General features: G+C 60.3%; 52 protein-coding genes (2 of these 52 cut by a window edge). 34 read left to right on the forward strand and 18 right to left on the reverse strand.

The genetic code is table 11. The annotated features are described in order from the left end of the window. Positions 1-740: the 3' portion of an EamA family transporter gene (locus tag ACYVGC_RS18055; protein ID WP_460585246.1), read on the forward strand. 133 nt of this gene lie to the left of the window's left edge; 740 of the gene's 873 nt are visible here — the last part of the coding sequence; its start codon lies off the left edge, out of view; the stop codon is at positions 738-740. A gap of 2 nt (positions 741-742) precedes the next feature. Here the strand turns inward: ACYVGC_RS18055 and ACYVGC_RS18060 are convergent, their stop codons facing one another. Further along, positions 743-1711, reverse strand: a complete 969-nt coding sequence (locus tag ACYVGC_RS18060; RefSeq protein WP_460585247.1) for an ADP-ribosylglycohydrolase family protein — start codon at positions 1709-1711, stop codon at positions 743-745. A gap of 186 nt (positions 1712-1897) precedes the next feature. On the opposite strand from ACYVGC_RS18060, the gene ACYVGC_RS18065 reads away from it, so the two are divergent. The 3 genes from ACYVGC_RS18065 to lysS all read left to right on the forward strand — a co-directional run bounded on the left by ACYVGC_RS18065 (position 1898) and on the right by lysS (position 7240). Further along, the gene (locus ACYVGC_RS18065; RefSeq protein WP_460585248.1) at positions 1898-4042 is read left to right on the forward strand and encodes a carboxy terminal-processing peptidase; all 2145 of its coding nucleotides are present in this window, start codon (positions 1898-1900) and stop codon (positions 4040-4042) included. A gap of 255 nt (positions 4043-4297) precedes the next feature. After that, entirely contained in the window at positions 4298-5407 is a 1110-nt protein-coding gene (locus ACYVGC_RS18070) for a hypothetical protein (protein ID WP_460585249.1), read from the forward strand. Between the two features lie 276 nt (positions 5408-5683). After that, positions 5684-7240 (forward strand): lysine--tRNA ligase, encoded by a 1557-nt coding sequence (lysS, locus tag ACYVGC_RS18075; RefSeq protein WP_460585250.1) that lies wholly within the window; start codon positions 5684-5686, stop codon positions 7238-7240. A 278-nt stretch (positions 7241-7518) separates the two neighbouring features. Here the strand turns inward: lysS and ACYVGC_RS18080 are convergent, their stop codons facing one another. Then, complete coding sequence (locus ACYVGC_RS18080; RefSeq protein WP_460585251.1) at positions 7519-7914, reverse strand: YtxH domain-containing protein; 396 nt, start codon at positions 7912-7914, stop codon at positions 7519-7521. Between the two features lie 145 nt (positions 7915-8059). Beyond that, positions 8060-8644, reverse strand: coding sequence for a CsbD family protein (locus ACYVGC_RS18085; protein ID WP_460585252.1), 585 nt, complete (start codon positions 8642-8644; stop codon positions 8060-8062). Positions 8645-8823: 179 nt separating this feature from the next. On the opposite strand from ACYVGC_RS18085, the gene ACYVGC_RS18090 reads away from it, so the two are divergent. Genes ACYVGC_RS18090 through ACYVGC_RS18100 form a run of 3 tightly spaced genes read left to right on the forward strand, consistent with a single transcriptional unit; the run spans position 8824 to position 9906 of the window. After that, positions 8824-9084 (forward strand): Kazal-type serine protease inhibitor family protein, encoded by a 261-nt coding sequence (locus ACYVGC_RS18090; protein ID WP_460585253.1) that lies wholly within the window; start codon positions 8824-8826, stop codon positions 9082-9084. 31 nt (positions 9085-9115) lie between these two features. Next, positions 9116-9487 carry a cupin domain-containing protein gene (locus tag ACYVGC_RS18095; protein WP_460585254.1) on the forward strand — a complete coding sequence of 124 codons (372 nt, stop codon included), beginning with the start codon at positions 9116-9118 and terminating at the stop codon, positions 9485-9487. A gap of 14 nt (positions 9488-9501) precedes the next feature. Further along, entirely contained in the window at positions 9502-9906 is a 405-nt protein-coding gene (locus ACYVGC_RS18100) for a hypothetical protein (protein ID WP_460585255.1), read from the forward strand. A gap of 20 nt (positions 9907-9926) precedes the next feature. Here the strand turns inward: ACYVGC_RS18100 and ACYVGC_RS18105 are convergent, their stop codons facing one another. Beyond that, positions 9927-10586 (reverse strand): DUF6985 domain-containing protein, encoded by a 660-nt coding sequence (locus ACYVGC_RS18105; protein WP_460585256.1) that lies wholly within the window; start codon positions 10584-10586, stop codon positions 9927-9929. A gap of 144 nt (positions 10587-10730) precedes the next feature. On the opposite strand from ACYVGC_RS18105, the gene ACYVGC_RS18110 reads away from it, so the two are divergent. The 5 genes from ACYVGC_RS18110 (at position 10731) to ACYVGC_RS18130 (ending at position 15192) form a co-directional block, all read left to right on the forward strand. Next, entirely contained in the window at positions 10731-12725 is a 1995-nt protein-coding gene (locus ACYVGC_RS18110) for a DEAD/DEAH box helicase (protein WP_460585257.1), read from the forward strand. Positions 12726-12808: 83 nt separating this feature from the next. Then, positions 12809-13303: a DUF302 domain-containing protein gene (locus ACYVGC_RS18115; RefSeq protein ID WP_460585258.1), complete on the forward strand. Its 495-nt coding sequence runs from the start codon at positions 12809-12811 to the stop codon at positions 13301-13303. A 41-nt stretch (positions 13304-13344) separates the two neighbouring features. Beyond that, the gene (locus tag ACYVGC_RS18120; protein WP_460585259.1) at positions 13345-14064 is read left to right on the forward strand and encodes an alpha/beta fold hydrolase; all 720 of its coding nucleotides are present in this window, start codon (positions 13345-13347) and stop codon (positions 14062-14064) included. Positions 14065-14140: 76 nt separating this feature from the next. Next, on the forward strand, positions 14141-14716 hold the full coding sequence (locus ACYVGC_RS18125; RefSeq protein ID WP_460585260.1) for an FKBP-type peptidyl-prolyl cis-trans isomerase: 576 nt from the start codon (positions 14141-14143) through the stop codon (positions 14714-14716). Positions 14717-14913: 197 nt separating this feature from the next. Further along, complete coding sequence (locus ACYVGC_RS18130) at positions 14914-15192, forward strand: SemiSWEET family sugar transporter (protein ID WP_460585261.1); 279 nt, start codon at positions 14914-14916, stop codon at positions 15190-15192. On the opposite strand, the gene ACYVGC_RS18135 is transcribed toward ACYVGC_RS18130, so the two are convergent. Then, on the reverse strand, positions 15189-15785 hold the full coding sequence (locus ACYVGC_RS18135; RefSeq protein ID WP_460585262.1) for an acyl carrier protein phosphodiesterase: 597 nt from the start codon (positions 15783-15785) through the stop codon (positions 15189-15191). The genes ACYVGC_RS18130 and ACYVGC_RS18135 overlap by 4 nt on opposite strands. A gap of 129 nt (positions 15786-15914) precedes the next feature. On the opposite strand from ACYVGC_RS18135, the gene ACYVGC_RS18140 reads away from it, so the two are divergent. From ACYVGC_RS18140 to ACYVGC_RS18150, 3 genes are all read left to right on the forward strand, one after another. Next, entirely contained in the window at positions 15915-16427 is a 513-nt protein-coding gene (locus ACYVGC_RS18140; RefSeq protein WP_460585263.1) for a pyridoxamine 5'-phosphate oxidase family protein, read from the forward strand. A 342-nt stretch (positions 16428-16769) separates the two neighbouring features. Next, positions 16770-17231, forward strand: a complete 462-nt coding sequence (locus ACYVGC_RS18145; protein WP_460585264.1) for a hypothetical protein — start codon at positions 16770-16772, stop codon at positions 17229-17231. A gap of 17 nt (positions 17232-17248) precedes the next feature. Further along, complete coding sequence (locus ACYVGC_RS18150) at positions 17249-17947, forward strand: spheroidene monooxygenase (RefSeq protein WP_460585265.1); 699 nt, start codon at positions 17249-17251, stop codon at positions 17945-17947. A gap of 80 nt (positions 17948-18027) precedes the next feature. On the opposite strand, the gene ACYVGC_RS18155 is transcribed toward ACYVGC_RS18150, so the two are convergent. Then, a complete protein-coding gene (locus ACYVGC_RS18155) occupies positions 18028-19656 on the reverse strand; it encodes a hypothetical protein (RefSeq protein ID WP_460585266.1) in 1629 nt (542 codons plus the stop codon). A gap of 183 nt (positions 19657-19839) precedes the next feature. Here ACYVGC_RS18155 and ACYVGC_RS18160 point away from each other — a divergent pair, with 183 nt between their 5' ends. Next, positions 19840-21423, forward strand: coding sequence for a hypothetical protein (locus ACYVGC_RS18160; RefSeq protein ID WP_460585267.1), 1584 nt, complete (start codon positions 19840-19842; stop codon positions 21421-21423). A gap of 128 nt (positions 21424-21551) precedes the next feature. Here ACYVGC_RS18160 and ACYVGC_RS18165 read toward each other — a convergent pair whose 3' ends face one another. Beyond that, the gene (locus tag ACYVGC_RS18165) at positions 21552-22670 is read right to left on the reverse strand and encodes a DNA topoisomerase IB (protein ID WP_460585268.1); all 1119 of its coding nucleotides are present in this window, start codon (positions 22668-22670) and stop codon (positions 21552-21554) included. A gap of 349 nt (positions 22671-23019) precedes the next feature. Between ACYVGC_RS18165 and ACYVGC_RS18170 the strand changes: the two genes are divergently transcribed. From ACYVGC_RS18170 to ACYVGC_RS18215, 10 genes are all read left to right on the forward strand, one after another. Further along, positions 23020-23421: a hypothetical protein gene (locus ACYVGC_RS18170; RefSeq protein ID WP_460585269.1), complete on the forward strand. Its 402-nt coding sequence runs from the start codon at positions 23020-23022 to the stop codon at positions 23419-23421. 41 nt (positions 23422-23462) lie between these two features. Continuing rightward, the gene (locus tag ACYVGC_RS18175) at positions 23463-24629 is read left to right on the forward strand and encodes an App1 family protein (protein WP_460585270.1); all 1167 of its coding nucleotides are present in this window, start codon (positions 23463-23465) and stop codon (positions 24627-24629) included. 38 nt (positions 24630-24667) lie between these two features. Next, complete coding sequence (gene mtgA, locus ACYVGC_RS18180) at positions 24668-25429, forward strand: monofunctional biosynthetic peptidoglycan transglycosylase (RefSeq protein WP_460585271.1); 762 nt, start codon at positions 24668-24670, stop codon at positions 25427-25429. Positions 25430-25578: 149 nt separating this feature from the next. After that, positions 25579-25995 (forward strand): YybH family protein, encoded by a 417-nt coding sequence (locus ACYVGC_RS18185; protein WP_460585272.1) that lies wholly within the window; start codon positions 25579-25581, stop codon positions 25993-25995. A 12-nt stretch (positions 25996-26007) separates the two neighbouring features. Further along, on the forward strand, positions 26008-26592 hold the full coding sequence (locus ACYVGC_RS18190) for a DinB family protein (RefSeq protein WP_460585273.1): 585 nt from the start codon (positions 26008-26010) through the stop codon (positions 26590-26592). An 87-nt stretch (positions 26593-26679) separates the two neighbouring features. Beyond that, positions 26680-26814 (forward strand): hypothetical protein, encoded by a 135-nt coding sequence (locus ACYVGC_RS18195; protein ID WP_460585274.1) that lies wholly within the window; start codon positions 26680-26682, stop codon positions 26812-26814. Positions 26815-26973: 159 nt separating this feature from the next. Next, positions 26974-27612: a peptidylprolyl isomerase gene (locus tag ACYVGC_RS18200; RefSeq protein ID WP_460585275.1), complete on the forward strand. Its 639-nt coding sequence runs from the start codon at positions 26974-26976 to the stop codon at positions 27610-27612. A 174-nt stretch (positions 27613-27786) separates the two neighbouring features. Continuing rightward, the gene (locus ACYVGC_RS18205) at positions 27787-28347 is read left to right on the forward strand and encodes a hypothetical protein (protein WP_460585276.1); all 561 of its coding nucleotides are present in this window, start codon (positions 27787-27789) and stop codon (positions 28345-28347) included. Between the two features lie 145 nt (positions 28348-28492). Next, complete coding sequence (locus tag ACYVGC_RS18210; protein WP_460585277.1) at positions 28493-30463, forward strand: KUP/HAK/KT family potassium transporter; 1971 nt, start codon at positions 28493-28495, stop codon at positions 30461-30463. Between the two features lie 147 nt (positions 30464-30610). After that, a complete protein-coding gene (locus tag ACYVGC_RS18215) occupies positions 30611-32734 on the forward strand; it encodes a hypothetical protein (RefSeq protein WP_460585278.1) in 2124 nt (707 codons plus the stop codon). Between the two features lie 129 nt (positions 32735-32863). Here ACYVGC_RS18215 and ACYVGC_RS18220 read toward each other — a convergent pair whose 3' ends face one another. After that, the gene (locus ACYVGC_RS18220) at positions 32864-34744 is read right to left on the reverse strand and encodes a M61 family metallopeptidase (protein ID WP_460585279.1); all 1881 of its coding nucleotides are present in this window, start codon (positions 34742-34744) and stop codon (positions 32864-32866) included. A 117-nt stretch (positions 34745-34861) separates the two neighbouring features. Between ACYVGC_RS18220 and ACYVGC_RS18225 the strand changes: the two genes are divergently transcribed. The 3 genes from ACYVGC_RS18225 (at position 34862) to ACYVGC_RS18235 (ending at position 37633) form a co-directional block, all read left to right on the forward strand. Next, the gene (locus ACYVGC_RS18225) at positions 34862-35773 is read left to right on the forward strand and encodes a C40 family peptidase (protein WP_460585280.1); all 912 of its coding nucleotides are present in this window, start codon (positions 34862-34864) and stop codon (positions 35771-35773) included. Positions 35774-36393: 620 nt separating this feature from the next. Next, a complete protein-coding gene (locus tag ACYVGC_RS18230; RefSeq protein ID WP_460585281.1) occupies positions 36394-36837 on the forward strand; it encodes a DUF2147 domain-containing protein in 444 nt (147 codons plus the stop codon). 160 nt (positions 36838-36997) lie between these two features. Further along, positions 36998-37633 carry a hypothetical protein gene (locus tag ACYVGC_RS18235; RefSeq protein WP_460585282.1) on the forward strand — a complete coding sequence of 212 codons (636 nt, stop codon included), beginning with the start codon at positions 36998-37000 and terminating at the stop codon, positions 37631-37633. 96 nt (positions 37634-37729) lie between these two features. Here ACYVGC_RS18235 and ACYVGC_RS18240 read toward each other — a convergent pair whose 3' ends face one another. Beyond that, positions 37730-39781, reverse strand: a complete 2052-nt coding sequence (locus ACYVGC_RS18240) for a M1 family aminopeptidase (protein ID WP_460585283.1) — start codon at positions 39779-39781, stop codon at positions 37730-37732. An 815-nt stretch (positions 39782-40596) separates the two neighbouring features. Here ACYVGC_RS18240 and ACYVGC_RS18245 point away from each other — a divergent pair. The 3 genes from ACYVGC_RS18245 (at position 40597) to ACYVGC_RS18255 (ending at position 45032) form a co-directional block, all read left to right on the forward strand. Further along, on the forward strand, positions 40597-41538 hold the full coding sequence (locus ACYVGC_RS18245) for a hypothetical protein (protein ID WP_460585284.1): 942 nt from the start codon (positions 40597-40599) through the stop codon (positions 41536-41538). 31 nt (positions 41539-41569) lie between these two features. Further along, the gene (locus ACYVGC_RS18250; RefSeq protein ID WP_460585285.1) at positions 41570-42004 is read left to right on the forward strand and encodes a hypothetical protein; all 435 of its coding nucleotides are present in this window, start codon (positions 41570-41572) and stop codon (positions 42002-42004) included. A 697-nt stretch (positions 42005-42701) separates the two neighbouring features. After that, a complete protein-coding gene (locus ACYVGC_RS18255; protein WP_460585286.1) occupies positions 42702-45032 on the forward strand; it encodes a T9SS type B sorting domain-containing protein in 2331 nt (776 codons plus the stop codon). Positions 45033-45254: 222 nt separating this feature from the next. On the opposite strand, the gene ACYVGC_RS18260 is transcribed toward ACYVGC_RS18255, so the two are convergent. The 5 genes from ACYVGC_RS18260 to ACYVGC_RS18280 all read right to left on the reverse strand — a co-directional run bounded on the left by ACYVGC_RS18260 (position 45255) and on the right by ACYVGC_RS18280 (position 49048). Then, complete coding sequence (locus ACYVGC_RS18260) at positions 45255-46313, reverse strand: Brp/Blh family beta-carotene 15,15'-dioxygenase (protein WP_460585287.1); 1059 nt, start codon at positions 46311-46313, stop codon at positions 45255-45257. A gap of 92 nt (positions 46314-46405) precedes the next feature. Further along, complete coding sequence (locus tag ACYVGC_RS18265; RefSeq protein WP_460585288.1) at positions 46406-47200, reverse strand: bacteriorhodopsin-like; 795 nt, start codon at positions 47198-47200, stop codon at positions 46406-46408. Positions 47201-47723: 523 nt separating this feature from the next. Then, entirely contained in the window at positions 47724-48398 is a 675-nt protein-coding gene (locus ACYVGC_RS18270; protein WP_460585289.1) for a cytochrome c oxidase subunit 3, read from the reverse strand. A 58-nt stretch (positions 48399-48456) separates the two neighbouring features. Beyond that, positions 48457-48804, reverse strand: a complete 348-nt coding sequence (locus ACYVGC_RS18275) for a hypothetical protein (RefSeq protein ID WP_460585290.1) — start codon at positions 48802-48804, stop codon at positions 48457-48459. Continuing rightward, the gene (locus ACYVGC_RS18280; protein WP_460585291.1) at positions 48797-49048 is read right to left on the reverse strand and encodes a hypothetical protein; all 252 of its coding nucleotides are present in this window, start codon (positions 49046-49048) and stop codon (positions 48797-48799) included. Before ACYVGC_RS18280 ends, ACYVGC_RS18275 begins: the two co-directional genes overlap by 8 nt. Positions 49049-49204: 156 nt before the next feature. Between ACYVGC_RS18280 and ACYVGC_RS18285 the strand changes: the two genes are divergently transcribed. Further along, positions 49205-49441 (forward strand): hypothetical protein, encoded by a 237-nt coding sequence (locus ACYVGC_RS18285; protein WP_460585292.1) that lies wholly within the window; start codon positions 49205-49207, stop codon positions 49439-49441. A 170-nt stretch (positions 49442-49611) separates the two neighbouring features. Beyond that, positions 49612-51627: an NAD-dependent DNA ligase LigA gene (ligA, locus tag ACYVGC_RS18290; protein ID WP_460585293.1), complete on the forward strand. Its 2016-nt coding sequence runs from the start codon at positions 49612-49614 to the stop codon at positions 51625-51627. A gap of 115 nt (positions 51628-51742) precedes the next feature. On the opposite strand, the gene ACYVGC_RS18295 is transcribed toward ligA, so the two are convergent. From ACYVGC_RS18295 to tkt, 4 genes are all read right to left on the reverse strand, one after another. Next, entirely contained in the window at positions 51743-53497 is a 1755-nt protein-coding gene (locus ACYVGC_RS18295; RefSeq protein WP_460585294.1) for a S41 family peptidase, read from the reverse strand. A gap of 25 nt (positions 53498-53522) precedes the next feature. After that, positions 53523-54719, reverse strand: coding sequence for a lactonase family protein (locus ACYVGC_RS18300; RefSeq protein WP_460585295.1), 1197 nt, complete (start codon positions 54717-54719; stop codon positions 53523-53525). 125 nt (positions 54720-54844) lie between these two features. Further along, positions 54845-56413: an alpha-N-arabinofuranosidase gene (locus ACYVGC_RS18305; RefSeq protein WP_460585296.1), complete on the reverse strand. Its 1569-nt coding sequence runs from the start codon at positions 56411-56413 to the stop codon at positions 54845-54847. A gap of 275 nt (positions 56414-56688) precedes the next feature. Then, positions 56689-57193, reverse strand: the final stretch of a protein-coding gene (gene tkt, locus ACYVGC_RS18310) for a transketolase family protein (RefSeq protein WP_460585297.1). It continues 1571 nt past the right edge of the window; only the last 505 of its 2076 coding nucleotides appear in the window; its start codon lies off the right edge, out of view; the stop codon is at positions 56689-56691.

Raw genomic sequence — 57193 nt, forward strand, 5'->3', positions numbered from 1 at the left:
GCATCGGCTTGTCGGCGCTGATGCTGCTGGTAGCGGTGCGGCCCCGGCTGGGTGAGCTGCGGGCCCCGCAGTGGCGGGCCGTGGTGCCCTACGGCCTGGCGCTGGGGGCCATGAACTTCTTGTTTTACTGCGCCTTAGCCCGCATCTCGCTGGGGCTGGGCGTCACGCTGGAGTTTGTGGGGCCGCTGCTGGTGGCGTTGGCCGGCTCGCGCCGCTGGCTCGATGTGCTGTGGGCGCTGCTGGCGGGCGTGGGCATTGCGCTCATTGCGCCCTGGGGCGGCCACGGCATTGATGTGGTGGGGATGCTGTTTGCGCTGGCGGCGGGCGGCTGCTGGGCGGTGTACATTGTGCTGGGCGGGCGCGTGGCCGAGGTGCTGCCCGGCAATACGGCCGTGGCCATCGGCATGCTGTTTGCCACGCTGGCGGTGCTGCCGTTTGGGCTGGGCAGCGGGCAGGTGGCGGCCCTCACGCCGCGCCTGCTGGCACTGGGCGCGGCGCTGGCGCTGCTGTCCAGCGCGCTGCCTTTCACGCTGGAGATGCAGGCGCTCAAGTCATTACCCACGCGCACATTCAGTATTTTGATGAGCGTGGAACCAGCCGCGGCGGCGCTCTGCGGCTGGCTTTTTCTGCGTGAGCAGCTCACCCTCAGCCAGTGGCTGGCCGTGGCCCTGGTGATGGTAGCCAGCGCCGGGGCCACCCTCACCACCCAAAAAGCCCTGGCCGCCGTCGGCGGCGAGTAGCACTAGCCGGCCGCCGCCAGCCGCTGGGCCAGGTCCTCGATGTCGGCGCGGCGCGCCAGCCCGGCCAGCCACTCGGCCGGGATGCCAGCCTCGCCATATGCCAGGCCGGCCAGGCCGCCGGCTACCGCGCCAGTGGTATCGGTGTCGTCGCCGAGGTTCACGGCGGCCAGCACCGTGGCGGCATAGGTGTCGTGGCGCAGCAGGCACCAGAGCGCGGCTTCGAGGGTGTGCACCACGTAGCCGGAGGAGCCGATTTTGGATTCAGCTACCGCCGGCAGCGAATTATCGAGCACTCGCCGGTAATGCGCATCCTCAACAACTGCCGGAATACTACCACTTTGTAGCCAAGGAGTTGCGAGCGCGCGCATTTGCGCATACGCTTCTTTGGGCGCCAGCCCCGCTGCCACCCCCCGCGCTACCAATAAGTATAAAAAGCAGCCCAGCGTGGAGCGCGGGTGGCCGTGCGTAACGCTGGCCACGGCTTCGGTCAGGGACCAGGCCGCATCCATATCCAGGGTTTCGGCCTGCCAGGTTTGGTGAAAAACGAGCGGCAGAATTCGCATAAGCGCCCCGTTACCGTTGTCGTGCTCGGAGCGCGGGCCGGCCTGGCTAGGGCGCACGCCCTGCTTGAGGCTGTAAATGGCGCTGCGCGTGGCATTGCCCACGTCGAAGGTTTCGCCGGTGGCCGTCCAGTAGCTGTTATCCAGCCAGTTAATGGCGCGCCGGCCAAAGTCGGCCAGGTCCGGCAACTCAGTTAGCCCGCCAGGCAGGGCCAGCGTTTCGGCCAGGCAAAACGTGAGCGACGAATCATCGGACCAGGTGCCGGGCGGCTGGCGGTGGGTGCCGTAGCCGCGCAGCCCCGTCACGTAGTCAGCCTGGCGAACTTCGCGGCTGATAAATTCAACGGGCACGCCCAGGGCATCGCCCACGGCCAAGCCCAGCAGGGCGGCGCGGATAGCAGTAGTATTCACAGCAAAGGGGCTTAAAGGCAGATTCAATAGACAAACCGGCGGAATTCGCCGGAATTACGGCACAACAGTTGGATTAGGCGGCACTAATCGCGTCTCCATCGACGTTTTTACCGTACTTAAGCCTAGGTCGTGCAACTTGGCGCATCTTGGCCCCTACATTTGGCCTTCTTCCTAATTATCTTCGAAATGTTCTCCCCCCGCCTCAAAGTTGGCTCCTACGCCGGCCTGGTTGCCGCCGTATTCGGGCTGGCATCCTATCGCTTCTACGAGCACAGCGGCCCGCAGGCAGCACCTAGCAAAGAGCAGGTGTTGGTGGGTACCATTGTGCAGGGGCTCTCGCAGGCCCACTACCAGCCCGAGCGCGTCGACGATGCCTTCAGCAAGCGCGTGTTTGAGCTGGCGCTCAAGCGCCTAGACTATCGCAAGAAATTTCTGTTGCAGTCCGACGTTACGCAGCTGACTAAGTACCAGACCGATATCGACGACGAAACCAAGCGCGGCACCCACGAGTTTCTGGACCTGAGCACCAAGCTCATGGCCGACCGCAGCAAGCAAATGCAGGCGCTCGCCCACGAGCTGCTGGCCAAGCCGTTCACGTTCGACGCCGACGAGACCATTCAGACTGATTTTGAGAAGGCCACCTTCCCCACCAACACCGCCGACCAGCGCGAGCAGTGGCGCAAGCTGCTCAAGTACGAAACGCTGACCCGCGTGGCCGAGATGATGGACGAGCAGGACAAGCGCCACGACCGCTCGCGCGTGGCCAGCCTGGCCAAGGAGCCCGCTACCATCGAGCCCGACCGCACGCCCGCCCAAATGGAGATTGAGGCCCGCAAGCGCGTACTGAAATACTACGACGAGCAGTTTGCCGACCAGCCCGATACCAACGAGATTCTCAGCAACTACGCCAACGTAATTGCCAATACATATGACCCTCATACCGAATACTTTGCCCCTCGCGAAAAGCAGGAGTTTGATATTCAGCTTACGGGCCGCTTTGAGGGCATCGGCGCCACGTTGCGTGAGAAAGAAGGCCTGATTTATATTGAGGACATTGTACCCGGCTCGGCCTCGTTCCGCCAGGGTGAGTTGAAAAAGGGTGACGCCATCCTGCGCGTGGCCCAGGGCGCTACCGAGCCCGTGAGCATCGAGGGCTGGCACACGAATAAAGCAGTGACGCTTATTCGGGGCAAGAAAGGCTCGGAAGTACGCCTCACGGTGAAGAAAGCTGATGGCTCGACCAAAGTAATTCCAATCATCCGCGACGTGGTGGTGGTGGAAGATACCTATGCCCAATCGGCGGTTATCAACGACCCGAGTGGCGTGAAAATCGGCTACCTGCGCCTACCGGCGTTCTACGCTGACTTCAACGACAACGGCGGGCGCTCTTCGGCCGCCGATGTGAAGAAAGAACTCGCCAAGCTTACCGCCGAAGGCGTGAAAGGCGTAGTATTCGACCTGCGCACCAACGGCGGCGGCTCGCTCAACGATGCCGTGGAAATGGCCGGTCTCTTCATGCCCAGCGGCCCCATGGTGCAGGTGCACGACAGCCGTGGCGTAACCAACGTGCTCAACGACAAGGACCCCCGCGTGCAGTACAGCGGCCCGCTCGTGGTGCTGGTGAATAAGTACAGCGCCTCGGCCTCCGAGATTCTGGCCGCTGCCATCCAGGACTACAAGCGCGGCATCATCATGGGCTCGACCAGCACCTATGGCAAGGGCACGGTGCAGCGCATTATCGACCTTGATGAGGCGCTGCCTAATGAGTTGGCTTCGCTGAAGCCCTTTGGCTCGCTCAAGTTCACGATGCAGAAGTTCTACCGCGTCACCGGCGGCTCGACCCAGTTCAAGGGCGTGGCTTCGGATATCGTGCTGCCCGACGTGCTTTCGTACCTCGACCAAGGCGAAAAGGAGTCGGACTTCCCGCTGAAGTGGGACGAGATTAAGCCCGCCAGCTACCGCCCCTGGGACGACCAGCCCAACTACACCAAGCTTGAAGCCAACAGCAAGGCTCGCGTGGCCGCCAGCCCCGCCTTCCAGCAAATGACGGAGCTGGTGCAGAGCCTGCGCAAGCGCAAGGACGAAACGGTGGTTTCGCTCAAGCTCGACAAGTTCCGCGATATGCAGCACCAACTCAAGGCGGAGTCGGACAAGTACGAAGCTATTCAGAAAACCGCCACGCCGTTGGCTCTGGCCGCCCTCACTGCTGACCGTACCGCTCTCGGCGGCGACTCGGTGAAGGTGAACCGCGCCATGCGTTTCACCCGCGGTCTCAACAAGGACATCACCTTGGGTGAAGCTGTGAACGTTATCAAGGACGAACAACAATAATCGCAGATTTAGACAGATTGTGCTGATTTCGCAGATTCGAACGGCGCTGATGTTAGTTGATTAGTTGTATTTAAAAGCTCCTGGGCCGTTGGCTCAGGAGCTTTTTTTGCGCCGTTAGCTTCTGCGTTCTGCGAAAACCTCTGCGCCATCTGCGGGCTAGAAACACCCGCGCGGAGCCACTAATAAATTTAGTAAATCGCCTGAAATATCTTTAGCAAAACGCAACTAAAAATCTTGGCTAGCAGTTTACCTGGTATGACGATGAAACCCGAAGCCCGCATTATCCCGCTCATTCCGGCCGAGACGTATTCGGCCCCGGTAATGGCTATCTCGCCCGCCGAAGCCATGCTCACTCCCGAAGAGCAGGAGCAACAGCGCTTGGCCGACGAAACCTGGCGCCGCTCCATTCCAGCCCAAGTGTTTCTCAACTATTTCTTTGCGCTCAGCTCGCACATTCAGGACGGCGAAAGCCCGCTGGGTGGCCTGGTGCACCTCCCCTATTTCCGCCAGCACCAAGCCGAGCTGACCGAGACCGACGCTACGGCCCTCACCAAGCTGCTGCATTCGTGCTGGAGCACCGAGTATGCGCTGCGTGCCACCGCTGAGTTGGGCGATGAGAACTTCCTGCGCAATGCGCTGCACTGGACCTTCCCGCAGGCGTACCATACCATCCTTTCGGGCTTGCAAGCCTTCTTATATACTACCGGCGTACGCTCCAACAACGCCCAGGTGATTCGCCGCGAGGTGGGCCGCCTGGTAGTGAAGAACGCCTACCCGCGCCCCGTATCGTTCTATGCAGCTGGGGCTTACGGTGACTTCAACATTCACCGCTTGCCGCTGGCGGGCTACAAGGCCGGCCTGCACATTGCCTCGCAGGAGATTGACGCCCAGGCCCAGATTGGCCAGTTTTTGCGCACCACCCGCAAGCAGAAGGCTATCACCGTGCGCCAGACCGTACAGGCTAACCCCAACACCGCTATTCGCAGCCAGAAGACGGGCAAGCCGCTCGATAAGTGGACGGCCGCCCACTGGCAGCAGATTACCTGGCGCCTGGGCTACACCACCATCTTCGATTTGCTGGGTCGCCTGCGCATCTCGCAGAGCAGCCGCGAGATTGAGCGCTACGTGGAGGCCGATATCGACTTCCGCCTGTTTCACAGCTCGTTGCTAGGTATTGTGAGCTACCTCAACGGCATCCACGAGACCTACGTGGCCAAGGCCCTGGGCCTGGAGCGCTACGAGCAGCTGGTGCGCGAGCTGCCCACCCACTTGCAGCACGGCTTTGTGCAGGAGCGCCTGCGCACCCGCGTGCAGCCCACGCTGCTCGGTACCGAGCCGGAGCCCGAACTGAAAATGGCCGCCTAAAATCGCAGATTTTGCTGATTGAGCAGATGCCGCAGATTCAGACGGCTTTCTTCTGAATTGTATTTTCTGTCCGTATTTTATTTTACTAGCTGCCTGACTTATTCAAAAAGCCGTTTCGATTTATCGGAACGGCTTTTTTCATGGCTTACTTTTGCAACTACACCATTCATGGAGGCTTCCCTTACCTAAGGGGCGTGTCTCTACCTTAAAGCTGTCATTGCCAGCTACGCCGCCTGAATCTGCGGCATCTGCCCAATCAGCAAAATCTGCGATTTTATGCACCATCTCAGTGAGCAGGAAATCCTGCGCCGCCAGAAGCTCGACGACCTTAAAGCGCTGGGCATCAACCCCTATCCGTCCGAGCTTTTCGACGTGAATTTCTCCGCCCAGGAAATTCACGATAATTACCACCCCGAGCTGAATAACTTCCAGGAGGTGTCGCTGGCGGGCCGGCTCATGTCGTCGCGCGTGATGGGCAAGGCCTCGTTTGCCGAACTCATGGACTCGTCGGGCCGCATCCAACTCTACGTGAACCGCGACGAAATTTGCCCTGGTGAAGATAAAACGTTGTATAACAACGTGTTCAAGAAGTTGCTCGACCTGGGTGATTTCATTGGTGTGAAGGGCCACGTGTTCGTGACGCAGGTGGGCGAAACGTCCATCCACGTGAAGGAACTGGTATTATTGGCGAAGTCTCTGCGGCCGTTACCGGTGGTAAAGGAGAAAATTGACGAAGCCACGGGCGAAAAAGTGGTATATGACGCCTTCACCGACCCCGAGCAGCGCTACCGCCAGCGCTACGTGGACATGGTGGTGAACCCCCAAGTGCGCGAGACGTTCATCAAACGTACGCAGCTGGTGCAAGCCATGCGCAACTACCTGAACGACAAGGGTTACCTGGAAGTAGAAACTCCGATTTTGCAGCCGCTCTACGGTGGCGCGGCGGCCCGGCCCTTCAAAACGCACCACAACACGCTGGATATGTCGCTGTACCTGCGCATTGCCAACGAGCTGTACCTCAAGCGGTTGATTGTAGGCGGCTTCGACGGCGTGTACGAGTTCTCCAAGGACTTCCGCAACGAGGGCATGTCGCGCTTCCACAACCCCGAGTTCACCCAGATGGAGCTCTACGTAGCCTACAAGGACTACAACTGGATGATGGACCTGGTGGAGGAAATGGTAGAGCGCGTGGCCATGGCGCTGCACGGCAAAACCGAGGTGCAGGTGGGCGACAACCTCATCAATTTCCAGCGGCCCTGGCAGCGCTACACCATGTTTGAGGCCATCGAGAAATTTACGGGCGTAGCCATCGGTGAGATGGACGAAGCCACGCTGCGCGAAACGGCCACCAAGCTGCACGTGGGCCTCGACCCCAGCATGGGTAAGTCGAAGATTATTGACGAGATTTTTGGTGAGCACGTGGAGCCCAAACTTATCCAGCCCACCTTCATCACCGACTACCCAGTGGAGATGTCGCCGCTGGCCAAGAAGCACCGCGACCACCCCGGCCTCGTGGAGCGCTTTGAAGCCATCTGCAACGGCAAGGAAATCTGCAACGCGTTCTCCGAGCTCAACGACCCCATCGACCAGCGCCAGCGCTTCGAAGACCAGTTGGAACTGGGCAAGCGCGGCGACACCGAGGCCATGGTACTCGACGAGGACTTCCTGCGCGCCCTGGAGTACGGCATGCCGCCGACCGCGGGCTTGGGCATCGGCATCGACCGCCTGAGCATGATTATGACCAACTCGCACTCCATCCAGGACGTACTGTTTTTCCCGCAGATGCGCCCCGAAGTGGTGGCGCAGGACAAAGCCCAGCCCAACGCTTCCTAACGAAGCCCTAGCACCCGGAGCCAAAAAAAGGCCCGCTACCAACAAAGGGTAGCGGGCCTTTTTTACGAACAGCTTAGTACAAAGCCGCTTCAATACCAGAAGTGTGCGATGGGCCATCTGATTTTACGACCAGTATGTTTAACCAACACTGGCAGAAGCTCCTACGACCGGCAATTTTGCTGGTAGCACAGCGGGCTTCGATTAAGCCGTTTGTAGGGAGTTTTACGCGGGCATCCGTGATAGGTTGCGCTGGCAGCAAAAACTTTACTACCAAGTGCTTACATCGCCCGGTGGCGGCCTTCACCGGCATCGCCGTCGTAGTCGAGGTCATCGCGCGAGTCGTAGTCTTCATCGCCAGCCACCGACCGGCCATTGCCAGCGGGCGTAGCTAGGTCGCCCGGCTCCGCGTTGCCCATGGAGTTAAACAGCGCATCGGCCGCTTGGCGGTCTTCACGCACGGCGGCGCTGGCGTTGGGGGTGGCAGCGGCGTCTTTGGCCTTGCCCAAGGCATCGTGGGCTTTGCCAAGGCTGTCGGCCCACCACTTGCGGGCCGACTCGCGCAGGCCGGCGCGGGCCTCGTCGCCGGTTTCGGGGGCCAGTAGCAGTCCGGCCAAGATGCCAGCGGTGGCCCCGGCGATGAGCGAGACGATGACTTTTCCGTTGTCGTTGGGCATGGGTGAAAACAGCTTTAGTGGAGGATTTAGGAGAACTTGGGTAGGCTAACGCGGGAAGCGCACCGGTGGTTAGGCCAGAGCCCAAAAAAGCCCCGTCCTGAAAGGTACGAGGCTTTTTATTCTGTTAGCCGAAGCTATGCGTTGCTTATTTGGTAGCGTCTTTCGCAGCGTCAGCGCCTTTGTTTACGGCATCTTTGGCAGCATCGGCACCTTTGTCGGCAGCATCTTTCGCAGCGTCAACGCCTTTGCTGGCGGCATCCTTGGCTTTGTCGGCTACGTCACCGCCTTTGCCCACCAAATCATTGATGAGCTTAGTGATTTCCGACTTGCCTTTGCCCAGCTTGTCTTGCAGCTTGCCAAGCAGTTCGTCGCCTTTGCCTTCGGCGTAGGTCAGGTCCTCATCGGTGAGCTGCGCATACTGCTGCTTCAGCTTGCCTTTGATTTCGTCCCAGTTGCCGCCAATGTTGAGGGCACCACCGGCACCCAGAATGCCGAGGTCTTCGAGCTTGTCTGACAAGCCTTTGAATTTCGTTTCGAGGTCAGCGCTGTACTTGTTGAACTGGTCGCTCAACTGACCACCGTAGCCTTTAGCCGAGTCTTTCCAGTTTTCGAGCGTGGCCGAACCTTTGTCCGGAGCCAGCAAAATGCCAGCCAGGATGCCAGCGCCAGCGCCAGCGAGGGCGGCGATAATGATTTTGCCTGCTTTGTTATCTTCTTCGCGGTACGACATGAGAAGGAATAGAAAAATGGTAAGGTGAGGAGGCCGGGGCCGGCACGGTAGGTGGCCGTCAGCCCGGATATGGGCAGCTATACGGGGGCCGGGCCGGGAGGTTGAGGCCAGGCCTGAAATTAGTGTGCCATCAGCCAGTTGAGGTTTCCCTTCGCGGCCGGCTCCCCGTATAAGGACCCATGCGTATTCATTCGGCTTTCACATACCTGCTATTAGGGCCCTTGCTGGTAGCTAGCGGCGGCTGCCAGCCGCGGTTGACGCACCAAACGCCGCCCGCCATCGACTGCCTCGATGCCAGCCGTGCTAACCCCAACGGTATCTGCACGATGGAGTACGAGCCGGTGTGCGGCTGCAATGGCCTCACTTATGCCAACGCCTGCGTTGCCCGCAACGCGGGCCTGCGCAGCTTTCGGCCGGGGCCCTGCCCCACCCGGCCCTGATTTTAATTTTTCCGCTTTCCCCTACTTTGCCATGTCGGCCGATAAAAAATACTTCCGTAACCCCCAGCCATTTCGCGTGCCCACCACCGATGGCAAGCTCATTGAGGAGCACATTGGCCTGGCCAGCTCCCACACGGCCGCGTATAGCGTGGCCCACATGGTGGCCCCGCCGCAGTGGAGCGAGCCCCATCAACGCCCTGAATTTGACGAGATTACCATTGTAGTACGCGGCCGCAAGCGCTTCGAAATCGACGGCGACGAGGTAGAGCTGCAAGCCGGCGAGTCGCTGCTGATTCGGGCCGGGGCGCGGGTGCGTTACTCCAACCCGTTTGATGCCGAGTGCGAGTACTGGTCGGTGTGCGTGCCGGCCTTTAACCCCACCACTGTGCACCGGGAAGAATAAGCTGCTCTTTACCAATGACTAAGACCCTCGCTTCCTACGATTTTCTCAACCTATTGCTGCATACCAGTGGCCAGCGCACCGTGCTCGAAACCGAGTGGCTGGGCTTTGCCGGCAGCAACGATTTTCGGCTGGCGCTTACCGAGGCGCTGCGCTTGGCGCGGCTGCACCACGTGACGGGCTGGGTAGCCGACGACCGCCGCCTAGGAGCCGTGCGCCCCAAAGACCTGGAGTGGACGCACACTGAGATGCTGGTGCCGCTCAACGAGTTGGGCGTACTCCGCTTCGCGCACCTCGAATCGGAGCAAGTACTTAACCGGCTCATTATTGATGGCATGTACCAGACCGCCATACCGGGCCTAAACTACGAATTCCGGCATTTCACATCCATTTTGGAAGCGCGGGCCTGGGCAGCAGATTAGTGCGCTTGGGCTGCTGGCCACTATTCCTCTTCCTCTTCATCCAGCTCAAAAGCGCTGTCTAATTCGCCAAACGCTAGGTCGCCGCTGCCAAAGCCCAGTACTTCGCTGCGGCAGGTGTACACGCCCAGGCCATGCTCGGTGTCCCAGTCGCAGCTCAGGGCCAACCCAATGTGAGCTACACCGCCAGTGTGCTTTTCCTTGATGTAGACGCTGTGCAGCTCAATTAGCCCGCACAGCTCTGCGGGGGTGCGCAGCTTGAAGGGCAGGCTGTGGCGGTTGGCATCGTCGTCGCTGTGGTCGTAGGTGAGCAGGATAGTCCACCAGTGCTGATGAAAATAAGCCAGCGTGGCTTGCAGCAGCTCGCTTTCGTGGGCCAACAGCCATTCGTAGGCCCGTACTTGCTCGGGGCTGGGCGGCAGGGGCTTTTCTTCGTCGAGTGCATCTACGTGCAATTCCAGCGGGCCATCATTTGGGCCATAAATATCCCGCTCCTGGCCGGCGTATTTCTCGCGCTTACGCCGCCGGGCGTTGGTGGCGGCCCGCACGGCTTTCCAGGCACCCCGGCCTAGGTTGAAGGCTTCCCACTCGGGAAGCGCAATGGTGCCTTGCCATTGATATTCGGCCCACTCCAGGGTGGGAATAGCGGTTGAGCCGGCAGCCGCCGGAGAGAGTGCAGACATAGACATTAACTGGGGAGTAGAAAGAAGGGCAAACTGAGCGGGCTAAAGTACTCGCCCGGCCAGCTTGCCCAATTAATGCCGACCTTCGGCCACTCATTTGCCTTTTTCGTTGTTACTCTTCCAACGAAAATTACTCCCTGTCTTTTGTCAACCGATAGTACCCTCCCCCACGCCGAGCCTTACGCCATTGAGAAGGAGCTGCGCCGCGTGCAGGCATTGCTCAAGCTAGAGCAACAAGAAGATTTAGCGCAGTTTAAGCTCAAAAACGCCAAGGCCAGCATTCAGGAGCGCCAGCAGCGCGGCCTCACTTGGTACCCCGTCACGATTACCAAGGAAGACGTGGGCTTCGGCGGCAAAGTCGTGATTGAGTTGGAGCGGCCCGCCGGGCAGCAGGGCCTGCACCTGTTTCAGGTGGGCAAAAACGCGTCGCTGTTTGGCAACGTGCCCGGCCGCTCGGCCACCGACCGGCCCACGCTTAGCGGCGTGATTACCAGCGTGCGGCGCAACAAGCTGCTGCTGGCCACCACCAAGGAAGACCTGCCCGACTGGGTGCACGAGGGCGGCAAGCTGGGCATCGACCTCACCTTTGATGAGGTGAGCTACCGCGAAATGGACTATGCGCTGGGCAAGGTAATGGGCGCCTACGGCGACCGCCTGGCCGACCTGCGCGACATTCTGCTCGGGGCCAAGCCCGCCCGCTTCCGCCAGGAAAAAGCCGACGACCTCTTCTACCCCAGCCCGCTCAACGAAAGCCAGCTGGCGGCCGTGCGCCATGTGCAAGCAGCTCAGGACGTGGCCATTATCCACGGCCCGCCCGGCACGGGCAAAACTACCACGCTGGTGCAGGCCATTCTGGAAACCATCCGGCGCGAGCGCCGCGTGCTGGTGTGCGCGCCCAGCAACACGGCCGTGGACCTGCTCACCGAGAAGCTGGCCGAGCGCGGCGTCAACGTCATTCGCATGGGTAACCCCTCACGCGTGTCGGACCTGCTGCTGGAGCACACGCTCGATGCCCAGGTGATGGCCCACAAGCGCTACGGCGAGCTGCGCTCGCTGCGCCAAACGGCCGAGCAATACCGCGAGCTGGCCAGCAAGCAAACCCGCACCTTTGGCTGGGAAGAGCGCGAGCAGCGCCGCCACCTCAAGGAAGAATCGCGGGCTATGCACCAGGAGGCCGACGGCTTGGAGCGCTACATTACGGAGGACTTACTCGAACAGGTACAGGTAATTACCTGCACGCTGGTAGGCGCGAGCAACCGCAATATCCGCCACCTCACTTACGAAACCGTTTTCATCGACGAGGCCGCCCAGGCCCTGGAGCCGGGCTGCTGGATACCCATTTCGAAGGCCCAGCGCGTAGTGCTGGCCGGCGACCACCAGCAGCTGCCGCCCACCGTAAAAAGCGAAAAAGCGGCCCGCGATGGCCTGCGCGAAACACTGTTTGAAAAAGGCATCAAGCGGCAGCCCGAGGCCAGCCGCATGCTGCAAGTGCAGTACCGCATGCACGAGCAGATTATGCAGTTCAGCTCCGAGCAGTTTTATGATGGCCGCCTGGTGGCTGCGCCCACCGTGGCCCACAATGGCCTGGAAGCCTACGACCTGCGCTTCGCCCCCGACCTGCCGATGGAGTTTCTGGACACGGCCGGCTTTGGCTTTCAGGAGATTACCATTCCGGAGAGCCGCTCCACGGCTAACCCCGAGGAAGCCGACCTGCTGCTCAAGCGCCTGGCGCAGCTACTGGAGCCTTACGACCAGGCCGACCACGAAGACGACCCGCTCAGCATCGGCGTAATTGCCCCCTACCGCGCCCAAATCAACTATTTGAAGGACGCTGTGGAGGAAAACGACGAGCTCAGCGGCCTCATGCTGCACCGCCAACTGAGCGTGGGTACCGTGGATTCCTTCCAGGGCCAGGAGCGCGATATTATCGCTATATCGCTGACGCGCAGCAACTCGCACGGCGAAATCGGCTTCCTCTCCGATATCCGGCGCATGAACGTGGGCATGACGCGGGCCCGCAAAAAGCTGCTGCTCGTGGGCGACTCGTCTACGCTGGGCTCGCATCCGTTTTACAAGGCTTTTCTGGAATACGTGGAGCGCGTGGGCGGCTACCGCACCGCCTGGGAGTTACAGGATTAGGGCATAGGTAAACATTATAGTCCGTAAGGAGGTCGTTGACGCACCGCAATTTGTGGTGTTTCAACGACCTCCTTTTTTATCCCATGTCCACCACCAGTTTCACCAACGCGCACATCGTGCTCACGTCGGCCAAGTCCTTTGCGCAGGCCATTAAAGATATTCAGGCCGAGATGGGCCGGGCCAGCACCGAAGTGCTCGGCGACAAGCTCAGCGCCAGCAAGGACTTCGCCGAGTTTGAGGAGGAAATGACCTTCCTGGCCGGCCGCAGCAACTTCATCAACGTGGGTTTGCTCAACTGGGGCAAGGTGATGTCGCGGGTGCCGATTAGCATGAAAGCCGTACTCTTCGTAATTGGCAACCCCCTCACGGCCCGCAAGTTGCTCGAAGCCGGCGGCCCCGAAGTTGGCCTATACCTGCCCACCAAGATTTACGTGTACGAGGACAAGGACGGCGTAACCAAGGTCACCTACGACCAAATCAGCCCCGTGATGGCCCAGTACGACAACCCGAAGTTGGCCACTATAGCCGCCGCCATCGACAAGGCACTGGCCAACCTAGCCGACAAAGCCGCCAATTAAGCTAACCCATACATTTTCAATTTTTTAACTTATTCATTTCCGTGGCTGAATCTTCGTCAACCTCCACTCCCCAGGGAGTCAAAAATATTGTATTGGTGCACGGAGGCCTGGTCGATGGCTCTAGCTGGCGCAAGGTTATCCCGCTGCTGCAAGCTGCTGGCCTACAAGTGGTAGCGGTACAAAACCCCCTCACCTCGCTGGCCGATGATGTGGCCGCCACCAAGCGGGCTATTGCCCGGCTGGGCGGACCAGTGCTGCTGGTGGGCCACTCGTGGGCCGGCGTAGTCATCACCGAAGCCGGCAACGACCCAGCCGTGGCCGGCCTGGCCTACGTGGCTGCCTACGCCCCCAAAGCGGGTCAGTCGCTGCAAGACGCGGCTGGCGTGGGCCCCGCCCCGGCCGGCGGCCAAAACCTGCGCCCCGACGCGGCCGGCTTCCTCACCATCACGCCCGAGGGCCTGGCCGCCGACCTCGGCCCCGATTTGAGCGCCGCCGAGCAGCAGCTATTTCTGGCTACCCAGCAGCCGCTGGCTGCCGCCGCCGCCGCCGATAAGGTGACCACCGCCGCCTGGCAGACTAAGCCGAGCTGGTACCTGGTAGCTACCGACGACCGCACGGTGAACCCCGACCTGCAACGCGCTAGCGCACAGCACATTGACGCTACCGTGCGCAGTAGCGCCGGCAGCCACTTGCTGGTGCTGTCGCAGCCCGTCGCCGTGGCTGACTTTATCATCGAAGCCGCGCAGAATATTTCCGTATAAATTATTGTTTAACAACCAGTTGAAAAAAGCTGCTACTCGCTGCCTGGCCTGCGCCAGCAGCTAGTAGCAGCTTTTTTTGTGGACGTACGTGGGCGCGGCTGCTACCTTTGCGGCTCCACTAACCCACCCCTTGCGCATGGCCGCCATTGCCCCAAATTCCGTCGTAACCCTGACCTACGACCTTTCCGTAACCGACGAAAACCAGCAAAAGGTATTAGTTGAGCAAGCCGAGGCCGATGAGCCGATGGTCTTCCTTTTTGGCCACAGCGGCCTGCCCGAAGAGTTTGAGCAGCAGCTAGATGGCAAAAATCCCGGCGACTCGTTCAGCTTTTCGCTCACGCCCGAGCAGGGCTACGGCGACTACGACCAACAGGCCGTAGTAGAAATCCCAAAGCAAGTATTTGAAATTGATGGCCAGCTTGATGGCGAGATGCTGCAAGTAGGCAACTACCTGCCCATGGCCGACAACGAAGGCAACCATATGCAGGCCAAAGTAGTCGAAATCGGCGACGAGCAAATCACGATGGACTTCAACCACCCGCTGGCCGGCATGGTGATGCACTTCGACGGCAAAATCCAGGATGTGCGCCCCGCCACCACCGAGGAGCTGGCCCACGGCCACGCACACGGCGACGGCGGCCACCAGCACTAGGTTGAGTTGAGAATCGGGCCATCAGCAGCACATCAGGCTGAACTGGCACGTCACGCCAAAAGAACGTCATGCTGAGCTTGCCGAAGCAACTCTACCACACCGAAAGGATTACTTAACTCCAACGGCGTGGTAGAGCTGCTTCGGCAAGCTCAGCATGACGTTCTTGCATTATCCAAACTAGCTAATTCACCGCCCGCATGACGCTTGCTACTATCATCGGCAACATTGCTGCCTTGCTTACCACGGTGGCCTACGTGCCCCAGGCCTACCGCACCATCAAAACCCGCGATACCAGCGCGCTCTCGCTACCCACGTTCCTGATACTGTTTGCCGGCACCTGCCTGTGGGGCGTGTATGCGGTGCTCATCGACAACCTGCCTATTTTAATTACCAACCTGATATGCGGCATTCTGGCCAGCATCATTCTCTACCTCAAGCTCACGGCCAAGCCCGGCCAGGAGCGGCCCGCCGGCTAGGTTAGTAGCCCAGCCGCGTGGGCTTGCAGCTGCGGAAAAAACTCCCGAAAATCGGCTTCGTAATCGGCATAGTGGCGGGCCAGCTCGTGCACCGCCGTGTCCATACCCGAGCCGGGCGACGCCCGGCGGCTTAGGCCCTGCAAGGCGCGGCCAATACCTTCTAATTCAGCGTAGTGCAGCAGCCAGTTGTGCTGCACCAAGTACGGAAAAAAGTGCTGCACGGGCGCCGGAAAATCGGCCTGCTGCATGGCTAATAGTGCGTACACGCGCTGCGTAAAATCAGGCAGGGCCTCGGTTGAAAACTCGCGGAAGTTGCGGGCCAAGAAGTGGTCCATAAACACGTCGGAAACCACGCCGGCGTACTTGCCGGTGCCGGCCGTGCGCAGGCGGGCTGTGCTGCGGCGCACCACGGGGTGCTGGTCGGTGAAGGTGTCGATGGCGCGGTGCGCCCGAATGCCGGCCTGCACCGCGGCGGGGTACGCCTCGAAGCGGCGGCCGGGCACCGAGTCGGCAATAAACTGCCCCAGCAACTGGCCGGCGTAGGCGGGGCCGGCCGGTGGGCCAGCCAGCAGTAGATGAGCCAAAAAATTCATAGCAAAGCGAAAAAGCAGCTACCCCGGGCGGCCTACTAGCTTCAACCGCAAAACCAGATGCGGGTTCGGCCGTAAGCTAGGGTAGCTGCGGGCTCCGGCCCCAGTTCATTTCCCTTCTTCTCCTTTCCCATGTCTGATTCGAAAACTCCGGTCACCCACGACCTCAGCAAACTGTTTGAAAAAATCAAGGACGTGCGCATTGCCATGCTCACCACCTTCGACGAAGAGCATGCCCTGCACAGCCGCCCCATGGCCACCATCAAGCCTGAGGCCGATGGCTCGCTGCTATTCCTGACCGATAAAGAGTCGGCCAAGGTGTACGAAGTAAAAAAGGATAGCCAGGTAAACCTGAGCTACGGCAACCCCAGCGACAACGTGTACGTGTCGGTATCGGGCCACGCCAGCGCCTACCGCGACGAGGCCAAAATTGCCGAATTGTGGAGCGAAGACATGCGCGCCTGGTTTCCCAAAGGCAAGGAAGACCCTAACATCATGATTCTCAAAATCGCCATTGATAAGGCCGAGTATTGGGACTCGCCCAGCGGCGTGCTTTCGCGGGCCTACGGCTACGCCCGCGCCGTAATCACTGGCGAAGCCAGCAAGGATGACGACGTGAATGAGCACGCCCAGGTGAAGCTCTAAGCAGCTTTTGATTTGCACGTAATTGCTAGTTCTAGCGGCTACGCCGTCTGCCATTATTCCTCGTTTTTTAGGTAATACCTAACGCGGGTAGTTGCAGGAATGGCTAACTGGCAAATCGGAATTATATGTGAACAGCCACTGGAAATTCTAATCGAATTTCCAGTGGCTGTTTTGGGTTTGTTACCGTGGTATCAGTAATTTATAAAATAATTAGTAACATTCTTATTTTCAATTTATTATTAATACTTTATACAATTTTCAAGCAAGCGACAAACGCGCCGTAGCGCGTTCTTACTGCGCCAACTGAAAACAACTTGTTACCTGATTTTTGAGTCCGAAAACATGCGTATCCCGCCCGAAATTGAAGCTTTTATTACGCAGCAAATTGAGGTGGGCCAGATGTGCTTGCCAGACCACTACCCTACTGTTGCTAATTTTAATGATTTTCAAGCTGGCTACCGATATAATGCGGTAACAGATGAGGATGTGACGGGCACGCAGCCGGGCGATTTTCAACCTACTTGGTATTTAATTGCCGCCAATTATTTCGACGACCCCTTCTACGTAGATTTTTCGGAAGGCGAAATGGGGTACCCCGTGTATTTCTCCTACCATGGAGCCGGCAGCTGGACGCCGCTGAAAGTATCGCCTACGCTCCTCGAATTTACCGCGCTACTGACGAAGCTTCTTGATTTAAAAGAAGATGCTGATGCTTATTTGCGCACGCTACGCAGCGTACCGGACGCTGAAAACGAATTTTGGCAAGAAGTAATCACTTCCTACGAAACAAGAGGGCAGGAATAGCGGATTAAACAATACGCATGTTTACTACGCTTACTCTTTTCACGTTACGGCCCGGCCAGCGGTACTGGGGCCTCGCCCAAATGGGCACCTCGCCCCGCTTGCTAAGCAAGCTGCCGGGGCTCCGTTTTTTTCAGCTGCTGGGCAGCGGCGCGGCCAATGGCTTTGGCTTTTTGCCGAATCTTGACCGCTACGGCCTGGTGGCCGTGTGGGAAACGGAGGCCGCCGCTACCGCCTTTTTTGAGGAGCATCCGCTATGGGCCAGTTACGAGCAGCGCAGCCGCGAAACCTGGCGCGCCGTACTGGTGCCCCTGCGCTCGCACGGCCTATGGGATGGCAGCAATCCTTTTGATTATGAAGATGTTGCTGCGGAGGGCGCGGGGCCGGTGGCGGTGCTCACGCGGGCCAGCATCCGGCTACGGCGGGCACCGCGCTTCTGGCGCTACGTCGAGCCCACGAGCCGGGCGCTAGTGGGCGCGGATGGACTGCGGCTGGCTATTGGGCTGGGTGAGTTGCCGCTGGTGCGGCAGGCCACCTTTAGCGTGTGGGACTCGGCCGTGGCCATGCAGCACTACGCCTACCGCGATGCGCAGCACCGCGAGGTAATTCAACTCACGCGCCGCGAAGGCTGGTATTCGGAAGAATTATTTGCTCGCTTCCGGGTACTGAGCAGCCAAGGCACCGTAGATGGGGTAAATCCGTTGGTTATCACGAGGTAGCGTGGACTCTGCGAGTCCGCGCGTGGATACGGTTGAACGAAGACCCTACGCACGGACTCACAGAGTCCACGCTACCTCCCCTACTTGACCGGGCGGCTACCTAGTTGCAGGCGGTACTGGCTGGCGACCCAGGCGGCAGCCGTGGCGGGTGCGCTGGCTTCCGCTACTACGCGCACCGTGTGGCTCACCTGCACCAGGTCGTCGGCCGGGCCGGGATAAATGGTGAAGCCGGGGCCGGCGGCCTGCCCCATGTCTTGCTGCAAAAACACGTTGCGCCCCGCCCCACCATACAGGTGTACCCCAAAGCCGGGGGCCAGCCGCCCACTCAGGATAAACTCGTCTTTGCCGCCCAGGCCGTAGATGCTGAGGCGCGTGGTGCGGCGCACGTGGTAGTGCTGCTCGCCGAGCAGGCTGTCGGGCCGGGCCGGACGGCGGGCAAACACGCGCAGCCGCAGTTGGCCGGGGCCTTCGCCGGTGAGCTCAAAGCGCTCGGCAGCATCGGTACCCGTGACAACGGCGGCTTCTTGCAGCACCTCGTAGTAGCGGCGGGCCACGACGGGTAGGGCGTCGCGGCGGGCGCGCAGGGCGGGTAGCAGCTCCTGGGTCATGCGAGCGCGCACCTCGGCGGGCACGGTTTGCAGGGCGGCCAGCAATACGGCATCGGGCAGGCGGCGGCGCAGCGAGTCGGCCTCGGCCAGAAACGCGGCTTCGGGCAGCAGGGCCAGGGCCGTGTGGTCGAGGGCGCGGGCCGTGGCAGTGAGCGGGCCCACATCGGCCGGCACTAAGTTCGGGTTAAAGGTCTGGTAACGAGGCCGCACCCACGAGATAAGCCGCGTCAGCCAGCCATCATCGAAGCGAAAAAAAGCTTGGTCACGGTCGCGCGGAATGGGCCGGAACACCACCCCGCCACCCGCCGCCGGAAACGCCGCCCAGCGCCACTGGTCGGCGCGGCGGCTCCAGTCGCCCACCAGCAGGTCGAGCAGGCGGGCGCGCAGGTAGGGGCGCGCCGCCAGGTGCACGGCGGGGCTGCGCAGCACCTGCCGCAGCATACTATCGGAGCCCACCACCCGGTGCGCGCCCCCAAAGCTGGGCGCGTGGCGCTGGTCGCGGTCGGGCCGCTCCTCCAGCAAGTACAGCGCCGGCTGAAACCGCGTTCGCCACGAACCCAGGGCCGTGTCGGGCAGCAGGTACACCAGGCGCGGGTTGGTATGAAACACGCCGGCGGCGGGGGCCAGCCGGGCCGCCACGTAGGCCCCGTAGGGCGGGGCGGCGCAGGTTTGGTCGCGCAGCACGGGGCCAGCCGCGCGGCTCAGCCAGCCGGCCGCCAGCGACTGGCGCAGGTCTTTGTCCACGGAGCGCAGCACAAAATTGCGGCCATCGGGCGAGCGCAGGCGCAGCGAGTTGGTTTGGAAGCTGCCGCCCGCTCGCACGGGCTGCAAGTCCAGGGCCCCCAGGCGCAGCACCGGGGCCGTAACCGGCGTGGCCCACAGCGCGCGGTAGTGGCGGCCCCACAGCCGCTGCCACAGCCAGCCGCGCCGGGCGTAGTGCGCCCCGGCCGCCACCCGCACCGTGCTGGAATCGGCGTTGAATACCGGGCCGGCCTCGCCGGGGGCGGGCGTAGTGGGGGCCGCGCAGCCGCTCAGCCCCAAGCCCAGCGCGACCAACAGCAGCCATTTGTTACTTCTTGATTTTATGATAGTTAGTTGCACCTGTGCCGGGAAGCCAGCACCGCCGCCTTCTTCATAAAGTAACGTAATTTCTCTGTATAGCGCAAGGCGGGCCGGTGGGGTTGCCCGGCGCAGGGGTACCTGGGCCCTATCTTTTCCGATGCAGCTACGTTAGAAGGTTTGGCGCGGCCCTTGCCGCCTTGCACCCGTTATTTCTGGCTTCCTTTGCGCTCCGTTACCTTATTATTACTATCTGGCGGCTTGGTGGGGAGCCTGGCCACTGGCTGCGCCCGGCGCAACTATTTTCAGCCCGATGCCCGGCTAGCCCCAGCTGCGGCCCCAGCCAGCCGGCCGCCTACTGCCGATAGCGTGTGGGCCACGGCCGGCCGGCAGTACAACCGCCACAGCAAGTTTTACAAGGTGTTTTTTGGGGCGCACCACCGCGCCGTGTGGGCCGCGCCCGTGCGCGTGCCCGTGCTGCGCCTAACCCAGGCCGTGCCCGAGGCTGGCCCCCTGACGCCTACCAAGCTGGGCGGCGGCTTCCAAAGCACCAGCCTCACACTGCAAGCACCTGATAAACAGCTATTTGTTATTCGCTCACTGGATAAAGACCCGGCGCGAATTCTGCCTGAGTTCTACCAGAAAACGTTTTTGGCCAACGGGATGCGCGATGCTACCTCGGCCGGCAACCCCTACGGTGCGCTGGTGGTAACGCCGCTGGCCCTGGCCCTGGGGGTGCCCCACACCCACCCGCGCATCCTCTACGTGCCCGCCGATGAGGCCAACCTCGGCTCGGCGGAGGCCAACGCGCGCCTGCGCGGCAAGCTGGTGCTGCTCGAAGAAAAATATACCGGTGATGAAGTGAGCTCGGCGCTACTGCCCCAAGCCCGCAAATACATCGACGACGAGGACATGCGCAAGCGCCTCTACGCCGACCCGCGCAACCGCCCCGACCAGCCCGCGCTGCTACGCGCCCGCCTGCTCGACGTGCTGGTGGGCGACTGGGACCGCCACTCGGGCCAGTGGCAGTGGGGCGAGCTGGCCGACCCCAACCGGCGCGGCGGCCGCCTCTACGTGGCCGTGCCCAAGGACCGTGACCAAGCCTTCTTTCGGATTTCCGACGGGGCGGTTACTTGGCTAATGACGCGCAAGTTTGCGGTGCGCCACTTGGTTACCTTCAAGCGTGAGTTTCACGATGTGAAGGCCCTCACCGGCCAGGGCCGCTACGTGGACCAGCGCGGCCTCAACGCCCTCACGCGCCGCGACTTTGCCGCCGCCGCCCGCGAAGCCCAGGCTCGCCTACCCGACTCGGTGCTGGCCCGCGCCGTGCGCCAGCTGCCGCCGGCCGTGCATGCCATCGAAGGCCCTACCCTGCTCCGCGACCTGCAAGCCCGCCGCGACCAGCTGCCCACCCTGGCCCAGAAATACTACGCGCTGAAAGCCGAGCGCCCCGTGGTGGCCGGCACCGAGCTACCCGACCACTTCGCGGTGGCCCGCACGCCCGACTCTACCACCGTGCGCGTGTACAACCGCACCCTGGGGGCCGACTCGCTTTTCTACCAGCGCACATTTTACACCACTGAAACCAACCGCCTTACTCTAGAAGGCCTGGGCAACAACGACACGTTCGAGCTCACCGGCCAGGGCCTGAAAATCGTTATCCACGCCGGCGCGGGCGACGACGTGCTGCGCGCCACCTCGCACCGCCGCCTGCGCTACGAGCCCGAATCGAATGGGACGCTCAACGCGCCTACGCCCCAGAAAAAGAAGCAGCGCTTTGACAATTACGACCGCCTAACGGACGAGTAGCTGTACGTCATTGCGAGCGCAACGCAGTGGAGCGCGGCAATCTTTCCTATACGTCAGGTTTACCAACCCAATGCAAAAGGAAAGATTGCCGCCCTCCACTGCGTTGCGCTCGCAATGACAATGGCATTTTAAATCTCCGCCAGCATTTCCAGCACCAGGTGTTCAGTGGGCGAGAGTTCGTCGCGGTCCTGTGGGTCGGCGTCGTGGCGGCGCAGGTACTCGATAAGCTTGCCCGATTTGAACAGCTCTGTTACCTGCGGGTGGATGTAATATTTGGAGCAGACGGTGGGCGTGTTGCCCAGGTTGCTGGCTACTTCCTTGGTAGCCTGGCGAATAGCTTTTTCGGGGGCCAATTCCACATCGGCGTTGAGCACGCCTTCCAGGCATTCCACCATTTTCACGGTGCCGCCCCAAGTACGGAAGTCCTTGGCGGATAGCGCGATACCAGTGTGCTGGTGCAGGTAGTCGTTCACGTGGCCCGACTCCAGCGGGTGGCGCTGGCCGTCGGCACTGTAAAACTGAAATAAATGCTGGCCCGGAATATCCTTGCACTTGCGCACCAGCTGCGCCAGCTTGCGGTCGTGGATGGTCACGTCGTGTGCCACACCCTTCTTGCCCACGAACGAAAAGCGCACGTCGGCCTTCGTTATTTCCACGTGGTCGTCGAGCAGCGTGGTGAGGCCGTAGCTCTTGTTTTTCTTCGCATATTCCTCATTGCCAATGCGAATAAACGACTGGTCCATGAGCGTGAGTACCAGCGCCACCACCTTGTCGCGGTCGAGGCCGGGGCGCGCCAGGTCCTTTCGTAGCTGCCCGCGCAGTTCGCCCAGCTTTTGGCCAAAGGCCAGCAGCCGCGAAAACTTGGTGAGCGAGCGAGCCGCGTCCCAGGCCGGGTGGTAGCGGTACTGCTTGCGGCCGGCCGCATCGTGGCCCGTCACCTGCAAGTGAAAGCGCGGGTCGGGGGCAATCCACACGTCCGTCCACGCCGGCGGAATGACGAAGCTGTGAATGCGGGTTAGCGTTTTTTCATCCGCTATCTCCTCACCTTTCGCATTGAGGTACAAGAATTTATCTTTGCCGTGCGGCTGGCGGCTGAGGCCGGGGCCGGCATCGGTGGCGTAGCGCAGACCGGCCAGCTCGGCTTGGCGGGCGGGGTCTTTGTAGAGTTCATGCGCCGCCAGCTCGTGAATGGGCGGCAGCTTTTTCTTGCTGGTTTTGGGGCGGAGGGGCGCGTGGGTGGCGGGCATAGAAGAGCGGTTTAGAGGCTGGTTCTACGCAAAAGCGGTCCGTAGGGCGATGCCACCCCTGGCAAGCCTCCACTGTACAAGCTCGTAAGTAGCGGTTCATTTCGGTCGCTTACAAGCAGCCCGCATCTGATGCGGTGCCTTCTTTCTTTTATTTGCAAATTGCTCAATGAGCGGCCGCCGTTGAGGTAAGCGGCTGTTTCAGTCTATTTTGCGGCCGCTCCTTTCCAGTTGATGCAATGGCCGTACTTCCATTTTCTGAAGACACAAAACGCATTTTTGCTGAAGCGCGACTTATTGCGCTCGACCTGGGCTACCAGGACATTGCTGTGTTACACTTTTTCCTGGCCGATTGTCAGTTTTTCCCATTTCGTCCTATAAGAGCCTGATTTTTCCGAATGAGCCGGATTTTCAACGCTTTCGGGTCACCATGCGCGTTGGCCATCCGGTGCCGGCTATTGAGAGCGTACCACTTTTGCTGGAAACGGAGCGCACGCTTAAGGCTGCCCGCAAAGCGACAGCCGCGCGCGGCGATGCCAGCATTCACCCCTTCCACTTGTTTTTGGGAGCCAGCCAGCTACCTACTTCTTTCACCAATTTACTGGCTTCGAAAGTCCTTCCGGCAGCAGCTATAGAAGCCTACTATGTGCGTACCGGGCATCTCCTTCCGCTAGCCGCCGCCGATGCAGACGAGGGAATTTTCAATAAATCATGGCAAGCCGTGCGGGCGCGCCTGGGGTGGCTAGGCTGCTAGTGCGAACTGCTTGAATACCCCGCCCGCCGTAGGTTTGTCAAATGGATATTGCGCAATGGGTAGCCGACGGCTGGGAATGGGCCGATGCGACCATCACCCGCGTGGCGGCGCGGCTGGGCCGCCTGCGCCCGCTACACCTCGATGTGTACCGCAGCTACGGCACCGCGCACCGCTTTTATGTGAAGGGCCGCCTGCTGGCCGACCGCGGCCTCACACCCCAGACCGATGCCGACTCGCCGTGGCGCAATTTTCAGGCAATGTACCGGCGCTTCAACAGCCGTGAAATACCTGGTGCTGAAATAGTTATTTCATTGCCCCGGCACCTCGACCTGCCCGTGACCACCGGCAACACCGGCTATTTCACCCTGCGCCTCGACCCGCCCACGCTGCCCGAGCCAGTGGAGTACCTCTGGTACCCGGTGCCGGTGCGGCTCACCAAGCTGCCGCAGCGCTTTCGGGGGCTGCTGGGTAAAGTGGAGGGCATGGCGCAGGTGCTCATTCCGCCGCCCACGGCCGAGTTTGGGGTAATTTCTGACTTGGATGATACCGTTATCGTCACCAAGGCCACGCACATCCTGCGTATGCTGCGCACTGTGTTGCTGCGCAACGCCTACTCGCACGAAACGCTGGCTGGCGTGGCCGCCTTTTACCAGGCGCTGCTGCGCGGGCTCAGCGGCCGGCCCGACAACCCGTTCTTCTACGTCAGCTCTTCGCCCTGGAACCTCTACGACGTGCTCGACGACTTTTTGCGCCTGCAAGGCGTGCCCCCCGGCCCGCTGCTGCTGCGCGAAACCCTGCTCGGCCGCACCCCCGGCTCGGAGGGTAAGCCCACGGCCGCCTCGCCTCACCACGGCCATAAACTCAAGGAAATCAACCAGATACTCGATACGTACCCGCACCTTACGTTCATCCTGCTCGGCGATAGCGGCCAGCAGGACCCCGACATCTACGCCGAGGTGGTACGCACGCACCCCGGCCGCATTCGGGTGGTGTACATCCGCGACGTGGGGGTGCCGGCCCGCGCTGCCCGCGTGGCTCCCATAGCCACTGCGCTACTCCGTGACACGGGCGTGGAACTGCTGCTGGTGCCCGACTACCTGGCCGCCGCCACCCACGCGGCCGCGCACGGCCTCATCACGGCCAAGGGCCTGGCCAGTGTTCAGAAGGAAGCGGCGAGAATGGAGAAGGCGGAATTATCAACCAGGTAATTCTTCGTTCTCAACTCTTTATTCTAAATTCTCAATCCGTGGCGCAATCTCTCCAAACTCTTCTGCCGTCGTGGCGCACGGCTTTGCGCGTGGCCCTGCAAACCGTAACGGCCCTTTTTCTGCTCACCGTGGCTTGGGTGCTGCTCTACCGCTGGATGGCGCCGCCCGCCACCTGGCTCATGCTCGACCGCCGCGCCCACGCGCCCATTGGCCTGGGCTACACCGGCATTCAGGCCGACCCGCGCCACGTGCGCTACAATTTTTGCTCGCTCGATGAGGTGGCCCCCAGCATTCCGCTGGCCGTAGTGGCGGCCGAGGACCAGCGCTTCCTCCTCCACCACGGCTTCGACGTGGATGGCATGTGGAAAGCCGCCCAGTACAACTGGCACCGCGCCGATGGCAAGCCCGTGCGCGGTGGCTCCACCATTTCGCAGCAAGTGGCCAAAAACGTGTTTCTCTGGCAGGGGCGCTCCTACATCCGCAAGGGCGCCGAGGCCTACTTCACGGTGCTCATCGAGCTGCTTTGGAGCAAGCGCCGTATCATGGAAATGTACCTGAGCGTGGCCGAAATGGGCGACTGCACCTTTGGCGTGGAGGCCGCCAGCCAGCGCTATTTTCACAAGCCGGCCCGCAGCCTCAGCGCCCCCGAGGCCGCCTTACTGGCCGGCGTGCTGCCCAATCCACTGCGCTTCCGGGCCGGCCAGCCGGGCCCCCAGGCGCGGGCCAAGCAGCTGCGCGTGCTGCGCAACATGCGGGCGCTGGGCGGCACCGCCTACGTTTCGACCTTGCTGAACCGGTAGGTGTTTAAAATCAATCGGAACGTCATGCTGAACGCAGTGAAGCATCTCTACCGCTTTATTAAGACCGTTTAATCAAGCGGTAGAGATGCTTCACTGCGTTCAGCATGACGTTCTGAATTAACTTTTTACTGCTTCATAAGCACAAAATCATGCTCTACTCCTTACTCCTCGGGCTGGCCCTGGCTGCGCCGCCCACACCGCGCCAGGCCATTGCCCGGGTGCTCACCACCCAAACGGCCGCTTGGAACCGGGGCGACATTCCGGGCTTCATGGCCGGCTACTGGCATTCCGACTCGCTCGTCTTTATTAGCAAAAAAGGCCCCACCTACGGCTGGCAGCCCACCCTCGACAACTACCGCCGCAGCTACCCCGACGCCACCCAAATGGGCCAGCTCGACTTCAGCCAGCTGCGCATCACTACGCTGGGCACCGAGGCGGCGCAGGTAGTGGGCCACTGGCACCTGGCCCGGCCCGGTGTGGCCGCCGGCGATTTGCAAGGCCAGTTTCTGCTGGTTTTTCGCAAGCTCAACGGCCAGTGGGTGATTGTGGCCGACCACACGAGCTAGCCCTACTTTCCGATGGAAATCTCCCTCCTTATCACGGCAATCAAAACCGAGCTGCATGATACGTTTGCGTTGGTAGATACCTGGTTTGACCAACCGGCTAACCTACGGGCATATGTACCCGGCGATAATGGCTGGGCCATTGACGAGGTCCTCAACCATATTGGGCTCACCAATCATTACCTGCTTATTCTCATTGAGAAAGGCACAACTAAGGCGCTCGCAAATTTGCGCAATCTGGACTTGCAGGCCGAAGTAGCTCAGTACCAGTTTGAGCGCGAGAAGTTAGCAGCCATTGGCGCGCTCCACGCCTTCCCCTGGCAGCGGCCCGAGCACATGGAGCCGCGCGATTACCCCCGGCCGCAGTCAGTGGTGCGGCAGCAGCTACACGCCCAGCTAGCGCAGCTTTACGCCTGCCTGGGCCGGCTGGCGCACGGCGAAAGCCTTCTCTATCAAACAACTATGTCGGTTAATGGCCTGAGTAAGCTCAATGTGTACGAGTACATTTATTTCCTTGCCCAGCACGCTCGCCGCCACCTCACTCAAATGCAGGATAACGTGACGGAAGTCGGAGCAAAGGCAAACGCAACTACTACGTAAACGCGCCCAACTACTCGGCACGCCTAACATATTCCCCCTCCTATCGTATATTTGCGCTGCGTTACAATCACTTCATTTCCAGCTCCCATGAAAAAGACCACTGCTCTTTCTTCCCTGCTGATTATTGGCGGCCTGGGCTCGCTCCGCTACCTGCGTACGCGGTTGGCTTCCCTCAACCTGAACTTTCACCTGCACGGCGAAGAGGCCCAATACTACCTCTAACCGTTCGGGGTTCCCACCCTTTTGCCTACTGAAGCCTCGCCCCCGGCGGGGCTTTTTGCGTAAGAAGCCCGCACCAGTGCCGACCTTTGCGGCCTGGTTACCCCATTTTTCACGCTGCGCCGGCCCCGACGGGCTGGCCATTTTATCCTCATTTTTCCCGTGACCCTCGACACTAATCAGCAGCAGGTCAGCTACATCATTGGCCGCGACCTGGCCCGCAACTTCGCCCAGCAAGGCCTGGAGCTGGACATTGACACCCTCGCGGCCGCCCTCAAGGAAGGCCTGTCGGGCCAGCCCAGCCGCCTCACCCAGGAGCAGATGCAAACCGCCATGCAGCAGCTGCAAGAGCAGCTCGGCAGCGGCGAAGAAAACCAGGACGACGACGAAACCCCCAACCCTAACTCGATGAACAACAAAGCCGAAGGCGAAGCCTTCCTCGCCGAAAACAAGACCAAGCCGGGCATCACCACCCTGCCCAGCGGCCTCCAGTATGAAGTACTGACTGAAGGCACCGGCGCCAAGCCTACCCTGCGCTCGTCGGTGACCACGCACTACCACGGCACGCTCATCAACGGCACCGTGTTTGACAGCAGCTACCAGCGCGGCCAGCCCGCTACCTTCCCCGTCAACGGTGTAATCGCCGGCTGGACAGAAGCGTTGCAGCTGATGCCCGAAGGCTCGAAGTACCGCCTCTACATCCCTTCCGACCTGGCCTACGGCAAGCGTGGCGCAGGCCGCGACATCGGCCCCGACTCGGCGCTGGTGTTCGACGTAGAACTGCTGAAAGTAAACAACTGAGCCGAGGTGTCGGCCAGGGCGCTGACGGCGTCTACCACCCTTCCGGCCACGGCTCCGGCACCCGCTTGGGTGCAGAGCAGCACGGCCGTGCCCGGCGGTAGCCCAGTCGCTGACCCCATCGCTCCCGCTCAACCCGCTACTCCGCCACCGGCCGCACCTGCGCCGGTGGCGGTTTTGGCAGCAACTGAAACGGAAGCCGAACCAGCACTACCACCACTGCCCCCCGCGCCCACCGTGCAAAGCCCCGACGGCCACCTGACCCTCACGGCAACTTCGCTCACGGTGCTGGGTCGCACGTTTGGCCTGCGCGAGTTAGAGCGGGCCGAGGTGCAGCCGGTGCGCTGGCTGCTGTGGTACTTGCTGGGCGGCATGGGAGTGGCTATTGTGCTCATCTTTTTTCTGAATAACTGGCTGCGGACACTACCCACCATGGCCGGCCTGCTGGTTACGGCCCTGATGCTGCTCTACGGCCACCGGGGTACCAACCGGCTCAGGCTGTGGCGTTTGGGCCTGGAGGCGGCGCACTTTGCCCTGCCCGGCGACGCCGACATCTGGCGGCGCCTGGTGGGTGAAACCAACCGGCGCATCACCCAGGTGCACGACCAGGCGGCTGCCGAAACCGCCGCCCTGCTGGCCGCTTTGGAGGCCACGCGTAATGCGGAGGCCGCCGCGGCTATTCAGGCTGCGGAGGGGCTACCCGCTGCCAACCCGGCCGTTCCCGATACGCTTGCGTAAAGCCGGACGAGTATCCTCAGCGGCAACGAGTACCTTGCCCTGCTTGCCTTTTTATTTTGATCGAAAAAGCGGTCCGCTAGCAGTCAGTGCGGCCCGCTTCTTTCCAAATCGCTGCTACCTGACCCAGTAATTACCCTGTTATCTAATGAGTTCCAAACACTCACACACCGCCATCTCTGGGGCCGGACTGCTTATCGCGCTGGGCATTATCTACGGCGACATCGGAACATCGCCGCTCTACGTGATGTCGTCCATCCTGAAGAGCGGCCGGGTGCCCGACCTGATTGACCCCATGCTGGTGCTCGGCGGCATTTCGTGCGTCATCTGGACGCTCACGCTCCAAACTACCATCAAGTACGTGCTGCTCACCCTCAACGCCGACAACAACGGCGAGGGCGGCATCTTCTCGCTCTACGCCCTGGTGCGGCGGCGCGGGGCCTGGCTGTCGGCTGTGGCCATCATCGGCGGGTCGGCCCTGCTGGCCGATGGCGTTATTACGCCGCCTATTTCGGTGGCCTCGGCCGTAGAGGGCCTGCGGGCCATTTACCCCAGCATTCCCACGGTGCCCATAGTTATTGGCATCATCGCGGGGCTATTTTTATTGCAAAGCTTTGGAACCCAGATAGTTGGTAAAGCCTTTGGACCAATTATGTTCCTGTGGTTTACCATGCTGGGCGTGCTCGGCGCGGCGTGGGTGATACAGAATCCCACTATTCTGAAGGCCATTAACCCATATTATGGCTACCAGCTGCTGGTAAACTACCCCAGTGGCTTCTGGCTGCTGGGCTCAGTATTTCTGTGCACCACGGGGGCCGAGGCGCTGTACTCCGACCTGGGCCACTGCGGCAAGGGCAACATCCGCATCAGCTGGACGTTTGTTAAGACTGCGTTATTGCTCAACTACTTAGGCCAGGGCGCGTGGCTGCTCAGCCACCAGGGCCAGACAATGGGCAAGGGGCTGCTGGCTAGCCAGGCCAACCCGTTTTATGCCCTTATGCCGCCGTGGTTTCTGTTGTTTGGCATTGGGCTGGCTACGGTAGCGGCCGTTATTGCCTCGCAGGCCCTCATCACGGGCTCGTTTACGCTGGTGGCCGAGGCCATTCGCCTCAACATGTGGCCTAAGGTGAAGCTCAACTACCCCACCGATGTGAAAGGCCAGCTGTTTGTGCCCAGCATGAACCGGCTGCTGCTCATCGGCTGCATTGGGGTGGTGCTGTACTTCCGCGAAAGCTCCAACATGGAAGCGGCCTATGGCTTGGCCATTACGCTTACCATGCTCATGACCACCATTTTGCTGACGGTGTGGCTGCGCAAAATCAAGCGCGTAGCCCTGCCGCTGGTGGTCCTTTTTGTGCTGGTATACGGCATCATTGAAGGCTCCTTTTTGATTGCCAACCTGGTGAAGTTCCCGCACGGCGGCTGGGTATCGCTGGCCATTGGCGCGGCCCTGATGAGCGTGATGTACGTGTGGCTCAAGGCGTTCTACATCAAGCGCCGCCTCACCGACTTCGTGAAGATGGAGCCCTACATCGAGCCGCTCAAGCAGCTCAGCAACGACGAATCCATCGGCAAGTACGCCACCCACCTGGTGTTTCTCACCTCGGCCGAGCGTGCCAGCGAGATTGAGCAGAAAATCATCTACTCCATCTTCCAGAAGCGTCCCAAACGGGCTGATATCTACTGGTTTATCCACGTCGATACCACCGATGAGCCCTATACCATGGAGTACAAGGTGACCGAGCTGGCCAAGGACGACGTGTTCCGCATCAATTTCCGGCTGGGCTTCCGGGTACAGCAGCGCATCAACCTGTTTTTCCGCAAAGTGGTGGAAGACCTAGTGCGCAACAAGGAAGTGGATATCACCTCGCGCTATGCCTCGCTCAGCCAGCGGCACGTGGTGGGCGACTTCCGCTTCGTAGTGCTGGAAAAGTACCTCTCGGTCGAAAACGACTTCCCCACCCAGGAAAAGCTCGTGATGCAGGCCTACTTCTACATCAAGCAGTTCATCTCGGGCGAGGCCCAGTACTTCGGCCTCGACACCTCCTCGGTGAAGATGGAGAAGGTGCCGCTGGTAATTGCGCCAGTGCGCGAGGTAGCCCTGACGCGGGTGAAGTAGGTAGGCAGTTTTGGTTTGAATACAGTTCGCCCGCCGGGTGCCTTAAAGGGGGCGGCCGGCGGGCTTTTTTTTGTAGTTGAAAGAAAAAAGAAGTAAATATGCTATCATTGTTTTTCAATCTCACAGTTTTTCTAAAACGTTTATATCATGGGTGAGCTTTCACGGACTATAGGAGAATTAGGGGAAAATATTACTCTTGAAAATATACTAAAAAAGATTGGCTGGCGAGGACAGCCAAATTTTGACATAAAATGCGTTTCTAAAAACAAGCATTCAAAAGGCCAGCATGGCATTGATTTTTTTGCCCCATATATAGACCCTCTTATATCTGATACTTTTGCCACCATTTTGGTTTCTGTCAAATATAATGAAGCTGTAGCCTCGAACGCCAAATTTGCTGAATATGCTGAAGACATTGCAACTGCTTCCGAATGCCTCAAATTTACAAGCGAGTATAATAACGCAAAAAAAAGTCACCAAGCAAGTAAAACAAAAAGCTCTTGTGTCCTATTCTGGCTGAATCATACGTCACATGACGAACGGAATATCTTAAATAAAGTTGGTGATATTAGTACAGAACTGAAATCTCGTTTTGACACTATTTACCTGGTGGATAATTTTAGATTATCATTTCTATACAAATCAATAATTTTTGCAGAAAACCTTTACCCAAACTCACTATTTGAGTTTGTATATCCTCCCACTGGCCTGAACGATAGGATAGATGGCGCAAGAGAGTTAGCCGGAAAACTTCTTCCAGTAGAGTTTATTAACTCACCAGTATTACCCTTCCGATTGATATTAAAAGACAATCAAAAAATTTTACTACTTTGCTTAAATGAGCCTTTTGATGATAATGCTCTCCGTAGAATGATGGGATTAGCTGAGGGCCTAACCGGGGGATGGTGTAATAAAGTTGTCTTAACATTCCCAGACTATCAGCCATCACAACACGAACGGATTAAGAATTCTGTATGCTTAGATTTCACACGAAGTTTCTCAGAAATGATTGAAGTAATGAGTTATAATAACTCTTTCAAGAATCTAGAGCGTAATAATAGCGCTAACTTTTATGAGAATTCGAGCCAAAATGAAGCTAATAAAAATATTAACACTATGCTACCTTTCGGGGACCGCATTCGACAATTACTAGTCCAAAGCTATATTTATAAGCAAGACCTACAGGTGCTACTGAATAAACGTGGAGTTTTTATAGAGAAACAAGCAACCAAGGCGGAATTAGTCCCTTTGCTATCAAAAATGCTTATTAGCCCTACAGAATTCGATTATTTAAGGAGAAAGCAAGTAGCGAAAGAGAATGCCGAAAAGATATCATATCGGCACCTAATAGTTGATGAGAAGTTCTCTAACAGTGACCTTTTACCTATTCTTGAATCAGCTTTAGGAGAAAGTGTTATTCGTGAAATTATACTCAAAGACCATCCGAATTGCCACCTATCTGGCTCACCAACATTTGAATTGGACCAAACAGGAGATATTCAAATAAATTTTCAGATAACTCGCAACAACTTATCAAAGGACTGGGCTACTGGCTCAACAACTTTTGATGGACAGGTTGTCATAAAATCGACTCAACAAAAATCAGATGCTTACCAATGCCGCGTAGATATGATTTCCACTTCAAGTGAAACTAAAAATATTTCAAAGCAAATTATTGAGCAGTTCATAAAGAAGATAAAAGAGCTAGGCATGTTACCTAAAGAAGCTGAAGTAAAAAAATTACTTGCTAATTCATTAGTAAATAGAAGTAATTTTTTATTTAAATTTATTTCAGAACTTGAAAAACTCAGTAAAGTAGTTTTCTTCAAAGAACTATTAAGCTTTGAAACAAAAATAGCTAATCACTCAGAGGAAAGTATATCTGCAGATGTAGAATCTCTTAAGAACAAAGTAAACAATTCTTTTTTCTCAGGTCATGCCCTTGAAAGCATAAGTTACATCTCGAATCCAAAATACAGACAAATTTTCAATTGCTATTTAATGACGTGCATTTTTAAAGTGAATTCATCTGTTTTTGAGGGCGAAATTCAGGTTGAATTCGGCTTCCCTGATTTAAAATCAAAATCTGAAGAAAAATCTGAATTTGAACTAAAGATACTAGAAATTAATCCATCTGATTTTAGTGTCTTAACCGCTCGCGATTATCATGAAATTGAAATTTATTTAAGAGATGAATTTAATTCTATGAAGGATACCGCATATCAGACGGCAGAAAAGAAACCTAATCAAATGCTTTTACCATATGCGTAAAGAAGGGGAAATTATTGATAGGTTGAGAGCGAAGAGGTATAGAGTGGTTATTAATACCCATCCCGCCCCACAAACGAAAGCAGCCCCGACCTGCTGGCCGGGGCTGCTTTGTTTAGATACAATTAACTGCTACTTACCCAGCCACTTAGCCAGCAGCTTCTGCTGCTCGGCCGTGGGGTTGGCCACGGGCTGAATCTGGTAGGCGCGGTCGGGGTCGGGCTGCAAGGTCAGGCTCAGGTCGTGGGTGATGGCCCCGTGCTTGGCTTGTATTTTAAGCGCGGTGCCGGGGGCCGTGGCGAAGAGGGCCTGCTTCACGGCCTCGTCGGTGGGGGCGGCGCCGTTGAGTTGCAGCACCTCATCGTTCACGTTGAGGCCGCCGTTCCAGGCGGTGCCGTCGCGCTTCACGCTGGTCACGAGGTAGTGGCCGTTGCGGTTGGTGATGTTGGCGCCCAGGCTGCCGTTGGGGCTGGCGGGTGCGCTGTTCAGGGTCAGGCCCACGTAGCCCAGGGCAGTATTGTAGTCGAGGGTGCGGGCCTGGTACACGTAGTTCTGGAAGAAGTCGTCGAAGCGCCGGCCGGCCACTTCGGCCACGGCATCCTGGTACTCCTGGTCGGTGAAGCCGCGCTTCAGGCCCTTGTAGTACTTGTCGTAAAGCAGGCGAAACACGTCGTCGATATGCTTCTGGCCCTTGGTGGCGTTGACTATCATCAGGTCGAGCACCATGCCCACCATCTCGCCTTTGTCGTAGTAGCTGATTTCCGAATTGCGCGAGTTTTCATCGGGCCGGTAGGCGCGAATCCAGGCGTCGAAGCTGGCCATGGCCACTGGCTGGAGCTTGTTGCCGGGCTGGTTTTCTACGCCCGTGAGCACGGCGGCCAGCTGGTCGTAGTACTGCTGAGCCGTGTAAAAGCCCGCGCGCTGAGCAATCTGGTTGGCCATGTACTCGGTCTGGCCCTCGCTCACCCACAGCATATGGGTGTAGTTCTCGTGGTCGTAGTCAAACGGCCCCAGCGCCACCGGCCGGATGCGCTTCACGTTCCAGAGGTGGAAATACTCGTGGGCCACCAGGCGCAGGAAATTCTTGTAGCCGGCCTCCGAGCCGTAGGTACCCGGCCGCGCGCCCAGCGTGGTCGAGTAAAGGTGCTCCAGGCCGCCGCCGCCCGTTTCGAGGTGGTGCACGATGAACAGGTAGTGGTCGAGCGGATTCTGGCCTACCACGCGCTGGGCTTCCTCCGTAATCTTCTGCATATCAGCCAGGAAGCGCGCCTCATCGGGCAGCGTGTAGGGGCCGTACATGGCCATCTGGTGGGGTGTGCCGTTGGTGGTGAAATTCAGCACTTTCTGGTTGCCCACCTCAATGGGTGAGTCGGCCAGCTCGTCGTAGTTGGCCGACTGGTACACAAACTTTTGCATACCGGCCGCGGGGCGTAGTGCGGTGCTCACGGTGGCCCAGCCGGCGGCGGGCTGCACGGTTACTTGGCTCGGCATGTTTTTGCCGTTGGCCGGGTACATAAAGATGCTGCTGCCCAGCGCAAAGCCGTGGTCGGCGTCGATAAAGCTGGTGCGCACGCTGATTTCGTAGGCATACACCCCGTAATCGACCCGAAACGTAGCCTGGCCGGGGTGGTGCACGCGCCAGGTATTCTTATCGATTTTATCTACAGTCAGGGCCTGGCCGCTGGCCGATTGCGCCTTCAGGCGCTCCACGTGCCGCGCAAACTCGCGCACCAGGTACGAGCCGGGGGCCCACACCGGCATCTTGAGGTCGGTGTATTCCTGGCCGAAACCCTGCATGTCCATCCGCACCTCGAAGTAGTGAGTTTGGGGCGCGGGCATGGCCAGCGTGTAGCGCAGGGTGCCGCCCTGGGCCGCGGCCGGCGCGGCCGCACCAGTCGTAGCCGGGGCGTTTTTTACCTTGGTTTTAGTTTTGGTTTGGGCGGCGGCGGGCACGGCCGCCAGCAGGCCGGCCACGGCGGCCAGGCGGCAAAGCGTAGAAGTTGATGCAAACATGGCCACAAAGTAAGAGCCGAAAACGAGCTGCGCCCGCATTGGCGCCCCCCCGCGCCGGCGAACCTGGGCCGCGCGCGCATCGTTAAGCAAGCCAGGCCGCCCGGCGGCCACTTGCCTATGCGTGTTATCTGGTTGATTTTCGGATTTTTGTTGCTGGTAATGGTTGGGCTTCGGTTTTACTGGCTGCCCGCACCAGGGCCAACGGCCGTTCGGGTGGCCGCCGCCCTACCCGTGGTGTTGGTAGGCCAGCGCTCGGGCGCGGACTCGCCCACCACGCCACTCACGGCCGCGCCCCGCGATAGCATCGTGCGCTTTGCGCTGCGGCAGGTGGGCACGCCCTACGTGTACGCGGGGGTGAGCCCGCTCACGGGCTTCGACTGCTCGGGGTTTTTGCAGTACGTGTACGCGCACTTTGGCGTCACCACCCCGCACTCCACCGCGCTGCTGATTGACGCCGGCCAGCCCGTAGCCCGCACCGAGGCCCAACCCGGTGACATTGTAGTGTTTACGGGCACGGCCGAGGGTAGCACCACGCCCGGCCACGCGGGCATCGTTATCTCGGCCCAGGGCGAAACGCCGTTGCGCTTTGTGCACGCCTCCTCCGCCCGGCGCGAGTCGGGCGTCAAAATCAGCCAGGTGGAGGGCAGCGGCTACGAGCGGCGCTTTATGCAGGTGCGGCGCGTGCTGGGCGGCAGCGCTAGCCGGGTGATGCCCCTTGCCCGCAGCCCACGGGTACCAGTGCCCACGCCTACTGCGACCCCTACTAAAGCGGTAGCTACCCTGGCCCCCAGGCCCGCTACCGTGGCGGCCTTGCCCGTGGCTCCGCTGCCGGTTAAAGTTGCGCCCTTACCGATACGCGCCCGAACAGCTACCCACGCCCGAAAGACAATTACCAAGCCTACTGTGCATCTGGCAGCCAAAGCGTCAGTAAAGAAGAAGGCCGCAATTGCACGGCCCGTTCGCAAGGCAGCCGCCGAGAAAAAGGTAGTTGCTAAAGGGCCCGCCACTCGTCCCAAATCTAAAAAATAAAGGCCTGCCTACCGCGCCAAAATGCGCTGGTAGGCAGGCCTGAAAAGAGCGATGCCCGGTCAGCCCACAGCGGTGCACTTGCGTGCGCCATCGGGCTAACCGGGCATCTAATCCTTCAAATCTTACCGAGCGGCAGCGCTGGGGTACAGCGCCGGCGTCCACCAGTAAGACCTGTCCAACGAAAGGGGGCCGCGACACCGCAGCGCCCTCCGCCGAGCTGAGTTGTTTAGGCGAGTACGGCGGTGAAGCGTACTACATTGGACAGGCTCGGCAGAATTTGGTTGGGACTACTAGACATTTTGTACCTCCTTTCTTTATGGTTCCACATAACCCCAGTCGCGCTTCCCAATAACTTAGGGCGGCTTGAATTGGGGCCGTAGCACTCGCTACTGAAGGTTAAAGTTAATCGCCGGCGCGTAGGTTCCAAGGTTTCCATCCTATTTATGGGGAGCCGGCCCGTGCTTTTCAGCATTTATCTGATAATCAAGGCACTTATTTTACTTTTGGGGTCAAGTCTTTTTTTAGTTTGTGGCGAAGTGCGCCGGGTGGGGCGGCTTAAATTTCTGGCCGTATAATTGCCTTGATTAACTCACACCTCACCCCTTCTTCATCTCCCCCCAATGCACAAATACCTGTTCTTCCTGCTAGCGCTGTGGCTCGGGGCCGCCAGTACCTCCGCCCAGGCCCAAACGCTGTCGCCACTAGGCGTGTGGACCAACGCCGAGAAGAAGGCCACCTTTGAAATTTATAAGTGCGGCGATAAGCTGTGCGGCAAAATCGTAACCATAACCGTGCCCAACGACCCAGCCACCGGCAAGCCTAAGGTTGACACGCAAAATCCTGACCCTAAGCTGCGTACCCGCCCCCGCCTGGGCCTCGTGTTTATGCAGGGTTTCAGCTACGACGGCGACGATAAGTGGGATAACGGCAAGATATATGACCCCGAAAGCGGCAAAACCTACTCGTGCTACATGAAGATGGAATCGGCCAACGCCATGGAAGTGAAGGGCTACATCGGCTTCTCGCTCATTGGCAAATCGCAGGCCTGGACGCGGGTGAAATAAGCGGGTTAAGAACCTGACTTTTCCGCTAGTGCAGCGGCTCTCCGGCAGCGGAGGGCCGCTGTTTTTTTGTCTTTTCAGGAGCCCCTTCCCTACCCCAGGCCCGAAACTATTTGCCGGAGCCGGTGTTTTCGCCCTGTTCAGGTTGCTCGTTTTTTCGATAGTGTTACAGTTTCTCCAACAGCTTTTTCAGCGGCGCAGCGATGCGGCAGCCCAGTGGCAGCCGGCGCACGAACCCACGCCCGCCCAGGCCCAGCGCCACCAGGCCTGGGTAGCGGAGCGCGTGTACCGCAACTGGCTGGGGCCGTATTTTAAGGCCTACCACCTGCGCAAGGGCGGGGCCGGTGGGCGGCGGGGATTCCGCGTCGATTTGCTGCACGAGGATGGCCGCCAGGGTGCCCTGTTTTTCTACGACCACACCATTGGGCCGGGCAATTTTGAGCACCTCTTCCAGCTGCTGGGTGAGCGCGTGACGGCCTTGGGCTACCACCGCGCCGCGCACGACTGCCGCGAGCGCCGCCACCAGCAATTGCACGAGCACACGGTGAAGCAGCTGTTCAAGCCCAACCCCACCGACTGCGTGGCGAGTGGGCGCTGCGACCAGCGCTACGGCCTCATCACCCTCGACCTGGTAGGCGTGAATAACCGGCCGCTCTTTATCCGCCTCAGCACTAACCCAGTGCACGAGGCGTACTTCACTACGCCTCACTCGTTTGAGGCGCTGCTCAAGACCATATTCGACGAGCCAATGGCCGACGCGGCCATCGAGCAGAAGATTATCGAATACTACAAGGATTGACGTAGCCTGCTTGCTCAGTGAACGGAATTAAAAATTAAAAAAGGAGAATTAAAAATCTGACTACCTGATTTTTAATTCTCCTTTTTTTAATTCCGTTCACTCCTTCACGAAGCGGCCCTGGGCCAGGGCCTCACCAGCCGGGCTCAGCAAGCGCAGCAGGTAGAGGCCGGGGGCCAGCGTGGTGGTTGGTAGCTCGGGCGTGCCAGCAGTCAGCGCTTGGCGCAGCACCACGCGGCCGGTAACGTCGCATACCTCGGCCGTGGCGCTGGCCGGCATATTGCTGATAGCTAATTGGTTGTGACAGGGGTTGGGAAACAGCGCTAGCGCCGGGGCACTGGCGGCGCGGGTGGCCAGTACCAGGGTATTGTCGCGCTGCACGGTGCCGGGCAGGTCGGGTAGCCAGCCGGCGGGGTCTACGGCAATGGCGGTTACGGTGCCGCTCACGGGTATGCCAAAGCCTTGATTGACTTGCGTTTGGCTCAGGCGAATGGTGCGCGTGCTGCCATCCTGAAAGGTGAGCAAATAATCGACCTCGGTTTGGAAGAAGGGCGTGCTGGCGGGCACCGACGCCGTTTCGGCTACTTGCAGATAAAGGGTGCCGCCCACCTGGTTCCAGCGCACGCCGAACGCCGGGAAGCCCTCACCGCGGTACCATTGCTGAAAAAAGTAATCGAGTGGCGCACCTAGCTCGGCCTCAAACAGGCGCTGCAAGTCGAGGGTGCGGGCGGTGCGGCCGCTAAACTGGCGCTGGTAGGTGCGCAGCACTTGGAAGAAGCGGGCATCATCATGGCAGAGGTAGCGCAGCATGTGCACCACGGCCGCGCCCTTTTTATAGCTCAGATTGGAGTTGAAGATGCGGCCCACGCTGGTGGTGTCGGGCACACGCACGGTGCCGGTGATATTGCTGCGGGCGCGGCTCTGGGCGTCGTCCATCCAGGCGCGGGCGTTGGCGGGGGTGTCGAAGGCTTGCAGCGACAGGTACTCGCCGTAGGAGGCGAAGCCCTCGTTTAGCCAGATGTCTTCCCAGGAGGCGCAGGTCACGTTGTCGCCAAACCACTGGTGAAACAGCTCGTGAGCCACCAGCGTGAAGCCGAAACCGTCGAGCGTGGTCATGGTCTGGTGCTCCATGCCGCCGCCGATGGGGGCCATAGAGTGGCCGTACTTCTCATCGGCAAAATAATAGTTACCAACTAGTTGTGAATAATTCTCGATAAAGCCCGCCGTGCGGTCAATGTCGGCCTGGTAGCGCGTGAGCGATGCCTGGTCATACACGTAGTTGACGATGGGGATGCGCGGGCCGCCCACCGGGTTGGCGTAGCGCACGTACTCGACATAGGGCGCTACGGCCACCGAAATGAGGTAGTAATCAATGGGATGGCTCTCGCGCCACTCGTAGCGCACGCGGTTGCCGGGCAGCGCCACCGTGCGGCGCAGCACCCCGTTGCTGCCCACCTTGTTGGGCAGCGTGGTGGTGATGAACACGGCCGACGAATCGGCCTTGTCGGTGAGCACCTGCTTGCACGGAAACCACTCGTGGGCCGAGAACGGCTCCGATAAGCTCCAGGTCACGTTGTAGGGGTAGTTCACGCCGTCGCGGCGGTAGCTGGTGGCCGTGTTGAAGGCGTTGCCAATGGCGCTGGTGTTGCCGTTGGGGGCCGTGCCGTGGTAGTAGATGCGGGCGGCCAGCAGCGAGCCGGCCGGGGCCGCCTGCGCCAGCGCGGCGGTGGCCGCCTGCCCCTGCCGCAGCACGCCCGGCGAGCGCCGCCCGCCCGCTACCACCGAGTCGATGGTGAGCGTAGCGGTGCCCGCGGGCGAGCCAGCCGGGGCCTGGTAGAGCTCAAAGGCCAGCGAGTCGAGGGCCTGCGCGCCCACCTGCACCCGCAGCAGCGCCGAGCCCGCAATGTTGCGCGAGGTGTTGTCGAGCGTCAGGTCGAGCTGGTAGAACTTGACGTCGTAGCGGTCCATTTTTTGGCGGTGGCGCACGGGCACGGCACTCACGGCAGCCGCTCCCGTGCCCTGGCGCAGGCGCGCCTGAATGCAGGCCTGCGCCGCATCGGGCGGGGCGGCGGTTACCTGGGCCTGGGCGGGGCCAGTGGCCCCGCAGGCCAGACCAAATACAAGCAAGTGCGGGAGTAGTTTCTTACGCATTAGGCTGATAATAAAGCTATTCAGAAAGTAGTCAACCGAGCGCAAAACTCCTGCAAAAGCGGAAAAACTGAGGGGCGACCCAGCTACTTTCCCTCCCTTGTAGAAGCCCTGCGCAAAGATATACGTACCCGTTGGCAGCTGCCGCACCTATCCCCCCGGGGAGTCACCGTTTAGCCGCTGCCCCGGCCGAGGTGCCGGGGGCCATCCTGAGCGTCCCTACGGATGGCCGCCAGCCGTCAGCTGAGGCTTGACGTAATTTTCCGCCCCATTCGCAACGAAAACCCGGTTGCCAGCCTGAACCGGCCCGGCAACCCCTACGACAACGCCTTGTTGAAGCACGCTCAAAACGGAGCTGCTGCCCCGCGGAGCTTGCTTTGCTGACCTGGAAGAAACCCGGCTAGAATTAGCCGAGTACCCGGACCACTACCATCATACCCAACGCCGGCGCCGTCCCCCTCCTCAAAATTGTATGGCACTACCTCTTTATTCTACCTTAGCTCAGTATCCGTTTGAACCCGACCACCTCAAGTGCATCTGCTAACCGCACCGGATAAGCAGTACTAAACCAAAAGCAACAAGCTTGCCCCGGACCTTGACGAGCAGCGAGGGCACCCGGGAGGGTTCTCAGGACAAATTTGCCACGGTTTTCGCCTGGTTTCGGCGGCACAACGTATGGTCCTTATCCATTTCATATTCCTATGCTGAGGCCTCTTCGCAGCTTTCTGGCTCCTACCGACCGCCAGCGCCTACTCGTAAGCAGCGTGCCGCATGCCCCAACGCTCAATGACCACCAGCGGCTAACAAAGCCCGCCGCTATGCAGCTGCGCCCGGTGCGCCCACTAGCCGACCCTGCCACCCTCGCCATCTACGGCAAGGACGGCACGTTTATAAGCTTGGATTTTGGCTATGGCCGGTTAGCCCGGCGCATTAGCCTCTACGACTACCTGCCGGCCGACCGGGTGCCGAAGCTTTCCAATCATACGGTTGACCTGATTGGCTACTTACCCGATGCCATTGGCCTCGACATTGGCTTGGCGGGCGGGCTCGACTTACACACCCCTCTTTTCAGCGCTGGGCTATCCGGGTTGGGCGGCATCAATCTTATCTGGCACACGCGGGGCGATGCACAAGCCAGTAAACCGGAAGTGCATATTTATTACGGCCACAGCAAAAATCTTAGCCGGGGCTCCATCATCGATTCTCTCTCGTCGGTAGCGGGGCCGATTAACCTGTCCGGAGCCGTGCAGCTGGTATTAGCCTGGGCTAGCTTTCACACCAAAGACGGTGTGGCATACCCGGCCGATAGCGCATGGGTGGCCAACGGGTATAACTGGACTGGTAAATTTTACAGCGCCGGCGTATCCATACCGGTTTATGGCGCTTTTAGTCTGGTCGGCTCTTACTATCAGTCGGTGCCGTTTTACAGTGACCTAAGTAAGGTTAAAATGTGGCGTGGCATTAGTATCGGGGTAGGGGTATCGGCTAAAGGAATGAAAATGACGGGCCTCACCAGCAAAACTGGCGTCAAGGAAACGCGTTGGAGAATAAAGCCTGACATCGCGAACATCCTGAAGAATAGAGGCTGGCATAAACTAAAAAGTCTGGGTCTTGGTCAGGCAGAAACCAACTATGGCCTATTGTACGGAAATGGGGGCGACTTCATTCCGGCAGCCCAGGAAACCGGCCTGCCACAACGGCCCCTCACAGGCTGGCACTGGGAGAATTTTCCTGGCATAAACCAAGACCACGATAAGTAGGGAAGCCACTCATTTAAAGCACGTACATCTGATGTCTGACCGGTTAAAGGCAATTTTATTCGTAGTTGGCATTATGCTGCTTTTCTATACAGTAGTGCCTTACCTAGTGGGGGGTGGGGTAGCTACTTTTCTAGGACCTTTCAAAGCAATAAAATACGCTGATGCTATACAGGGGCGCATCACGGGGGTGGAGATTGAACGCCAGTACCATACCCATTATCTTGACAACGATACCGAGCATAAGTATAGCTTCAATGCGTTTGACCAGCCCCTGACTTCTGCTCAACAGCACCTTAGCGCAGGGGACAAGATTGACTTAAACCTGGGCCAGCAACTGGAAGTAGGCGACTATGTCACCAAGCAAGCTAATTCGACGGTGATAACGGTGCAGCGGGGCGACAGCACCTCACGCTGGTTTTGCTCTACCCCGGCAGAAATAGAGCAGGCGCAAAAAGCCGCTCGGTAAGCAACTACCCGCCCAGTACCTGGTTGATTTCGCACGATATTCAGCGGGCAACGCAAGCTACCTGGGTGGTGAGGAAACCGGTTGATGTCAGTTGCGCCACCCACGGCATTAGCTACCGGCCGACCGGGTGCCCTGCTTTTCCAATCATACGGCTGACCTACCTAGCGTGCTGCCCCACGCATGTAGCCTCGGTAGTGGCGTGGCGGGCGGCCCTTGACCAAACGCTTTCTGGAGTTGTATAGCTGGTGGCTTCGGCGATACTGGCCTGCGTGGGGCAAGTAGGCTGCTTATCAGCTGGCCCCTACTGGGCATTCGCAAGTCGGCCGCAGAGCTAAAAGCTATTTAGGAAGTGGGAAGTGGGAGACGGGCCAATTTTACGCGGTAGCAGTGCGGTAAAGGCTACGTAGCCAACGGGTAGGCACTTCTTTACGCAGGGCTTCCATAAGGGAGGAAAAGGGGCTGGTTCGCCCCTCAAATTTCCCACTTTTGTGGGAGTCTTTCGCGTTTTGCGCTCGGTTGGCTACTTTCTGAACAGCTTCGCCATCTGGCAGCCAACGGGCATTGGCTGAAGGAGTTACTCCGAAGGTAACTCGGCGCGACTAACTCTGCGCCAGCGCTTATCTTCGGGAACTGACTGGCGGGCTACCAGGGGCCACTTAGTAGCTCGCACTGCCTTTCGATTTCCCGTTATTTTAGCATGACAAAATTATACAACTACTTGTCATTCAATTATTTACTTAAAAACAGCTGCTTGAGCCACGCGGGGCGGGGGCTGCTGCTGGTGCTACTGGTGCTGCTTAACGCGCCAGCGGCGCGGGCCACGCACATTGTGGGCGGCGAAATGGACCTGCAATACGTCAGCGGCAACACGTACCAGCTCACGCTGAACTTGTATTTTGACGCCAAAAATGGCAGCCCCGGGGCCCTGGATGCTTCCCTGACGGCGGCCATCTTTGACAAAGCAACCAACCGGTTTATCACCTCGGTGCCGTTACCGCTGGTCAACAACACCTTTGTCAGCTACACCAGCCCGGCCTGCGCCATTGGTGACCTTAGCACCAAGGCCCTTGTGTATCGCAATACGGTGGAGCTGCTACCCGGGGTTTACAACAGCGTGCAGGGCTACTATGCCTCGGTAGAGCGCTGCTGCCGCAACCGCACCATCGGCAACATCGTGGCCCCCGATGAAGCGGCGCAGGCCTTCTACCTGGAATTTCCGGCCGTGCTGCGGCAAGGCCGGCCCTTCCGCGACTCGACGCCGCGCGTGTTTCCGCCGCTAGCTGACTATGCCTGCCTGGGCGAAGACTTTTTCTACGATTTCGCCGGTAAGGATGCTGATAATGACTCGCTAGTGTACGACATGGTAACGCCCTTCAACGGCCACACTAATGCCCTCAACTCCAACCCCAGCAACTCGGCTCCGCCCATCTTTTACGGCGCGCCCTACGCAGAAATTACCTGGACAACCGGCCGCAGCACGGCCAGCCAGATTCCGGGTGCGCCGGCCCTAAGCATCGGCCGCCGCACGGGGCGGCTGGCGGTGCGGCCCACGGCCAAGGGGCTGTTCGTGTTTGGGGTGCGTTGCCAGGAATTTCGCAACGGGGAAAAAATCGGCGAAACGCGCCGCGACTTTCAACTGCTTGTCACCGACTGCGCCAAAAATACGGCCCCCAGCCTCACGCTGCTGCCCAACCCTACCCGCAACACGCTCTACCGGCCGGGCCGCGATACGCTGCGCATTGCGCCCGGCCGGCCGCAGTGCGTGCGCCTGCGCTTCACCGACCCCGACCCCAACTCGCAACTCTCGCTAAGCCTGCGGCCGGTGGGCTACGCGGGGCCGTTGCCCACCTTCACCACCGCCACCAGCGGCACGGTGCACACGGCCGGCCAGCCCGATACGCTGGTGGCCTCGCTCTGCTTTTCGGACTGCACCGACACCCGCGGCAAGGTGGCCTACATCGACGTGTTGGTGGCCGACAACGGCTGCTCGCTGCCCAAGCACGATACTATTCACGTGGCCTTTATTGGTACGCCGCCGCCCAATGCCCCGCCCACCCTGGTGAGCACCGCCGGCCCTACCCTGCCGCTGCACGTGCGCCCCGGCCAAACGCTGGCCTTCGACCTGGTCGCCACCGATACCGACGGCGACCCCATCCTGTTTACCCTCAGCGGCAGCGCGGGCTTTGCGCCCGGCAGCCTCGGCGCTACGCTCACGCCGCAGGCGCAGGTGGGGCCGGTGCGCCGCGCCCGCTTCACGTGGCCCGTTGACTGCCGGGCCGTTACCGACCCTACGGGCCAGACGCGGCAGCTGCTGTTTACGGCCACCAGCACCTCGGCGTGCGGCACCACGCAGCCCTCGGCCACGCTGAGCGTACCGGTGATTGTAGACTATGACAACGCGCCGCCGGCCCTCACCAGCACGCTGCCCCCGGCCGCGGGGGCCGGGCCGGTACTCATTCGTCTGCCACTAGGCCAGCCCTACTCGGCCACGCTCACCGGCCGCGATACCGACCTCGACGTGCTGGCTTTAAGCGCCGCCGGGCAGGGCTTCGACCTGGCGGCCGCGGGCATGCGCTTCGTAACTACCACCAGCCCAGCGGGGCAGGCCAGCGGCGTGTTTACCTGGCTGCCGGGCTGCGACGCGGCCAGCGTGGTCAACGGCAAGCCGCAGACGCTCACCGTCACGTTTCAGCTACAGGAAACCACCTGCAAGCCCGTGCCCCAGACCCGCACCGTACGCTTCGAAGTGATTAACCCCGATACGGCAGCGTTCATCCCGCCCAACCTTATCCTGCCCACCGGGGCCAACCAGGCCAACCGCACCTTTACGCTAAATAGCTTACCCCCAGATTTTTGCGATACGCGCTTCGCGGGCATCAAAATCTTCTCGCGCTGGGGCCGCCTGGTGTACGAGTCGGGCGACCGCAACTTCACCTGGAACGGCGAGAACGTAGCCGGAACGTATTATTACCTACTCACTTACACCACCGGCCGCCGCTTTAAGGGTTGGGTCGAGGTTATTCAGTAAATTACTGATTATCATAAATTTACTGAATAATACGCGCTTTGTGAACGATGCTAGTATGCGGCACTATCCAGGCCAGTTGGGCACAGCCCGCACCAGGGCCTTTTTTGGATTAATGCGCAGTAGCGCGAAGTCACTTTCTGACGGGTGGCTACGCAAAAGCCCTGCCGGCCAAGTGGCCGACAGGGCTTTTGCGTTTTGAGCAAGCACCAACCGGCAGCGCAGTCAGGCTTTTTGCTTTTGCGGGCCGGGTACCGGACTTGGCAATTTGCTTACCCAGTGCCCGGCCCGCCACCGGGGCGCATCCATCACCAGTGTCACGAGCAGGGCGTGGGGCAGCGTGACGATGGAGGCCACCACCAGCGCCAGGCTAAACCAGGCGGCCCCATTGGGCAGGTGGGGAGCCAGCAGCCGGCCCAGCAGCAGCAGCGCCGCGCAGCTTAGCAGCAGCAGCGGGGCGGCCCGGCGCAAAAAAAACGCCAGCTGCGGCCACAGCGCCTGGCCGGCTCCCCGGCCCGCGCCCGGCGCGTAGCCCAGCCAGCCCACCAAGCGCAGCACGTGCTGCAAGCTGTGCCAAAACACAAAGTATACCCCCACCGACAACTGCGGCGGCAGCGCCAGCAGCAAGCCCGTCAGCACCAGCACTTCGGCGGCCTCCGTGTGCAGCAAGGCCCAGCAGTGCCGGCGGGCGTAACCGGCCCACAGCACCAGGTGGCCCACTACTACTACCAGGCCCAGGCCCGCCGCCGCCCCTGCAAACAGCCCCGCCGCCACGGGGGCAGCCCCAGCAAAAGCCAGTAGCCCGTTTACCACGGCCGCCGTAGCAACGGGCCAGCCCCAGGCGGGCACCGCAAACAGTAGCAGGCCCCGCAACAAGCTGTGCACCAACCACAAGCTTCCCGAGGCGCGGGCTCCGCCCGGCGTATCGGCCGAGCCCCAGTGCCACACGGTGAGCAGAAAGAACAAGCCCACGGTACCCGCCGGCCAGGCCCACCACAAGGCCCCCACAAGGCCCGCCAGCCCCAGGTAACCGACCAAAAACACCAGCCAGTACCGCCAGCCCCTGGCCCAGGCGCTGCGGGGCCGGCCGGCGGGTAGCACCAGCTGGTCGCAGGCCCCGTGGGCCACGCCCAGCAGCACCATGCCCACGGCCAGCGGCGGCCCCAGCAGCGCCCAGGCCACCGCCGGAAACGCCGCGCCCAGGCCGGCCAGAACCAGCACGGCCGCGTAGGAGTAGCGCCGCTGGGGCCAGCTGGAGGTCAAAGCAGAGTCGGGAACGAACATGGCAAAACGAGTGAAAACCACAACAGGCCGCTGCACGGCAGCAAAGCGGTGCAACGGCCTGTCGAACGGGGCCGCCTGGGAGCGCCGGCAGATTAAGCCAACACTTTTTCTTTGCTTCCGGACCCCACGCCTTGCTGCGGGTAGGCCTGCACGGCCGACTCTTTGCGGGCCAGGTTATACACCACGAGTCCGAAGCCGATTTTGTTGATGGCATCGCCAACGTTGTAAATCAGGTCGAGGCTGTGCGCGTTGAGCAGGTTCAGGCCGCCTTCGCCGAGCAGGCCGCCGGGCATGGCCATGTAGCCGATGGGGTAAATGGCCCAGCCCACGAGGATAAACCAAGCCAGGGTGCGCACCCCTTGCCTCACGGCAGGCGAGTCAGATTTGGCCGCCAGCTGCGCAATTTCACCCAGCCAGGCCGAATATAGGATGTAGAGGTAGCCCAGCGTCGATATCGTGCCCCATATGGCCGAATGGGCCATTGAGCCATCGGTGAAGGCTTCGCCAATGTAGCCGGTAACGAGCATAAACACGGCCGCCACGACTAGCTTCCAAAGCAACCCGATTTTGGCCCCGGCCGAGCGCACCAGCAGGTAAAACTCGACCACCATCAGCGGCACGGTCAGCGTCCAGTCGATGTAGCGCAGGGCCACCGGGGTTTCGTGGGTGCTGATGTAGTAGTCGCGCATGTAGTAGTAATGCACGGCGGCAATACCGGTAATCATTCCCGAAATAAGGAGCGAGGTTTTCCACTTATCGGCCACGGTGCTGCGCTCAAACAGAAAAAACACCGAGGCGGCGGCCATGGCCATGTAGCCCGTAAAAAAGGTAAATGCAACCGGGTCATCAACCGGAATTTTCATGACGTCGAGTAGTACGGTCTGCATGGTGGGAGAGGTTAAGGTGAGTTACCCTTATCAAATTACCATCTAGGCCTTAATGTTTTACGCTTGAGAATAAAAAATATAAAATTGAAACTTTCTATTAAACGCCTCGTGTTTTTTCGCATTTTTATCCCGGTAGCGGTAACGCAGGGCTATCGGCTTTCCCTATATTCACTGAATCCAGAACAGACTATTTTGCTTCAGCAACTGGCCTCCCTACCCTTGGTTTTGGCAGGGGTGGCCGCAATTTCACCTGAAACGGCGAAAACATCGCCGGCACGTAGTACTACGCACTTACACCACCGGTCGCCGCTTCAAAGACTGGGTCGAGATTATTCAGTAAATCTGATTACGCAAAAGCCGTTTGTCATTGCGAGCGCAACGCAGTGGAGCGCGGCAATCTTTCCTGGTCGACCTCTACGTTAGAATTACTAACCCGAGCGTGAAGGAAAGATTGCCGCGCTCCACTGCGTTGCGCTCGCAATGACAAACGGCTTTTGTAAGACCTATTTATATAAGCTACTGATTAATAGAGAAATAAAAACATCCCAAACAACGCCACCCACAACGCATCAATGAAGTGCCAGTAGGTGAGCAGGGCGCGCAGCTGGCGCAGGTGATAGGGGTTGCGGATGAAGACGAGCGCGCGCACGCCGTCGCGGTTGGCGTGGTGGGTGCGCACCAGCTGCACCAGCAAGAAAATCAGCCCGGCCGCCACGTGGGCCACGTGCAGCCCCGAAATAACGTAGACGAACGTGCCGCTGCGCTCGCCGGTGAATAGCACGCCCTGCTGCACCAGTTCGCGCCAGCCCAGCACCTGCAAGCCGCTGAATACGCAGCCCAGCACCAGCGTGGCTCCCAGGCAGCGCGCCAGGCTGCCCAGGTCGTCGGCCCGGTAGAGGCGCGGCGCCTGCGCCAGCGTGTAGGACGACACCAGCAGCACCACCGTGCTAAGCGAGAAGTAGCGCGGAAACGGGTGCAGGCCACTGGCCACATCGCTCTGCGCCCGCGAGGCCACGTACATGGCCACCAGCGTCACAAACAGCATGGTGATGCCCAGCAGCGCCAGGTAGAGCAGCATGAGCAGCGGCGGCACGCGTTCGATGCGGCTGAAAGTAGAGCCCCCGGCCGGGCGGCGGCCAGTGCCAAGGGGGGTATTGCGGTCGTCGCGGGGGGCTTGCACGAAGGGAAGATAAAGCAAAAAAACTCCCCTCTTTAAGAAAAGCGGGGAGTTTTTTGTTCGGCCGGCGGGCGCACTTCTACTTAAAAAAAGAGCCAATCTTGCCCAGCACCGCGCTGAGCGTAATCTTGGGCCCACTGCGGTCGGGCAGGCCGAAGGTGACGTACGTTTTGCCGGCCACGCGCAGGTCGAGCACCAGGCCCAGGCGCTTGGCCAAGTCGTGGAGCTGCTGCAAGGGGTCGGGGCCGGGTTTTTTGGGCGGCTTGGGGGTGCCCGGCGGCTGGGGCGGGCCGCTGGTGAGCAGGTCGAGCACCTGCTGGCTGGGCACGTTGAGGATAAGATAGGACCCCGAAGCCGCCAGTTGAATTTCGTGCCCGCCCGGCCAGGTAAGCTCTAGCCGGGCTTCTACCTCCAAGGCGCTAGCCACGCGGCGCGTTGGGGTCGGGCGCGGGCGAAATGAGGGGCGCACTGGTGGCCGGGACCTCGCCCTTGGTGCGGATGCGCAGCGCACCATTGAGCTTCCAAGTAGCGGGCACGCCGGCGGGATTGGCCTGGTTGGGCACTTGCAATTCGACCTGGTCAAAATTCAGGTTGAGCTCGACGCCGCCCGAAAGCTTGGTGAGCAGCGAGGCGGCCGTTTCGGCCCAAGAAGCGGTGGATTGGTCAGGCATGGGGTGTTTTGGGAAAGAAGAAACGAGGAAACCGGGCGCAAAACAACGCGCCCGCGCCCCAAAAACCCAAACGCAACCGCCGGGCCAGGGTTGCCGTTGGCAGGAGGAGTGTATTTTTGCCCCGTCATCTGGTTTGGCCCGCTTTCTTACTTACCCATGAAATTCTTCGCCTGGTTCGCCGTCGCTACTCTCGTCGTTCTGCTCATTGCCCGCTTCAAGCCGCAGTCGGCGGCCGAGCCCATTATCCCCACCGAAGCCAAGGAAGCCCAGGGCCAGCCCGGCGCCGACGACAACGCGCCCCCCGCCCGCACCGAGGAGCAAGGCAAGGCCGATGCCCAGAAGGGCGGTACCACGTACTTCGCCCCCGGCCTGCGCGCGGCGAGCGCCGCATAAGGTTTTCTAGATTTATCCCCCGCATTTGTCATTGCGAGCGCAACGAAGTGGAGCGCGGCAATCGCCCCAGAACGACTCGTCCGGGTATCGTTCTGATGCGATTGCCGCGCTCCACTTCGTTGCGCTCGCAATGACAAGCGCCTGAAAATCAGCATTATTTCTTATTTTACATGAACCCACAAGCCCGCATTCAGGAACTCGCCCAGCGCCTGCACCACCTCAACACCCAGTACTACCAGCACGACATTTCGGAGGTGCCCGACCAGGAGTTTGACCTGCTATTAGCCGAGTTGAACGCGCTCGAAAAAGCTAACCCTGACCTAGCCCTGCCCAACTCGCCCACCCAGCGGGTGGGCGGCACCGTCACCAAGCAGTTTGCACAGGCCACCCACCGCTACCCTATGCTGAGCCTGGGCAACACGTACTCGGAAGACGACCTGCGCGAGTTTGACGAGCGCGTGCAAAAGGGCCTCGAAGGCGCGCCCTACGGCTACGTGTGCGAGCAAAAGTTTGACGGCGTGGCCATGAGCCTGGCCTACGCCAACGGCAACCTGCACCAGGGCGTGACGCGCGGCGACGGCACCCGCGGCGACGTGGTAACGGCCAACGTGCGCACCATTCGCACGCTGCCGCTGCACCTACACGGCCCCGATGCCCCGGCCGAAGTGGAAGTGCGCGGCGAGGTGTTCATGCCCAACCAGGTGTTCAACGACCTCAACCAGGAGCGCGAGCAAAACGGCGAGGCCCTGCTGGCCAACCCCCGCAACGCGGCCAGCGGCGCGCTCAAGCTGCAGGATTCGGCGGCCGTGGCGGCGCGGCGGCTGCGGTTTTATGCCTACTCGGTGCTCACGCCGGGCCGCCACTTTGCCAGCCACAGCGAGAGCCTAGAGGCCGCCACGGCCTGGGGCCTGCCGGTGTCGCCCACCTGGCGGCGCTGCGCTAATTTGGAGGAGGTGCTGGCCTACATCCACGAGTGGGAGCAGAAGCGCTTTACGCTGCCCGTGAACACCGATGGCATTGTAATTAAGGTAGATAACCTGCGCCAACAGGACCAGCTGGGCCTCACCGCCAAGAGCCCGCGCTGGGCCATTGCCTACAAGTACCCCACCGCGGCGGCCCGCACCCGCCTGCGCGAAATCATCTACAACGTGGGCCGCACCGGGGCTGTCACGCCCGTGGCCTTGCTTGACCCAGTGCCGCTGGCCGGCACCACCGTGAAGCGCGCCAGCGTGCACAACGCCAACCAGATAGCGATGCTCGACCTGCGCCTCGGCGATATGGTGTTCGTAGAGAAAGGCGGCGAAATCATTCCCAAAATAACGGGCGTGGACTTGGCCGCGCGGCCCGCCGAAGCCGTGCCCGTGCGCTTCCCTACCGAGTGCCCGGCCTGTGGCACGCCGCTGGTACGCCCAGAGGGCGAAGCCCACTTCCGCTGCCCCAACGAGCGCGGCTGCCCGCCCCAGCTCAAGGCCCGACTAGAGCACTACGTATCGCGCAAAGCGCTGAATATTGACGGCTTAGGGGCCGAAACCGTGGGTCGCTTTTTCGACCTGAAGCTGGTGACGACGCCCGCCGACCTCTACGACCTGGCCCAGCGCCGCTCTGAGTTGGATGGCCTGGAGCGCCTCGGCACCAAGTCGATTGACAACCTGCTGGCCGGCATTGAAAAAAGCAAAACCGTGGCCTTCGAGCGGGTACTTTTCGGGCTGGGCATTCGCTACGTGGGCGAGGGCGGCGCGCAGCGCCTGGCCCAGCACTACCGCACGCTGGCCGCCATCATGGCCGCCCCCGCCGCCGAGCTGGCCGCCGTGCCCGACGTGGGCGGCATCACCGCCGACTCGGTAGCCCTGTGGAGCCAGCAGCCTGAAAACCAGGAAGAAGTGCGCCGCCTGGCCGCCGCCGGTGTGGCCCTCGAAGCCAGCGGCGAGCCGCCCCAGGCCGTGAGCGACCGCCTGGCCGGCCTCACCTTCGTGCTCTCGGGCGTGTTTGAAAACTACAGCCGCGAGCAGCTCCAAACCCTCATCACCTCCAACGGCGGCAAAATCACGGGCTCCATCTCCAAAAAGCTGAGCTACCTGGTGGCCGGCGACAACATGGGGCCCGCTAAGCGCGAAAAGGCAGTGGGTTTCAAGGTGCCGATTATCTCGGAGAATGAGCTGCTGGCCCTGCTGCCAGTGGCCGAATAAGCGCAAGGTTTCGCAAGGTTAAAAGAGGTTTCGCAAGGTGAGCAGACGAGTTGTCCACCACCTTGCGAAACCTCTTTTGGCTGATGAGGTTGGGCTTACTAGTGCGCTAGAACATTTAGCCGCGCGGCTTGGGAGCTGGCCCGGTGGTAATGAGTTCGATGGCCCGGTCCAGCAATTCATCACGCCCAGCGCGCAAGCCCACCACCGTGGGGCGCACGGGCACGTCGATGGCGAGGCCCACCCGCTGGGTTTCGCGGCCGTTGGGGTAGTAGATACCAATGCCGGACATGGCCGTTTTCAGGCCGCCTGGCAATACTATCCGGCTCACGTTGCCATCAGCGCCTGCCGTAGGGCTACCCAGCAGGGTGCAATGCGGAGTAGCTTGCATAGCCATGCCGTTATATTCCGCCTGGCTTAGCGTGGTTTCATTGACCAGCACCACTACCTGACCGGTATAGGGCGCGGGGCCGGCCGGCTGGAGCGTATCGGCCGGCAGTTGCACAAAGCGCCCGGGTTGCAACGTATCGCACACCGAATAGGTGGCGAAAGGAACCGGCCGTGCCAGAAAATACCCGGGCAGCAAACGGGTCACAAACTCGCCAGGGTAATTGCGCGAATCTATTACAATGCCTTTGGCACGGGCGAACGCCTGCATTAATACCGGTAGCTTCGCCTTCGTAATGCGGGCCATATCAATGTAGCCCACTTCGGGTGCTATAAACCGGTACATGCTATCGGCGAGGGCCGGCCGCACGGGCGGCGCAGTACCAATTTTAAAGCAGGGTGCTGTGATGCGCAACGCCTGGCCGGCACGCAGCACCTGCAGGTCGAGTTGCGGAGCGGTGGCAAATAGTAAGGTAGACGCGATGGTGCGCAGTTGCGCAGCTTGGTTGGAACCCGGCGTTTCGGGTAGTTGCTGCCGCACCACATCGGTCACCGGCCGCCCCGCCACGTGCGTGATAATATCGCCGGGCTCTAGCGGCGGCTGGGGCACTTGGCCATCGCGCCGCACCCGAATTATAGTGGCCTTATTAGCAATAAACTGCACGGCTGCGGCCACCAGATAATTGCCCTGTTCGGCTTCGAGCAGCGGGTCGCGCAGCGTCGCGTGGCCATCGTGCAAGCGCGTAGCTAGTAGTAGGGCCGTGTGGCGGTAGGCGAGCGGGGTAGTAGCCGCCGCAAACTGCGGTAGCAAGTCGGCCAACACGGTAGCCCACTCCTGGCCGATGGCGTAGCGGTAAGGGTAGTAATACTGTACAATATTCCAGTGGCGGCATAGGGCCAGTAGGCGCAGGCCGGGCGCCGGGCAGGCCTGGTCGGCGTAGGCCGCCTCCTGCGGAAAAGTTGGGTTGCCCGCCTCGGCTAGGCTCACATAGTAAGGCGCGCCCTGGTAGCGGTTAGCCGCAATAAAAGCCAGCTGCTGGCGCAGCAGCGCGCTGAAGCGATGCTTATCCTGGGCCCAGCGCAGGTCGGGCTCCAGGCGCACGGGCTTGGTGGGCGGCGCGGCGCAGGTGGCGCAGGCCGGCACCGCGCCCAGGCTAGTAACCCAGGCGCTGAGCAGCTGACTGCGCTCGTCAGCTGATTTACAGAATAATACGCCTGGCAGCTGGCGCAAAAACTCGGCATCCCAATCGCGCTGCCCGGCGGCCACGGCGGGGTGAAAGTATTTGAGCAGCCCCCAGACCTGTCCCAGCGCCGCCACGTTGTCGGCCTGCCGTGGAGTTAGGGTTTCAAACTGTGGCCCGGCTGCGGCCAACGCCACGGCTACGGCCGGGTCAGGGGTAGCTGGCGGGACGCTCACTACTTGTGCACACGCGGGTAGCGCGGCAATGCCCAGCCCAAAAGCGAGCAAAAAAGCAAATCTTGACATAGAGCAGGACACGGAGGCCAAAGAGCTACTTGGTAAAATCGGATACTACCTGCACAAACATGGGCGAAGGCAGCGTGACCGACTTGCCGGTGGGCGTGAGCTTACCCGTTTGCTTATCAACCGAATAGGTGAAGATATTATCTGAATTCTGATTAGCTACCAGCAGCACGCGGCCGCTGGGGTCGAGGGTGAAGTTGCGGGGCGTTTTGCCCTGGGTGCTCACGTGCTGCACCAGCGTAAGGCCGCCGGTGGCGGGGGCTATGTGAAACACGGCCAGGCTGTTATCACCCCGGTTGGAGGTGTAGAGCGTCTGGCCGTCGGGGCTCACGTGCACGTCGGCCCCCGAGTTGTCGCCCGCGTAGCCGGCGGGCAGCGTCGAGCGCGTCTCGATTTCCTGAAACGTGCCGGCTTTGGCATCGTAGGTCAGCGCCGTTACGGTCGAGTTCAACTCGTTTTCGAGATAGGCCCAGCGGCCGTTGGGGTGAAAGGTGAGGTGGCGCGGGCCCGCCCCCGGCTTGGCCGTGAAGGCGGGCGCGGGCAGCGCGCTCAGCTTGCCGGTACTCGCATCGAGCTGGTAGCCATATACTTTATCAGTGCCGAGGTCGGCCGAGAAAACGTAGCGGTTATCGGGCGCGGGCAGGAAGCTGTGGGCGTGCGGATTCTCCTGGTTTTTGTGGGGGCCGAGGGGCGGCTGGTGCTGCTCGGTGGCAGTAGGCGCGCCCAACTGGCCATCGGGGCGCACGGGCAGCACAGTCACGTTGCCACTTGAGTAGTTGGCTACCAGCGCATTCTTGCCCGTGTGGTCGAGGCTAATGTAGCACGGCGAGGCTCCCCGCGAGGGCTGCTGGTTGAGCATGGCCAGCGTGCCAGTGTGCGGGTCGATGGCCAGCGCGCTTACGCCGCCGCCCGGCGCGCCGAGGTAGGTCTGGGTTTCGCTTACGGCGTAGAGGCGGCGGTGACCGGCATCCATAGTGAGGTAGGTGGGGCTGGCCCCGCCCTTCATGGCCCCCAGCGGCAGCAGCTCGCCGGTGGCCGGGCTCAGGTGGTACATGTACACCGTATTGGCCTGAGGGTCACCGATATTGGTACCGACGTACACCAGGTAATCGTGGTTGCTGGCAGTGGGCAGGATGCGGGCGCAGCCGGCCAGCGCCAGGGCCACCGTCACCACAGCCGGCCAGCGCAGACCCGCTACCGGGCGGGCAGTAAGGTTTTCAAACATAACGAAGGGAAACTAGGGAACCGCAAAGATGCCACGACGGGCGGCTTGGGCGGCCAGCGACGTAGCAGCACCCCGCTACTGGTGCGCCAGGCCAGGGGCTGGGCCGCGCCGGCCGCCCGCCGCTGCTACTTCAATTCCAGCACGACCACCGACTTGGCCGGCAGGGTTACGGCGAGCTTGTCGCCGCGCTTTTTGGCCCCGGTGAAGGCCGCCAGCTTGATGGTGTTGGGCTTGTCAAACGTGTTGTAGTCGCTCACGCTGGCCGAGGTCAGCACGCGGCCGGTCACGGTTTTGAAGCTCACACCGGGCAGGGCGGTTTCGAGGTTCAAGGCATTTTTGGGGTCGAGGTTGACCAGCGAAATATGCACCGCGCCGTTCTTGTCTTTGGAGGCCGAGGCGTTTAGGGCCGGGATTTTTTCGCCGCCAAACGCATACTCGGGGCTGGTGAATTGCAGGGGCAGAAACTCGGCATCCTGGTGCACCTGGTAGAGGTCGAACACGTAGTAGGTGGGCGTGAGCAGCATTTTCTCTTTGTCCGTGAGCACCAAGGCTTGCAGCACGTTCACGGCCTGGGCCAGGTTAGCACCCTTCACCCGGTCGCAGTGGTTGTTGAAGATGTTGAGCGTGGTGCCGGCTACCAGTGCGTCGCGCAGCGTGTTTTGCTGGTACAGGAAGCCGGGGTTGGTGCCGGGCTCCACGTCGGTCCACACGCCCCACTCGTCCACCAGCAGGGCCACCTTTTTATCCTTGTCATACTTGTCCATGATGGCGCTGTGCTTGGCCACTATCGCGTCCATTTTCAGGCAGTTGCGCAGGGTGCTGAAGTACATATCCTCGCCAAAGCCGGTGGCCTTGCCCTTGCTGCCGCTCCAGCTGCCGGTGGGCAGTGTGTACTGGTGCAGCGTGAGGCCCCACATCTGGTTGAGCGGGATATTTTTCATGCACGTTTCGGTCCAGTGCACATCGTCGCCGTTGGCTCCGCTCACTATTTTCTTGAGCTTGGTGCCGGGGTAGTCGTGGGCGAAGGTGGCGTAGCGCTTGTACACGTCGGTGTAGTACTCGGCCGTCATGTTGCCGCCGCAGCCCCAGCTTTCGTTGCCAATGCCCCACCACGATACCTTGTAGGGCTCGGGGTGGCCGTTTTTGCGGCGCTCCAGCACCATGGGCGTGTCCTCATTGGAGTTGAGGTACTCCATCCAGTTTGACATCTCCTGCACCGTGCCACTGCCCACGTTGGCGGCCAGGTAGGGCGTGGTACCCAGCAGCTGACACAGCTCCAAAAACTCGTGCGTACCGAAGCTATTGTCTTCCAGCGTATTGCCCCACCACAGATTCAGCATCTTGGGGCGCTGGGCGGTGGGCCCTACCCCATCGTGCCAGTGGTAGGTATCGGCAAAGCAGCCGCCAGGCCAGCGCAGGTTGGGCACGTGAATCTTCTTGAGCGCCGCCACAATGTCCAGTCGAATACGGCCCTGCTGCGGTACGCTCAGCCCCGGCTCGGCCCAAAAGCCACCGTAGATGCAGCGCCCCAGGTGCTCAGCAAACTGCCCCTGAATATCCTTGCTGATAACCAGGTTGGGGTTGCCAGCCTGCACCGTCATGGGCACCGTGGTTTGGGCCAGCGCGGGGGCGGCCCCGGCGCTGGCCAGCGCGAACGCCAGCACCTGGTGGCGAAAGAGAGAGTTGGGAATCATGGGTGGGGAAAGAAAAGATTATGTTAGATAAGTTATTAAAAAACAGGTAGTTGGCAAAAATTTAGCAAACTGCCAGATGAACAGGCTAAGGGTTGGAAATTTAGATTAACGATTGTGTTAATGGGCAGCGCAAGGCCAGCCGTTGTACACCGCACAACATTGTATCAACTTCAGCATTTGTCTTCATCAGCCCAGCCCAAAAAGCAAAAGTGAAGAGCCAAAACCAGTTGCTTGTTTTTGATTCTTCACTTCTGTTTTTCAGCAAGCCAAGGTGCTTAGCTACCCTTGGCTACCAGCTGCTTCTTCTCTTCTTCGTGGCCTTCGTCTTCGGGGTGGCCAGCGAGCACGCCTTGGGCACGCTTCACCACATTTTCCACCGTGAAGCCGAACTTCTCGAACAGCAGCTCGGCCGGGGCCGACGCGCCGAAGCGGTTCATGGCGATAACGCCGCCCTCGTCGGTCGTGTACTTGTGCCAGCCGATGGGCGAGCCGGCCTCGATGGCCAGGCGCTTGCGCACGGTGGGCGGCAATACCTTTTCGCGGTATGCTTTATCTTGGTGCTCAAACAGTTCCCAGCTCGGCATGCTCACCACGCGGGTGGGCGTACCGTCCTGCTCCAGCACTTTTTGGGCCTCCATGGCCAGGGCCACTTCCGAGCCGGTGGCGATGAGAATGATGTTGGGCTGGCCGCCATTGGCTTCACTCAAAATGTAAGCGCCCTTGGCCACACCTTCGCGGGCCGAGCCCAGCTTGGTCTGGTCGAGAATCGGCAGTTTCTGG

The sequence above is a fragment of the Hymenobacter arcticus genome (assembly GCF_054779975.1).

What these genes read in the sequence shown, in the direction of transcription:
- ACYVGC_RS18065 (WP_460585248.1), top strand. Translation starts at nt 1,898, where the DNA reads ATGTTCTCCCCCCGCCTCAAAGTTGGCTCCTACGCCGGCCTGGTTGCC.
- ACYVGC_RS18070 (WP_460585249.1), top strand. Translation starts at nt 4,298, where the DNA reads ATGACGATGAAACCCGAAGCCCGCATTATCCCGCTCATTCCGGCCGAG.
- lysS (WP_460585250.1), top strand. Translation starts at nt 5,684, where the DNA reads ATGCACCATCTCAGTGAGCAGGAAATCCTGCGCCGCCAGAAGCTCGAC.
- ACYVGC_RS18080 (WP_460585251.1), bottom strand. Translation starts at nt 7,914, where the DNA reads ATGCCCAACGACAACGGAAAAGTCATCGTCTCGCTCATCGCCGGGGCC.
- ACYVGC_RS18085 (WP_460585252.1), bottom strand. Translation starts at nt 8,644, where the DNA reads ATGTCGTACCGCGAAGAAGATAACAAAGCAGGCAAAATCATTATCGCC.
- ACYVGC_RS18090 (WP_460585253.1), top strand. Translation starts at nt 8,824, where the DNA reads ATGCGTATTCATTCGGCTTTCACATACCTGCTATTAGGGCCCTTGCTG.
- ACYVGC_RS18095 (WP_460585254.1), top strand. Translation starts at nt 9,116, where the DNA reads ATGTCGGCCGATAAAAAATACTTCCGTAACCCCCAGCCATTTCGCGTG.
- ACYVGC_RS18100 (WP_460585255.1), top strand. Translation starts at nt 9,502, where the DNA reads ATGACTAAGACCCTCGCTTCCTACGATTTTCTCAACCTATTGCTGCAT.
- ACYVGC_RS18105 (WP_460585256.1), bottom strand. Translation starts at nt 10,586, where the DNA reads ATGTCTGCACTCTCTCCGGCGGCTGCCGGCTCAACCGCTATTCCCACC.
- ACYVGC_RS18115 (WP_460585258.1), top strand. Translation starts at nt 12,809, where the DNA reads ATGTCCACCACCAGTTTCACCAACGCGCACATCGTGCTCACGTCGGCC.
- ACYVGC_RS18130 (WP_460585261.1), top strand. Translation starts at nt 14,914, where the DNA reads ATGACGCTTGCTACTATCATCGGCAACATTGCTGCCTTGCTTACCACG.
- ACYVGC_RS18135 (WP_460585262.1), bottom strand. Translation starts at nt 15,785, where the DNA reads ATGAATTTTTTGGCTCATCTACTGCTGGCTGGCCCACCGGCCGGCCCC.
- ACYVGC_RS18140 (WP_460585263.1), top strand. Translation starts at nt 15,915, where the DNA reads ATGTCTGATTCGAAAACTCCGGTCACCCACGACCTCAGCAAACTGTTT.
- ACYVGC_RS18145 (WP_460585264.1), top strand. Translation starts at nt 16,770, where the DNA reads ATGCGTATCCCGCCCGAAATTGAAGCTTTTATTACGCAGCAAATTGAG.
- ACYVGC_RS18150 (WP_460585265.1), top strand. Translation starts at nt 17,249, where the DNA reads ATGTTTACTACGCTTACTCTTTTCACGTTACGGCCCGGCCAGCGGTAC.
- ACYVGC_RS18165 (WP_460585268.1), bottom strand. Translation starts at nt 22,670, where the DNA reads ATGCCCGCCACCCACGCGCCCCTCCGCCCCAAAACCAGCAAGAAAAAG.
- ACYVGC_RS18175 (WP_460585270.1), top strand. Translation starts at nt 23,463, where the DNA reads ATGGATATTGCGCAATGGGTAGCCGACGGCTGGGAATGGGCCGATGCG.
- ACYVGC_RS18185 (WP_460585272.1), top strand. Translation starts at nt 25,579, where the DNA reads ATGCTCTACTCCTTACTCCTCGGGCTGGCCCTGGCTGCGCCGCCCACA.
- ACYVGC_RS18190 (WP_460585273.1), top strand. Translation starts at nt 26,008, where the DNA reads ATGGAAATCTCCCTCCTTATCACGGCAATCAAAACCGAGCTGCATGAT.
- ACYVGC_RS18195 (WP_460585274.1), top strand. Translation starts at nt 26,680, where the DNA reads ATGAAAAAGACCACTGCTCTTTCTTCCCTGCTGATTATTGGCGGCCTG.
- ACYVGC_RS18210 (WP_460585277.1), top strand. Translation starts at nt 28,493, where the DNA reads ATGAGTTCCAAACACTCACACACCGCCATCTCTGGGGCCGGACTGCTT.
- ACYVGC_RS18215 (WP_460585278.1), top strand. Translation starts at nt 30,611, where the DNA reads ATGGGTGAGCTTTCACGGACTATAGGAGAATTAGGGGAAAATATTACT.
- ACYVGC_RS18220 (WP_460585279.1), bottom strand. Translation starts at nt 34,744, where the DNA reads ATGTTTGCATCAACTTCTACGCTTTGCCGCCTGGCCGCCGTGGCCGGC.
- ACYVGC_RS18225 (WP_460585280.1), top strand. Translation starts at nt 34,862, where the DNA reads ATGCGTGTTATCTGGTTGATTTTCGGATTTTTGTTGCTGGTAATGGTT.
- ACYVGC_RS18230 (WP_460585281.1), top strand. Translation starts at nt 36,394, where the DNA reads ATGCACAAATACCTGTTCTTCCTGCTAGCGCTGTGGCTCGGGGCCGCC.
- ACYVGC_RS18240 (WP_460585283.1), bottom strand. Translation starts at nt 39,781, where the DNA reads ATGCGTAAGAAACTACTCCCGCACTTGCTTGTATTTGGTCTGGCCTGC.
- ACYVGC_RS18245 (WP_460585284.1), top strand. Translation starts at nt 40,597, where the DNA reads ATGCAGCTGCGCCCGGTGCGCCCACTAGCCGACCCTGCCACCCTCGCC.
- ACYVGC_RS18250 (WP_460585285.1), top strand. Translation starts at nt 41,570, where the DNA reads ATGTCTGACCGGTTAAAGGCAATTTTATTCGTAGTTGGCATTATGCTG.
- ACYVGC_RS18255 (WP_460585286.1), top strand. Translation starts at nt 42,702, where the DNA reads ATGACAAAATTATACAACTACTTGTCATTCAATTATTTACTTAAAAAC.
- ACYVGC_RS18260 (WP_460585287.1), bottom strand. Translation starts at nt 46,313, where the DNA reads ATGTTCGTTCCCGACTCTGCTTTGACCTCCAGCTGGCCCCAGCGGCGC.
- ACYVGC_RS18265 (WP_460585288.1), bottom strand. Translation starts at nt 47,200, where the DNA reads ATGCAGACCGTACTACTCGACGTCATGAAAATTCCGGTTGATGACCCG.
- ACYVGC_RS18280 (WP_460585291.1), bottom strand. Translation starts at nt 49,048, where the DNA reads ATGCCTGACCAATCCACCGCTTCTTGGGCCGAAACGGCCGCCTCGCTG.
- ACYVGC_RS18285 (WP_460585292.1), top strand. Translation starts at nt 49,205, where the DNA reads ATGAAATTCTTCGCCTGGTTCGCCGTCGCTACTCTCGTCGTTCTGCTC.
- ligA (WP_460585293.1), top strand. Translation starts at nt 49,612, where the DNA reads ATGAACCCACAAGCCCGCATTCAGGAACTCGCCCAGCGCCTGCACCAC.
- ACYVGC_RS18295 (WP_460585294.1), bottom strand. Translation starts at nt 53,497, where the DNA reads ATGTCAAGATTTGCTTTTTTGCTCGCTTTTGGGCTGGGCATTGCCGCG.
- ACYVGC_RS18300 (WP_460585295.1), bottom strand. Translation starts at nt 54,719, where the DNA reads ATGTTTGAAAACCTTACTGCCCGCCCGGTAGCGGGTCTGCGCTGGCCG.
- ACYVGC_RS18305 (WP_460585296.1), bottom strand. Translation starts at nt 56,413, where the DNA reads ATGATTCCCAACTCTCTCTTTCGCCACCAGGTGCTGGCGTTCGCGCTG.